This is a genomic window from Paenibacillus sp. FSL K6-1330, from assembly GCF_037976825.1.
GTDB lineage: Bacteria > Bacillota > Bacilli > Paenibacillales > Paenibacillaceae > Paenibacillus_AQ.
Map to the genome: position 1 here is coordinate 7,370,711 of NZ_CP150269.1, position 56,775 is coordinate 7,427,485.

The window sequence follows — 56,775 nt, forward strand, 5'->3', positions numbered from 1 at the left end:
TATGGCGCAAGAGAGCCTCAGCAAGCGCTAGAACGAGCCTTGTTTCTCGGAATATGGTATTCCTTAAACAGAAAAAACAGCTCCATATCATAGATCCCTATGACGGTGGGGCTGTTTTTGTAATGCCTGTATAATGATAAATAATATATGATGGCTTCGAAAATAAATTTCCTACGGTAAACCTGTCGTTGCCGAAACCTATTCTCCCACCTTATCCCAAGGGGTCGGACGGTCATAATACGTATCGCACAATTTAAACTCGCTATCCTTAAAGAAGCAGCCGCGGTCCTCCATCGTATCGCGTACGGTCATTCTCGCCAGCTCCATCATGTTATGATCGAGACTGAGATGAGCAAGATATGTACGTTTGGTATCTCCCGTCAGCAGCTCGCTTAAGGCATCGCCTGCCGAATTATTCGATAAATGCCCCATGTCGCCGAGAATCCGGCGTTTGGTATTCCACGGATAGCGTCCCATCCGGAGCATCTCAATATCGTGATTGGCTTCCAGGACCAGGACATCCGATCCATCCAGCGCTTTCTTCACCTTATCACTGACATAACCGAGGTCCGTAGCGACGCCCAGCTTCTCCTCGCCGTCATAGAAGCAATAACCGACCGGTGCCGCAGCGTCATGGGATATTTCAAACGGCTCCACCCGAAGCGTGCCAAAATCCTTGACCTCATGACTCTCCAGCACAATCCGGTTCTCTTCCGCAATCTTGCCCAGCGACTTGCTCATCGCTTCCCACGTCTTCTCATTCGCATAGATCGGCAGATTGTATTTGCGTGCCACTGCGCCAAGCCCACGGATATGATCCGAATGCTCATGCGTGACCAGGATCCCGTCGATTTCTTCTCCCATCATTTCGCGTTCCTTCAACAGCTCATCAATGCGCTTTGCACTTAAGCCCGCATCAATCAGCAGTGTCGTATCCTCATTGCGGACAATGGTCGCATTGCCCGTTGAGCCGCTCGACAGCACGGAAAATGAAATCCCCATAGTCTTGTTACTCCTTTGTCGTATCGCTTTTTGGCGTCAGCACGTCCCCGCTGATGCCTTGTACATAGATCATCTCGCCATGATCCAATGTAAACCGCCAGGTTGGTGCTGCTAACTGATCCTCCGTATTAAACAACTGTCCATAATAGCCAAGCTGAATGTCCCTTACCGCCGAATCAGGCGGGATGAAATTACGTTCAATAAGTGTCTCCAATGCCTTCGATGCGGGCAGAACCTTCTGCTCCACCATATCGCTGCTTGGCAGAATCTCAAACACGGGTACGCGAAACGCATGGATCTTCTGGGATTCATGGATGAACTCCAATTCCACATTAAACAGGGGCCATTCCTTCTGCACCAACGGTCGGAATACGAAGACGTTCTCCTTATCCGATGGCTCATCATGGCGATAGTTCCCAAGATCCGCGATCTTGCCTTCCAGCGCATTCCGCAATTCCTTCTCATCGGCATAAATCAGCTTGGTATCCACCGGCTGCTCCAGCCCTACCGGCCCTCCCTGGGCTTCCGCGCTGTAGATATAATTAATCTTGGGCAGCTGCGGCGTTTCTGTTGGAATCGGGCTCAGCAATTGAATCCCATTCTCCTCCATCACCTGTTGGGTACTGTCGGAAAGCGAGGTAAAATCCAGATTGGAGCCTACCTGCTCGCGGTAATCCATCCAGAGCTGATAGCCCAGCACCAGATTCAGCAGCAAAAACGCGTAAATCAATACATTTTTTGCACGGCCCCAATCCATGATTTTCCCTCCTTGTGATTCAATTATATCTAAATCATTTATTCGAGTGTGATAACTGACCCGTTCTGGAGCTCTAAGGCCCATACCGGCTTCAGCAGCAGCCCTTCTCCCGTCAGCACCGGTAAATAAGCAGGATCCAGACCCATAACCATATTTTTCTCCTCGATATAAGGCTTCAGCTTCGCTTCCAAGGCCTCGCCCCCTGTCAGCTTCACCATCTGCTTCTTCAAGGCAGCAGACTCAAGATATAAGAGCGAGCGCTCATACGAGGTGACTGTTCCCTGCTGTAAATCCAATTCCATGACGCCATACTGAAAGCCTGGTGTATTCAGGATCGGGTATCCGCCATAGTACTGCTGGAATTTGACCAGCGTCCGATCCTCGGATTCACCCGCCTTAGCCAGCCTGTACGTGCCATTCCAGCCCCCGTGCTGATTCACGAAATCGATGGCGGACAGCACGTCCTTGCCGGGGCTGCTCTCACCGGATGGCGGCGCAGCCGGATCGGTATAACTGACCCATTTCTGCCCCTGATCTACCTGCAGGCTCCGTTTACTGTCCGTATAAATCTCGGACCCGTCTTTTTCCCGGATGTTGCGGGTGATACTAGGGTCAAAGAACAGACTTCGCTGCATCTGCTCTACCGTATATTCGCCAATCGGCAGTTCAATGCTGACCATATTCAGTTCCTTCTCCGGGGTATAATACCGGCCATTCACCATCTTATACGGTGTCCAGCTCAGCCCGAAGTCCACCAGTTGATCCACGTCCTGGACGGTCAAATCCGCCTGCGCAGCTTCATAAACGACATCGCCCTTCGTACTGAAAAACATCACATGAATCTTCGCTTCGCCTTCCACGCTGTACAGCCATATTTTATTGATGCTCTCCCCTTCAAACAGGGAATCCGGAACGATCTGCATCACTCTCTGGAGCAGGGTAACCGGAATGCCGGAATCAAAGCTCAGCTCAATGCCCCGATTCTCGGAGCGAACCTTGGCCCAATCGATGTTACTGACCATCCGTCGCTGGAAATTATCAAAGGTTCGGCCTTTAAGCCGGTTATATACGAGATTGTAGAACGTATCATTCGGATAGAACACCGTATGTTGGTCTTCGCCCAGATGAATAATCATCTTGTCGGGAAAGAGCAGATTCTCAGCCTTTTCCTCCGGGCCCATTTCCTCGGTTCGGATATAGGCGTTCTTAGATTGCACAACCGAATCACTGCCTGGAAAGCGGAAAATCAAAACGTAACTCTGCAGCAAACTGCCAACGACCAACACAACCAACAGAATGGTCTTTAATCGTTCCTTCACGTTAACGCCCTCCCCTCATAATCCAGGGGCAAGGTGAAGGTCACCGTGGTGCCTTTCTCCAGCTCGGAATGAAGCGTAATAAAACCTCCATGTGCCCTGACAATTTCCCGGGCAATGGATAGACCGAGCCCCGTTCCGCCTAAATTGCGAGTCCGGGCCTTATCTACCCGGTAGAAGCGCTCGAAGATCCGATCAAGATCCTTCTTCGGAATGCCGATCCCGGTATCCTTTACCGATAAGGACAGCATGCCTTCCTCCGTAATGCTTGCATCCATGGTGATTGTGCCTCCGTCTGGCGTATATTTAAGAGCATTAGATATCAGGTTGTCGAGAACCTGATCAATGCCATCCCGGTCCAGCATAGCTGTCGATACGCCCGGTTTCACCTCAATAATGGTACGGATATGCTTTTGCTTCATTTGGAAAGAGAAACGGTCCTCTACGTCCTCCAGCATCTCCACAATGTCCGTTGGCTCCTTATGCAGCGCAGCCTCCTTGTAATCAAGCCGTGACAGATGCAGCAGGTCCGTTACCAGCCGGATCATCCGGCCGGTCTCATTCTGAATGACGCCGACAAATCGCGGCCCCATCTGTTTATCCTCCAGCGCCCCATCCTCGAGCGCCTCGGTATAACTCTTGATGGTTGTCAGCGGCGTGCGCAGCTCATGGGATACATTCGCCACGAACTCCCGCCGGGATGCTTCCAATTTTTCTTGCTCTGTAACGTCTTGCAGCACCGCAATCGTACCGGTGATGCCAATCTCCCGCCGGTGAATCGGAGTAAAGGTCACACGCATCATGAACGGTTCGCTGCCCTCGTGCGGAACAATCTCCAGCAGTTTGGAATCATGACCTTCGCTGAGCGCCAGCGCCTCCGACTCGGACTCCTCAAGACCCAGTAGGGACACGATATCGTGTCCTGCCAGCTCTTCCCCCTCCACGCCCAGCATTTCTCCGGCGCGCCGGTTCATTAGAATGACGCGTCCCGCTTCATCGGTTGCGATAACACCGTCGCTCATATTGGTCAGAATCGAAGCAAGCTTCTCTTTCTCTTCTTCGTTCTGCGAGAGGGCTTCGCGCAGACGGCTGGTCATATAGTTGAACGCCTGGCTGAGCTGGCCGATCTCATCGCTGCCGAACACTGGCGTTTTCTCGGTAAACCGGCCATCCGCGACCGCCCGGGCATGCTTGGTCAGCTCCTTGATCGGATGGGTAATCGTATGTGACAGGATTACGCCAAGCACCGCCGTCAAACCAAGGGCCAAGAGAATGCCCGATATAAAAATATTGTTGATCCGCTGCATCGTGCTGTACAACTCGCTCATGCTGGCTACGATATAAATCGCACCGACGATTTTCTCGTTGTACATGACGGGCTTGGCCACCACTTTTTTGCGGATATTATCATCATCGATGATATACTCTTCATTATCCTGTATTCCCTGCAAGGCCCGGCTGACAACCGTCTGCGTGTTCTTGGTGTTCACATAATCAGCGTGGGAGGGCAGCGAAGTCGTCAGTACCCGCCCGGTGGGATCCAGCACCTGGATCTCGGCTCCGTTCAGATTGAACAAATTGTTCACCATGACACGCAGGCTCTCATACGGGTCCTCCTCCGTATCATTCTCGCCACCAAGAGTTTTGGCTGCCAGAACCGACATCAGCTCTGCGCGCTCCTGCAAATCCTTCGTGAAGTTGCTGGTCAGCGAGTTCTTCATCGCACTAACAAAATACACCCCGATCAGCTGCATCGCGATCAGAATGAGAAGGACATAGATGATAATGACCTTCGCCTGAATGGTGCGGAAGAAGGACAACCACTTCATTACAGGCCTCCGTTTTTAGCGCTGCGCATCAGGTAGCCTAGTCCGCGCCGAGTCAGGATATATTCCGGCTTGCTCGGATTCTCTTCAATCTTCTCGCGAAGTCGGCGAATGGTAACATCCACAGTCCGCACATCGCCAAAGTATTCAAAACCCCATACCGCCTGCAGCAAATGTTCACGAGTCATCACTTTGCCGGCATTACGGGCCAAATAATACACCAATTCATATTCGCGGTGCGTCAGATCAAGCGCATCCCCGCTTTTGTAAACCATGTACATATCGGTATCAATAAACAGCTCAAACAGCCGCAGGCCTTGTCCGCCTACACTTGTGCCGCCTGAGTTATCCGCTGAGTTGTCCGGCTTCTGCTGACGGCGTAGATGCGCCTTCACGCGTGCCAGTATTTCTCTGGTGCTGAACGGCTTCGTCACGTAATCATCCGCGCCAAGCTCAAGTCCAAGCACCTTGTCGATCTCCCCGTCCTTCGCCGTCAGCATGATAATCGGGATCTGCAGGTTCGCGGCACGTACCTCGCGGCACACATCCATTCCGTCTTTTCCGGGCAGCATCAAATCAAGCAGCATTAAATCCGGCCGCTTCGTGAGTGCAATCTCTACCGCGCTAATGCCATCAAAAGCGCAGATGACCTCATAGCCCTCTTTTTCCAAGTTAAACTTTAAAATATCGGCGATGGGTTGTTCGTCATCCACCACCAGAATGGTTCCCTGCATTGTCCTGTTCACCTCATACCTTCACTTAAAGTGGATGTTCAAAAAAGCCCCCTTTGATCACGATGCAGCACCAGTAGCCCACTCGACATCGAATCTTGAATTCAGCCGGGCTTTCCGGTGCTCACGTACCCAAAACGTACGCTCCGCTCCTAATCCCTAGCTTCATCCAACCTTCTCGGTGCTGAAAGTTTGACTTTTTGAACTCACCACTTAAACGGTCTTCCTCCCATTTTACCACACCTGCCGCCGCTACACACCCACAGCTCCTCACAGCTCACCTGATTCAGGGGGCGGCTAATTTAATGATAATCTCGAATGAATAACAGATTAAGAGAGCGGACTCCCTTCGCTTTATGAGTGCGCGGATTAAAATGATGAAGATCGTGCTCTTGTAAAACCGTCTCGATAGTTGAAATTCATAACTTTTCTGGATTATGATGGAATCATGCTTTAAGGGAGTTTCATCCGTTTTATTTAAGTTAAAAATGAGAGCTCAATCTATAAATACAGGGAGGGGTTATTTGGATGGAAAGTACAAATATAGTTACTCATTTTAGACCCATATATATTCTGTTTATCCTCATTCTGATCATCTCATTGTTCATCATGATTTTTCGGAATCGCCATAAAATAATCAATGGCTTTACAATCGCAATAATTACCCTTATTAGTTTGGCAGTATCGGCTCATCTGACCTATCAAATAGGTTACCTTGCAGATGAATTAGGAACCAGCGGCGACGCTGTTTCCTTTATGATGTTTATTGCAGTGGTGATACTATCGTTGGTTAATCTCCTAGTCTACGCCTACAAAAGAGAATAATTCTTATCGAGGGACACCACTTGCGCCCCCACTGCAGACACTTTCCCGTTCTGTCCCCACTCACACCGCCTCCCTACGGCCGCTCGATTTAGGGAGCGGCCACCAGCTTCGCAGCCTGGCGGAATACGGGGATGGATTCGACAGATAAGGGAAAATATCTTGGAAGACGCCTTTGGGAGTCCTTTGTCCCCTCATAAAATTCAATTCAGACAAAGGGCGGACAACAGCGGCCGGAAAGACATTTCCCGTTCTGTCCCACCCACACCGCCTCCCTACGACCGCCCCGATTCAGGGGGCGGCCACCGCTTCGCAGCCTGGCCGAAATACGGGGATGGATTCGACAGATAAGGGAAAATATCTTGGAAGACGCCTTTGGGAGTCCTTTGTCCCCTCATAAAATTCAATTCAGACAAAGGGCGGACAACAGCGGCTGGAAAGATATTTCCCGTTCTACCCCACCCACACCGCCTCCCTACGGCCGCCCCGATTCAGGGAGCGGCCACCAGCTTCGCAGCTTAGCAGGAAGGCACGGGGATGGATTCGACAGATAAGGGAAAATATCTTGGAAGACGCCTTTGGGAGTCCTTTGTCCCCTCATAAAATTCAATTCAGACAAAGGGCGGACAACAGCGGCTGGAAAGATATTTCCCGTTCTACCCCACATCCCCACTCCGACTGGCAAGACGCAAAGATGGCCGCCCCCGTTAAGGAGCGGCCATCTTCACTATTATGATATATGAACCAATAATGGCTTATGTCGCATTGGTTTACCTAGTATAACACAGAACTACAGATAATTCATCGGATTTTGGGCAACTCCATTTTTTTGCACTTCGAAATGGAGATGAGTTCCAGTAGAACGGCCCGTATTGCCCATGACGCCCAGCTTGGTGCCTTGTCCAACGGATTGTCCGCTGCTCACGGAAATCCTGCTCATATGCCCATATAGGGTGCGGTATCCATTGCCATGATCGACAATGACGACATTGCCGTAACCGCTCTGCTGACCAGCGAAGACCACGGTTCCCGAGGCGGCTGCCATAATCGTGCTTCCGCCAACCATATCGACACCCTCATGGCTTCTTCCCCAGCGATGACCGTAGGGGCTCGTAATACGCGCGCTGCTGACCGGCCATGCGAACATGCTGCCGTCGGATTTCTGGGTCACCGTTACTGCTTTTTTCTTAGGCGCCACCTTGGTGCCTTTGTACACAACTTCCGGCAGCGATTCCTGAACCACCTGTTGACCCGTCCATTGCTTGGAGATAACCTTCCCGTTCTCTTTGGTCACGATGTAATCCACGGTTTTGACGCCATCCCGCCCGGGACGGACGACCTTTCGTTTCCCAAGTGGAAGCTCACTGCTCTTGCGGACAATCGTTTCCGGTTTGCTTGGCTGCTTCAACGACACCGTCTCCACCGTTCTTACCGTCAGCGGCGCTTCCGGCTTCGTCACCTGCAGCTCGGCCCCGATCTGAACATATTTCTCCTCCAGTCCGGGATTCAGCGCCATGACGTCCGCAGACTTCATACCGAAATGCTGTGCAATTGAGGAGATCGTATCCCCCTCTTTCACCGTGTACACCACCGGCTTGTCCTTCGTGCCGGTCAGCACCTTGACCGCTTCTTCCACGTCCAGCACCTTGTTCGGATCAGCCTTCGTGTTGGCCAGCGAGATTTTTTCTTTAATGTCAACCGATTGGAGCCCGCTTCCGTCACCACTCTTCTTGCCCGATGCCGATGCGGACGTCTTCGTGAAAGCGACCTTCTGCGTCTTCTCTTTCTGGGCAGCCGCCGGCGCGAACTTCAGCTTGGCTGCTTCGACGGCAGCTTTGGCCGTCTGCTGATCCTTCACGATCGCCACGGTCTTGCCGTTCACCTTCAGCTCCACGCCGCGGGCATATGCCTTCAGGATGTTATCCAGCTTATGGAGTGTCTCCTCGCTGTTCACCTCTGGTTTATAAGAACGGTCGGCTTTGGTTGTAATGCCGTTGGTATTGAGCACCATAAGTACATCTGGGTACTCTTCCTGATATTCCTTCTGCTTCTCTTTAATCAGCTGGTTAAGCTGGGCATCATCTTGAATGGTACCGATTGCTTTTCCATCTACATACACATGATAGAACGGAACCGTATTCGCGTTCACATACGCTTTTCCGCCCGTATATATCGATCCTGCTATGAGCATTGCCCCTGCCGAAATCCAAATCCACCTGCGCGGTGAGGTCCATCCCCGTTTTTGTGGATTTGACGGCTCCGAGGGCTCACGATTCGAGTTGTTGTTGTGGGCAGAATGATCGGCTGCTTGCTTACGCAAGAGGCTGTCTATCCACCGTTTCCCCTTAGAACCTTTCATGTCTCTCTCCTTTAAGCCTTGTTCATATGTAAGAATCCATTCATCTGAACATGCTGACTTAGCATTGAATGTGACACAACCTGTCAAAAGGTATCAAAATTTTAACCTTTTCGATCTTCGTATACTTTAACATAGCCTTTACAATCATTTCAAGTTTACGAAAACAGCGAAAAACCCGCGCCCAGCGCGGGTTTCCTCATTTTTCCTAATATATATCCTTAGCAAGTCAGTGACAAAACAGTGACAGAACAGGCCTGAACGCCGTCATACCGTTATTCTTTGAGCATGGTAATCAGTTTATCGAATTCCTCTGCATTCAAATATTTGGATATGCCCTGTTCGATGTCCGCAAGTTCCGCTGCGGTCAGACCATCCTCCATCGCCTCGGAGATCTTCTGCATTTCCGATTGAGGCAGCTTATTCATCAGCATGGTAAAAATCTCTTCCTTCTCCTCTGTTGGCAGACTGTCCTTCCGATCCACAATTTCCCCCGGTGTCATTACAATCTCCTGATCTTCCAGCGAGGAATCATCAGGCTGCTCTGTCGTGTTCGTGCCCATCACTGGCAAAGAATTATCCGGTGCCTCTTCATCTGCTGGCGGCTCACCCGTCGTCCCCGATGGGTCCGAACTGGTCTCCTCGTCCTCTTTTGCCTCACCTTTCGTCTCTGATCCGGCTCCTGATGCCGGTTCGTTGGACTCGGTACCTTTATCTTCTGCCGATTCGTTATCCTTCACGGCGTTGACGCTGCCAACATCCGACTTTGTGCCGGAGCCCATGCCCAGCATCGACTTCATAATACCTCCAACCCCCATCGACTCTGTCTCCAGCTGAATATTAAAGCTGGATAACACCGATTGAATATAGGCATTGACCACGATGCCTGTTGTCACAATTGTGAGCGTGCTCACCAGGATGGCGGTCAGGCTGACTTTCAGCAGCCATTTCATCCACTTCATCCGTACTCCTCCTTCGCTCATGCATGCTCTGAAATGACATGACAATGATTGCTTTCTTTTTCCAGTATTGACGGCTCGGTATCGCTTCAATCCCATATCATCCATTTTTTCTACTTCCATTTGATATATTTCATGATTCAGGTGATTTTAGGCCACACTACTTCCGTGCTATGAAGGCTGCAATCGACCGCACAGGGGTATTTATGATACATATATAGTCATCGGAACTACACATGAAGGAGGTTCATTCTAGTAATGATTCATATATTAATCGCGGATGACGACGCGCATATTCGGGAACTGCTGCAATATCATCTTCAATCCGAAGGGTACACGGTCTTTACTGCTGCTGATGGGGAGGAAGCTTCTGCTTGCTTAGCGGAGGAACAGGTTCACCTGGCTGTTGTGGATGTCATGATGCCGAACAAGGACGGTTATCAGCTCTGCGAAGAAATTCGGCGTTATTATGATTTTCCCGTTATTCTGCTGACGGCCAAGGATCAGCTCGTGGATAAGGAGAAAGGCTTTGCTGTTGGAACGGATGACTACTTAACCAAACCATTTGAACCAAGGGAGCTGCTGTTTCGAATCAAGGCGCTTTTGCGGCGGTATCAGATGGTCAGCGCGGATAAGATCCATCTGAACGAAACCATCATCGACCGCAAAAGCTATGAAGTCCAGGGGCACGGGAAGGTACTGATGCTGCCGATGAAGGAATTTGAACTTCTCTCCCAGCTTGCGAGCTACCCGGACCGGACGTTCTCGCGCGAGGAATTGATTCAGCTCATCTGGGGAACGGATTTTGACGGAGATGACCGGACCGTTGACGTCCATATCAAACGGCTGCGGGAACGCTTCGCGGACCGAAGCGGAGATTTCCAAATACGGACCATTCGGGGTGTGGGGTATAAATTGGAGGCGATGCCGCAGTGAAAACCCTCTATTCGCGAATCGTCCTCACTACCATCGCCATTATGGTTATCAGCAGCTTGATTGCTTTTGTGCTGTCCAATCTCTACTACCAGTACAATCTCAAGCCATTTAATGATCAGAAGGTCACCACCATGGCCAAGGATATCGGCGATTTCTATGACAGCCACCCGGAGATTGATATTCATGAATATCTCCACCACATCGGACAGCTCGGCTATCAATTCTATCTGGTGAACAATCAAGGCAAAGAGTGGTTCTATGGCGGCTTATTCCGTGAACGCGATCTCTCGACCGAAACGGTGCAGCGGGTACTGAACGGGAAGGTGTACCATGGCATCGGGGAGTTCCCATCTGAACTGTTCATTACCGGTTTTTTCGACAATGTCCTAAGCAATTCTATCGGCATTCCATTACAGGTTGACGGCAGGTCTCACGCGCTCTTCATCAGGCCCGATATTACCGTTCAATTCGGGGAAATGCGGATCTTCTTCTCGATCATTATGGCCATCGCCATCCTGCTGAGCATTCTGCTTGTAGGCATCATTACGCGATATATCGTGAAACCGATTGTGAAGTTAACTGAGGCTACCCAGAGCGTGGCGCAGGGCCAATATAACATTGAGCTGAATGTCACCCGGCGGGATGAGCTGGGACAGCTCGCAAATCATTTTTCCCAGATGGCCAAAGGTTTGGCGCAGCTGGAGCAGATGCGTCAGGAGTTTGTATCCAATGTATCGCATGAAATCCAGTCACCGCTTGCCTCCATTCAGGGCTTTTCGCAGACGCTGCAAACCAAGCGTTTGTCCGAAGAACAGCGGCAGCGTTACTTGTCGATCATTGAAGCGGAGAGCCGCCGAATATCCCAACTTAGCAAACAGCTGCTTATGCTGGCTTCCTTGGATAAGGAAGAGAACATTCTGGAGAAATCCACCTTCGACGTTGCCGAGCAAATCAGGCAGGTATTGTTTCACACCGAATGGAGCTGGCGCAGCAAGGACTTGACCATCGATATGTCGCTGCCTTCAACCTATATCTATGGTGATCAACACCTGCTGCATCAAGTATGGACCAACCTCATCACCAACAGCATTAAATTTACGGCTCCAGAGGGCGTCATCTCGCTGCGTGTCACCGAACAAAACAACAAACAATGCAGCATCGAGATCTCGGATACGGGCATTGGCATTCCGCAAGAGCATCTCCCCCACATCTTTAACAGGTTCTACCGTGTGGATGAGGCTCGGGATCGTTCCGAGGGCAGCAGCGGATTGGGCTTATCCATTACTCAGAAGATTGTTGAGCTCCATGGCGGGCGTATTGAAGTAACGAGTGAGCCTGGAAAAGGAACCACCTTCACCGTCATTCTCTCCATCGTGTAATGCAGCCTTATCGTGAGTTCATGCTCCGTTCATATTCCATTCCTATACTTGAGGCATATCCCTCAGAGATCGATAAAAAGGGATGATGCGCTACTCAATTACAGGAATGGAGATGAGAAACATGTTTCTTGCACTGCGCGAACTTCGACATGCGAAGCTGCGCTATCTGCTGATTGGCTTCATTATGGTGCTGATTGCCTGGCTCGTCCTGTTCGTGACCGGATTGGCCCAGGGACTCTCCTCTGATAACGCCTCTTCCATACAAAATATGAAAGCCGACTATCTGGTCCTTCAGGAAGAGTCCGATCATCGGATCAATCGCTCCATCCTTACCGAGGAGCTCTGGACCGAAGTACGGAGCCACCCAGGTGGAAACAAGGCCACCCCGCTGGGGGTACACATGAATACGCTGACTAAGGAAGGCTCTACAGCTAAATTCGATGCAGCTTTTTTTGCCATCGACGTGGAGAGCATGTTAGCTCCCAAGGTTGTTGAAGGTACCATGATTAACAATACGGATGCGGACCATGTCATGGCTGACCGCTCCTTGAAAGATGACGGATACCAGTTAGGTGACCGGATCGTTGATCAGGCTACAGGCGCCACATATACCATTGCGGCGTTTACTGAAGGACAGTCCTACAGCCATGCTCCGGTTATTCATATGAATTTTGAAGGGTGGAAGGCTCTTCAGCCAAGGAGTGCGAAGCAAGAACCCATCTATAGTGCAATTGTTTTGAATGGCAGTCCGGAACAAAAGGAAACCCTAGCGCGGGACATATCCGGCATTGAGATCATGACGAAAGACGAAGCGCTGCAGGGCATCCCCGGATTTAAGGAGGAGCAAGGCTCTCTTATCATGATGATTGTATTCTTGTTTGTGATCGCGGCTTTTGTCCTGGCTGTGTTCTTTTACGTCATCACGATTCAGAAAATGAATCAGTTCGGCGTCCTGAAGGCCATTGGAGCTGGAACCGGCTATCTGGTGAGGAATCTCATTTTTCAAGTCCTGACCCTTACCATCGTCAGTCTTGCGATCAGCATTGGCCTGACTTATGGAGTATCGCTCCTACTGTCCGGCATCGTACCGTTTTCATTACCCCCTTCGGTCGTCCTGCTCTGTTCGTTGCTATTCCTCGCGGTATCCCTGATGGGATCGCTATTGTCGCTGTATCGCGTCATCAAGATCGATGCCATCGAAGCTATCGGGAGGGCTGCATAATGAAATCATCCAAACTGTTATTGGATCAGGTGAGCAAACAATTCGGCGATGGGGATACCACAGTTAACGTACTTAACAACATATCACTGGACATCAAAAGCGGGGAATTTGTCGCGGTTGTTGGGCCTTCCGGCTCCGGCAAAAGTACCTTTCTCTCCATTGCAGGGGCACTGCTGTCCCCTACCCGGGGACGAATATGGATGGGCGATCAGGAGGTTACAAGGCTATCTGCAAAAAAAATGAATCAGCTGCGGCTGAACCATATCGGATTTGTCTTTCAATCCTCCAATCTGATTCCTTATCTAACTGTTCGCGATCAGCTCCTCCTGATTGCCAAGCTGGCAGGTCAGCACGGCCAGGAGCCGCAGCAGCGGGCGGATGAGCTGCTTCATCGGCTGGGTTTATCGCACCGTAAGTTTCATTACCCTGAGAGCTTATCCGGCGGCGAACGGCAGCGCGTTGCCATTGCCCGGGCATGGATGAACAATCCGGAGCTCATTCTTGCAGACGAGCCGACTGCAAGCCTGGATTCGGAGCGCGGTCGAACCGTTGTTCAGATGCTCGCCGATGAGGTCAAGTTGCGCCAGAAAGCCGCCGTCATGGTCACGCATGACAAGCGCATGCTCGATCTATGTGACCGAATCGTCTATATCGAGGACGGCAAGTTAACCGAACAGCGACCGCCCACTCTGCTATAGTATGAAAAAACCGGATTCATCCCTAGTAACCTAGTAGATGAATCCGGTTTTTATTATGCTGGATCGTGTACCTTGTCCAGCTCTCAAGAAGGCCATACGCCTCATTGAATTCGTATGGCTTCTGTCCCCCCTACATTGTTCTGACTGCATATACCCGCTGCCTTTAGCCCCAATTCCAAATTATCAGCGTGCTGTCCTCTATGTCTCTCTCCATTATAGGGTGGATGGACAACCGACTAAGGGATAATATTATTCAAATGAAGGGACAAATTCTTCCACATTTTGGGTATCAATGTTATCTCAAAGGTGTTTCTTGATTTCACTTCATTGCCCAAAAGAAAAACCCGCCGACAATATCATCGGCAGGATCATGGACCTATCTTATTGTTGAAGTTGAACTTCTAGTCTCTCTATTCTTGGTCCAACGCTAGATTATTTCTCGTAAATCGGAAGCACTTGATTCGTCTGCTCCCGGTTGCGGCCAACGGAGAAGATAGCAATCGGAATGCCGGTCAGCTCGGATACGCGCTCGACATAGCGACGGGTGTTCTCCGGCAGATCCTCCAGCGTTTTTGCTCCGGTAATGTCTTCGTTCCAGCCTGGCAGCTCTTCATAGATTGCTTCGCATTCAGCAAGCATTTTCAGGCTTGCTGGATAGTGTGTAATTTCTTCACCGCGGAATTTATATGCTGTACAGATCTTAACGGTCTCCAGACCACTCAGCACATCAAGCGAGTTCAGGGACAAGCCGGTAATTCCGCTCACACGGCGGGCATGGCGTACAACTACGCTATCGAACCAGCCTACGCGGCGAGCACGTCCGGTCACCGTGCCGTATTCATGTCCTTTTTCACGAATGTACTCACCGATCTCATTGTCCAGCTCCGTTGGGAAAGGTCCATCCCCTACACGCGTCGTATAGGATTTAGCCACACCGATCACCTGTTGAATCTTCGATGGCCCTACACCGGAGCCGATACATACACCGCCGGCAGAAGGATTCGAAGACGTAACGAACGGGTACGTGCCTTGGTCGATGTCCAGCATAACGCCTTGCGCGCCTTCGAACAATACTTTTTGATTCGCATCGATTGCATCATTCAGGATGACGGAAGTATCACGCACATATTTACGAATGATTTCGGCGTATTCCAGGTATTGCGTCAGAATCTCTTCGACATTGAGTTCTTCCCCGCCATACACCTGGGTAATGACTTGATTCTTCTCCTTCACCAGATGGCGAAGCTTCAGCTCGAACTCTTCCGCATCCATCAAATCTGCGATCCGGATGCCGTTACGTGCCGCTTTATCCATGTAGCAAGGGCCGATTCCCTTGCGGGTCGTACCGATTTTGTTCGGACCTTTTCGGTCCTCTTCCAGAGCATCCAATACCATATGATAAGGCATGATAACATGAGCACGATCACTGATTACCAGATTATCCGTGCTAAACCCGTTATCATGAATATAATTAATCTCTTCAATAAGTGCAGCCGGGTTAACGACCATACCGTTTCCGATCACACAGGTTTTATCTTTATAGAATACTCCGGATGGAATCAAGCTAAGCTTGAATTTTTTACCGTCAATCAGAATGGTGTGGCCGGCATTGTTGCCGCCTTGGTAACGGGCTACCACGTCAGCGCTTTCCGCCAAATAATCCGTGATTTTCCCTTTCCCTTCATCTCCCCATTGTGTTCCCACAACGACTACCGTTGACATATTCATTCCTCCGCCCGGGCTGTTACACCCTTAATATTTCACGTAACACTGAAGAAATAACCTCTACATGATGATTAAAATTCAACCTCACTGCACTAAAGCAGCAATACCAGTGTAACAGTCCCCATTTTTAAAGTCAAATACAAAAACGAACAATCGCACATCAGTGTGTACGATTGTTCGGAATTAGGACGAGATTATACAATGATTGCCGCATTATTCGGGGAACCACCATAAGAAAAACGACTGTCGACGTACTTTCTCTGAAGACAGACCGCGGTTAGAGGAAGTTTTTCTTGCGATATCAGGAAGGCCCAAGCTTCGAAGTTTATACTTGATATCTTAAGAAATGCCCCTAACTTACAGCCAGTGGCAGGTATCTGTCTGGCTAGACTAAGGTTGAATACCGCCGTTATCCGGCGGCGAAGGCATCGGCATGGGTTCGCTCGTAATTGACGAATTTATTAAAGTTCTTCAGGAAGACCAGTTCCACCGTGCCTACAGGACCATTACGCTGTTTGGCAATGATGATCTCGATGATGTTCTTCTTCTCCGTCTCCTGATTGTAATAATCATCCCGGTACAAGAACGCAACGATATCGGCATCCTGCTCAATCGAACCGGATTCCCGAAGGTCACTCATCATCGGACGCTTATCCTGACGCTGCTCCACTCCCCGGCTGAGCTGTGACAGAGCAATAACCGGCACTTCGAGCTCACGGGCGATTTGTTTAAGCGTACGCGAGATCTCGGATACCTCCTGCTGCCGGTTCTCCCCGGCCTTGCCGCGTCCATGAATGAGTTGGAGGTAATCGATCAGGATCATGCCGAGCCCCTTCTCCTTCTTCAGACGGCGGCACTTCGCACGTATATCGGCAACCGTAACGCCCGGTGTATCATCAATGTAGATCTCGGCTTCCGACAGAGCTGCAATGCCCATCGTGAGTTTGGACCAATCCTCATCACCCTTGAAATCACCGTTACGCATGACCCCGGCGTCCAGGTTAGCCTCCGCACAGATCATACGCTGTACGAGCTGCGGCGCTGACATCTCCAGACTGAAGATCGCTACGGTTTCCTTGGCACGAATCGCCACATTCTGGGCGATATTCAAGGCAAATGCGGTTTTACCTACGGAAGGACGGGCAGCTACGATGATCAAGTCGTTGCGCTGGAATCCGCTTGTCATTTTGTCCAAGTCCACGAAGCCGGATGGAATTCCCGTTGTATTTCCCCGGTTCTGATGGAGAACCTCCACCTTCTCGAATACTTCCATCAGCACATCGCGGATCGCAATAAACCCGCTGCCTGTGCGTCGATTGGAGATCTCGAGAATGCGACGCTCCGCCTCGCTGAGCATACCGGATACATCTTCTCCTCCGGTATATCCTTCACTGACAATCTGTGTTGCGGTTCGAATCAACCGCCGCAGCATCGATTTCTCTTCGATGATCTGGGCGTAATAATCCACGTTTGCAGCCGTCGGAACCGCATGTGCCAGCTTGGCTAAATAGCTGACGCCTCCGACCTCTTCCAGCTGCCCTTTATCTTGCAGGAGAGATGTAAGGGTCACCAGATCGATCGGTTGATTGCCTTCCCCGAGCTGCACCATAACTTCATAGATCATCTGATGCGTTTTGTCGTAGAAGTCCTCGGCCTGCACCCGCTCCATCGCTGTAATCAGCGCTTCACTTTGCAGCAGAATGGCACCCAGCACCGCCTGCTCTGCCTCAAGGTTCTGCGGGGGGACCCGATCGAAATAGAGTTCTCCTCCCATATTACTCCTCCGTAATTTGAACCTTGAGCGTCGCCTTGACGTCAGGGTGCAGCTTCACCGGAATCTGGGTAACACCCAGACTGCGGATCGGATCGCTAAGTTCAATTTTGCGTTTGTCGATTTTGATCTTCTGTCCTGCCAGAGCTTCAGCAATTTGTTTGCTGGTAATGGCACCGAACAAACGGCCGCCCTCTCCAGCTTTAGCTTTCAGGATAACCGTCATCTCTTCCAGCTTCTTGCCGAGCGCCTGCGCCTCTTCCTTCTCCTGGGCTTTGCGCTTCTCCTCGGAAGCCTGCTGCTGCTCCAGCGTCTTCATGTTGCCGTCGGTTGCCGGACGAGCGACTCCCCGCGGAATCAGGAAGTTTGTTGCGTACCCTTCCGAAACTTCCTTCACTTCACCTTTCTTGCCTTGACCCTTCATATCTTTTATGAAAATGACTTTCATTCAAATAACCCCTCTTTCGCTTCGATGTCCTTCAGTACCTCCATCAACTTCTCCTCGGCTTTCTCAGGCGTCGTATCCAGTTGTACTGCGGCGTTCGTTAAATGTCCGCCTCCCCCGAGACGTTCCATAATCATCTGAACATTCATCTTGCCCATGGAGCGGGCGCTAATGCCAATCTTGCCGTCTGTGCGTTCGCTAATGACAAACGATGCCTGCACATCCGTCATATTCAGCAGCATATCCGCTACTTGAGCGATCAGCAGCTGCGGCATAGGCTCCCCGCTCGTCGATACCGCAATGGCGATATGGTCATATACCATTTTAGCATGTTTCACGATTTCTGCCTTCGCTATAAATTCTGTCAGATCTTCCTTGAGCACCCGCTGAATCATCATCGTATCAGCTCCGTGACGCCGTAGGAAACCGGCAGCCTCGAACGTTCTCGATCCCGTGTGGAGGGCAAAATGCTTGGTATCTACCGTGATCCCCGCCAATAGGGCCGTCGCCTCAACCGGAGTAAGGGATACCCGCTCGTGAATATATTGCAGTACCTCGGTAACCAGCTCACAGGTCGAGGAGGCATACGGTTCAAGATAGATCAGCACTGCATCATTAATAAACTCTTCTCCGCGCCGGTGATGATCCATCACCACAACCCGGCTTGCGCGATGAACCAGCCGCGGCTCCATCGTCATTGAGGCTTTATGCGTATCAACCACAACGAGCAATGTATGCTCTGTCATCATCTGCATCGCTTGTTCGGTGGAGACGAAGCGGTTCATCAAGGCCTCGTCCTTGCGGACCTCTTCCATAAGCCTCGAAATCGACGGATTCATTCCCTCCATCACGATATAAGCCTCCACTTTATACATCTGGGCTGCTTTCAGTATGCCGATTGCAGCGCCGACCACGTCCATATCCGGCAGCTTATGGCCCATGATGATCACTTTGTCGCTCTCCTGCATCAAATCACGCAGCGCATGCGAGATGACACGTGCCCTTACGCGCGTCCGTTTCTCCACTGCATTGGATTTACCGCCATAGAAGGAAAGCCTTTGACCCGCTTTGACGGCAGCTTGATCTCCGCCGCGGCCCAGCGCCATATCCAAACTGGATTGTGCCAGCTGCCCTAGCTCCGTAATGTCCTCTGAACCGAAGGCAAGGCCAACGCTTAGCGTCAGCGGTACCTTCAGATCGGCGGTCATCTCCCGGACTTCATCCAAGATGAGAAAACGGCTGTTCTCCAGCGCATCCAGCGACCGGTGGTTGAGCATCATCAAATAGCGGTCCGAGGAAAGTCTCCGCAAATAGACGTTAAATTCACGCGCCCAATCGGTGATCTCACTGGTTACCTTCGCAATCAATGCCGTACGCTGTTGATCATCCATCCCCTGCGAGGCCTCATCGATGTTATCCATCATGATAATGCCCAAAGCCAATCGCTCATCCTCATACCGCTGCCTTAGCACGGCCAGCTCGGTAATCTCATCCAGATAAATGAGTCGCTCATCCGGAATGACGGTTGCTCCATAGAACTTATCCTCGTGGGAGATCTCCAGACGAATTTCTTTCGGCAGCTTCTCCTTGTTATCCTTCTTCTCTTGGGCTTCCTTCATCGCGTTAACCAGCTGAGGAAACAACTCCTGCAAGGATACCCCGACCAACGATTGATGCGGAAACATATTGACTACGAATTGGTTATGCCACTCCACTGTCTTGTCTTCGCTGTACAGCACAATGCCAAATGGCAGTACGCTTACCGCTTCGCCCTCGACCCGCTGAATCCGAAATGACAGATCCCCAATATAATCCACCAGCTCGCGGCGGAATCGCATCTCCGTCTTCAGCATCGCATAGCCGCCTACCACCGCAAGCAGCAATCCGACCAGCCCCAGAATGGTATTGTAGAACGACAGAAAAATAACAAGCAGAAGCACCAGCGCAAACGCCCAGACGGTATGATAGCCGTGCCAGCGCTTCTGCAGAAATTTAGGCATGACTCATCACCCTATCTTTTGGTTTTACTAAACGCCTGACGAAGTGGGAACGCCAAGTCCAGGATTCCGATAATCATAGCCGGCGGGAACAGCACAATCGGTAAAGCCGTCAAAAGCGGCACAATCGGATGCCACTTCCGTTCGTGAGCGAGATAGTAGAAGAACCCCAGCGCTTGGATCATGAAGCAGATCTGCAGCAAAGGTGTAGCGTTAGCCACAATCATCTTCATGAAGGTATTGTCCGAATCGACGGTTGCTATGTTGATGAAGAAAATGAGCAAGTAGTACCAGATCAGGGAACGCGGCAGCATCCATTCTCTAGCCGGCTTCAGCCGCGGCACGGACAAGCCCATGCTGCCCAGTGTAGGACGAGCCAAAGCATGGGTTACCACCGTCATGAGGAACGAGCTGATAATCATCGCAAATGGAACCAAGCGCATCGTTTGATCTTTAATGAACTGTGTATCGAGTTCTGTGCCAAGGAACTGTCCGCCTAGGCCGCCTTCTACACCCATCTCAGTGAGCGGAGCGGTCGTCATCTTCACAATCTCATCCACGTACTCCGACAGATTTAATTGGAAGAAGGCCGTGCTGATCATGAGCAGAACGAGCATTTCCACCAGCATGACAGCCATGCCATACTTCAATACCTGCATGGCAGCCTTCCGCTTCCGGTACAAATACCCCATGACGATCCCCGGAATGGCAAAATAGATCGCGAATAACACATATATGGGATGAATCAGAAGCGCGATCAGCCACACGGGCACCACATGCATGATAAATGATTTTGTATTCAAAGCCGTAAACAGAACCGCAACCGGCAGAACTAACAAGAAAGCCGTTACGATCGAAAAGGGTGTGAGTAGTGATAGCAGCAGAAGCAAATAAATAACGCTCCATACCGCCGTAGTCCAGCGCAGTTTCAATATGTTCACCTCTTACGTAAATGTTCTTCGAGCGCGGAAATATCCTGGTACCAATCTTCCAGTTGATGTCCTTCCTGCTTATGCTTTTTCAATTTCTCTAACAAGAGATCGTCCAAATCCCGATAGGTCAAGCCGAGCCTTCGGCCCAGTATGTATGAGCTCATCATCAGGCTTGCCAAACTGTCTCCAACCTTTGTAGTGCTGCCTTCCCATAGAGCTTTGAATAACCGGGATACATTGTCAATTACTTCGGTTTTGAGCCATTCAATCACTTTGGCGCGTTTAGCTACATCCAAGTCCTTCGGCATATTTGGCATATCCATCTCTCCCTGAAAACAGCTTTATTCTCCATTATAGCATAAAAAAAAGCCGCCCACACAAAGGCCCATGCACCCTGTCCATCCTTAGAACCAGCGGATAGAGATAAGCTACCTTCTCTTTGTACTCCAATCGGGCCCCGGTTATTCCTCCCCGCTCTTTCACTGCTGCCTCGCTTCTATAAAAATAGGACGTGTTACCCACATTGTCATCGTGGTCCCACGCCCTTGTTTATTCACAAATCTACTTGATTATGATGCCCCGTGAGACTCCATCGTCTCCTTGGAGACAAACCGTTCACAATACTCAATGATAAGGCTTCTGCGTACAATGCCGATAAAGCGGTTCATATCGTCCACCACAGGCACAAAGTTCTGCACCTTGGCCAGATTAATCAGATCCTCCATCCGGGCGTCAATCGACACCGGTTTAATATCCATACGAAAAGGAACATCCTTCAATAAAAATTTCGAAGCATTCTCAAAGGTGATTTTGCCATCCGAATTTTTCATATGCCACAACAGATCACCTTCCGTTACAGTCCCTGCGTACTGTCCGTTCTTATCCAGTACGGGCACAGCCGTGTATCGGTGAAACTCCATCCGTTCCAGCGTCTGCCTGAGCGTAGAATCCAGTGTTAAACAGATCACTTCCTGCTTCGGTAATAGAAAAAAAGCGATATTCATAATGCATTATCCTCCTTATGACTCCAACTTCTGAAGTCATGTTAAGTAACCTTCCTGATTTAAAGCCTAGGTATGCAGGTTACTCCTTCCCCTATCCATACTCATACATACGTTAACTTCGTCGTTCTGATTCCTTGTATAGGGCACAAAATCAGCAGCCATCCGACTGCTGATTGAGATGAAGCAACGTACTATGACATTCATCCGGGTATACCGGTGTATATTTATTTCAACTTTTGCTTCTCTGCATCTTTGGGCTGCAGCAGCTGGTCAGCCGGTGTATCCGGATTCATCCAGTTGTCAATTAAATCCCGAGCTTCCTGCACATCATCCATGTCGGGCTCGTTGTAATAGACGCCGCCAATTTTCATGCCTTCCCCCATGATTGTAAAGCTGGTCATATCCACTTTACCCCCGGTCAGCATCTGCTTCGCCAGGTCAATAATGAATTTAGGCTGCATATCGGTCTGGAAATTATCTCCCATGATCTCGATAAGTTCAGGCACCTTGCCGATCTGATCAAGCTTCATCACCCGCTTGGCCGCTACGTCCAAAAACACTTGTTGTCTCTTCGCACGATTAAAGTCGCTATCTTCCCGATATCGGACATAATTCAAAGCTTCCTCGCCGTTATAAATCGGTTTGTTGGCTTCAATCGTGAATTTCTCATGGTCTCTGCCTTTATTGACGATATCCTTGCCGATCGGCAGCTCCACGCCCCCGATGGCATCAACAACATTCTTCAAGCCCTTAAAATTAATGGAAGCATAATAATTAAGTTCTTCCTCGAAAAATGCCTCCATTGTATCTTTGGCCATTTGATGTCCGCCAAATGCAAACGCGTGGTTAATCTTGTCTTTCTTGTCCTTACCGATAATATCGACATACGTGTCCCTTGGAACCGATATTAAGAGCACTTTGGACTCCATGGGACGCACAACCGCATAGATCAACGTATCCGAACGCGCAGGTTCATCCTCCCGCTGGTCACTCCCAAGCAGCATAACGGAGAACGGTTCGCTCTGGAGTACTACAGGTTCAGGGGTCTTGTCGCTCTGGAGCGGTTTATACGATTTCTGCAATGATTCCTCTACATCTTTTGCCATAAACAGATCAAATGCTACAACCGCAAGCTGCGTTCTGAACAGAAACGCGGTGGAGCCCAGCAGTATGACCAAAGCGAGAGTAATATATATTGATTTCCTCTTCATGAGTTCGATTCCTTCTTTATTATAAAATAATTTAATGGATAAGTCAGATCGTTAAAGGTCCTTGCTTGCACCCCAAGCTACTTGGCTCACCCTCCTCTCCTTATTAAACGGGAACTCTTCCCGTTGACTCACTTCATATCAGTAGGTCAGTTCCAACACATCATCTATTGTAAACCAGATTATTGTCAAATGTGAACCCTTCACGGGCAGTTCTATAAATCTACCAACTCTTCAACGATCCGCTAAACGGGTCTCTTATCATACGTAAGAGCGGCTGTGACTCCTGAATATTGAAACCAGTCATCCAGTCGCTCTCTCCATGTTAACGTTTTAGCAAATCCGTAGTCAAACAGCTTGCGTGTCTCTTCGAATCTTGCTTCTTTAGACTCGGTACCCATGACAACGGCAACAAGCCGACTGCCTTGTTTCTCCGCGGTGCCCGTGAAGCAGTATCCTGCATTGACCGTGTACCCTGTTTTTAAGCCGTCCGTGCCTTCATAGGAATAAGGGCCTCCTACCGATGGCAGCATCCAATTGGTGTTGCTTAAATATAAATTGCGTCCACTGATCTTGGTTTGGGTCTTGCTGGAGGTGCTAAGAATATCCGGGTGGCTGCGAATCAAATGCGCTGCCAGTTTGGCCGTATCCTCTGCGGTCATCACTGTTTCTCCATTCAATGGCCAGGCTTGATCGCTGGCTGTGTCTCGCTCGACTCCTGACGCGTTCACGAATCGTGTCGCGCTGGATAAACCAATCTCTTTTGCTTTGGCATTCATTTTTCGGACAAACGCTTCCTCAGAACCCGCAAAATGCTCGGCAAGTGCTACGGCGGCATCATTCGCCGAATAAACCGTTATGCTCTGGAACAATTCGCGCACCGTCAGAATTTCACCCGATTTCAGGGCAATCTTAACTCCTCTGACGTCCGTTGCGAGATCGCTTATTTTGACTTCATCGTCCCAGGATCTGTTCCCGGTTTTGATATCATCAAGAATAACCAACTCGGTCATCAACTTGGACATGCTTGCAGGCGGTAAAGGTACATCGCCATTTTTGCTGAGCAAAATACGCCCGGTGTTTAAATCCATCAAGACAACCGCTCGCGCGTCCACCTTCGGTTTAAACCCCGCTCGTTCTATATTTCCTATGACAACCGCCCCAATCGGGACGATAATTAACAACATCATGACGAACCAAAGCCACCGTTTTCTCATAGAATTAGCCCTCCATAGTTATAGACGGTTGAAAGGCTCTTTTGGTCTGCTTTTTTCCAGAAATTTTATTTAGAAATTTTTGTAAATGCAGTCGATTAGTCACTCGAAAATAAAAGAGAGACCCCCTTCCGTCCGCAGACGGAGGAAGTCTCCCTATGAATCTATTTATTTTCTAATACATGTTCTAATTGCTGTCAGAAAACTTAGATATGAAGAGTCATATTAAGCGTAGTGACAAGCAACGAAGTGGTTATTACCCATATCACGATACTCTGGAATCTCCTGCTTGCATAGTTCTGAAGCCAGTGGACAGCGAGTATGGAACTTGCAGCCTGATGGCGGATTGGCCGGGCTCGGAATGTCGCCTTGCAGTACAATCCGCTCGCGCTTCAGCGTTGGATCCGGTACCGGAACTGCCGACAACAATGCCTTCGTATAAGGGTGCAGAGGATTGCGGAACAGTTCTTCCTTGCTAGCCATTTCTACCATCGATCCCAGATACATTACCCCAATTCGGTTGCACAGATGCTCTACAACACTGAGATCATGAGAAATGAACAAGTAGGTCAACTGTTTCTCGCGCTGCAAGTCACTAAGCAAGTTGATGATTTGCGCTTGAATCGATACGTCCAGTGCAGATACCGGCTCATCCGCTACGATAAAGTCTGGATTCAGAATCAACGCGCGGGCAATCCCGATCCGTTGACGCTGTCCACCGGAGAATTCATGCGGATAACGATCATAATGATAGGCAGCAAGGCCGCAAATCTCAAGTGTTTCAATCACGCGATCTTTAAGGTCCCTACGGTTAACTAAACCATGGTCAATGAGTGCTTCGCCGATCGCTTCGCCAACCTTGATTCTTGGGTTCAGGGAACTGAATGGATCCTGGAACACGATCTGCATTTTCGGACGGAGTGCACGCATCTTCTCTTTGGACAATGTATGGATATCTTGACCATTAAAGATAACTTTACCTTCCGTTTTCTCCAACAAACGGAGAATGGTTCGGCCAATGGTGCTTTTGCCGCAGCCGGATTCACCTACAAGCCCAAAGGATTCCCCTTTGTTGATGGTGAAGCTGACTCCGTCAACTGCTCTTACATTACCCACCGTCCGCTGCAGTATGCCGCCGGTGATGGGAAAGTATTTCTTCAAACCATCAATTTCGATCAATGCTTGACTCATTACGCTTTCCCCTCCTCTTCATACAACCAGCAAGCGACCTTATGGCCGTTAGGATCCGTACCGAGCGGAGGTGTCTTCTCTCTACAAATCTGCATGCATGATTCACAGCGATCATGGAAATGACAGTTATCTCCAAGATCTACCGGATTGGGTACCTGTCCCGGAATCGAATACAGACGTTCTTGGGTCTGGTTAATGATGGGCTTAGCTTTCAAAAGCCCTTTGGTATATGGATGCTTCGGCTGCTTGAAGAGCTCGATTACCGGAGCTTCTTCAATGACTTTTCCTGCATACATAACAACAACGTAATCAGCCATTTCGGCTACGACACCCAGGTCATGCGTAATCAGCATAATGGATGTATTCATTTTCCCTTTGATGTCGCGCATCAGATCCAAAATCTGGGCCTGGATCGTAACGTCCAGCGCAGTTGTTGGCTCATCTGCAATTAGGAGTTTGGGATTACAGCTAAGTGCAATCGCGATCATAATCCGCTGGCGCATACCACCGCTGAGCTCATGCGGATAGGAGTCGAAAATCTTCTCCGCACGCGGTATTCCTACCAGATTGATGAGTTCGATGGCACGTTGTTTAGCCTCTTTACGGTTTACGAGCTGGTGTAACACAATTGGCTCTACAATCTGCTCCCCGATCGTTAATACCGGGTTCAGTGAGGTCATTGGCTCCTGGAAGATCATGGCGATATCGTTGCCGCGAATCAAGCTCATCTCGCGCTTGCTCATCTTCAGCAGGTCCTTGCCTTCATACAGAATTTCTCCTCCTACTGGAGGTGTATCGATTAAACGCATAAGAGACATGGCTGTTACGCTTTTACCACAGCCCGACTCGCCCACCACGCACAGTGTTTCACCTTCACGGATTTTGAAGCTGACATCGTCGACGGCTTTTACAGTACCTGCGGAGGTTTGAAAATGCGTTTTTAAATTGCGGAATTCAACTAATTCTTTTGCCATATTCGCATCTCCTACTTCTTCATTTTCGGGTCAAGTGCGTCGCGAAGCCCGTCACCGATCAAGTTAATCGCAACAACGGTCACAAGAATACACATGCCTGGCGGTATCCATAACCATGGTCGCTTGCGGAAGTCGATGAGATTGTTGGCGGCAGAAATCATATTTCCCCAGGATGGTGTTGGCGGAACAACCCCGACTCCTAGGAAACTCAGTGCCGATTCAAACAGGATAGCTCCCGCTACACCAAGCGTTGCAGATACAATTATGATTGGAATCGTATTAGGAAGCAGATGGCGGAAGATTTTTCGGCGATCCTTAAGTCCCAAGGCTTCCGTTGCTTGCATAAATTCCTGTTCACGGAGCCCCAATATTTGACCACGTACGAGACGGGAAATACTGCTCCAACCCAATATACCAATGATAAGCATCAAGAAATAGATGCGTTTGGAAGGATCTACCTTCAAATCAGACAATACCGCACCCAAGATGATGAGGATTGGGAGCGTAGGCAATGCCATAAAGATGTCGGCCATACGCATAATCAGCGTATCTACCCATTTACGGTAAAACCCTGCCAAAGCTCCAAGGGTAGAACCGATAATAATGGAAATACCTGTCGCTACCAGTCCAACTGTGAGGGAAATCCTGCCTGCAAGCATCATGCGCAGGAGAATATCGCGCCCCAGTTTATCGGTTCCTAACCAATACTTTGAGCTTGGAGGCAAATTCTTATCAGCCACACTGTAATCAAATAGGGAATATGGTGAAAATATCGGGCCCATAAAACACAGCAAAAACATAAATACAATTATGAAAAGTCCGATGACAGCAAGACGGTTTCTGGAAAAACGGCGAATGGCCATTCTCCATGGAGAATCCGGCTGCTTCTTCGATACTGGTAGATTCGTTTTTAATGGTGCAGCCTCTGCGGACAAATGAATCTCCTCCTACTTTAAGCGAATTCTTGGGTCAGCGGCGCCATACAGGACATCAGATAACAAGTTACCTAGCAATGTCAATACGGAAATAAATACCGTGAAGCCGAGCATAAACGGGTAGTCCCGCATATTGATCGATTCCAGATATACCTGGCCAACCCCAGGCCAAATGAATATCTTTTCCAAAATGATGGCTCCACCAAATAAGCCTGGCAACTCGAAACCCATCAAAGTGATCGCAGGAAGCATTGCATTACGCAAAGCATGCTTGAAAATAACCGTACGTTCCTTCAATCCTTTTGCACGGGCTGTGCGGATATAATCCTGACGGATAACTTCCAGCATGCTTGTACGGAAATACCGTGTCAAGCTGCCTGTGCTTAGCATTGTAAGTACAGTCACTGGCAAGAACATATGCCATGCGATGTCAATCAGTTGCTGCCATGTGTTTCCATTCAAGCCTGAAGTTTTCATACCACCAACCGGAAACCATCCTAAATCCAAGGCAAAAATCTTGATGAGAAGGAGTCCGATAAAGAAAGAAGGCAGTGACATACACAAAAAGATAAATAAGGTTACGATCTTATCAAACAATGAATACTGAAATTTAGCCGAGAATACCCCTGCAAAGATAGCGATTATCCAGCTAAATATCAACGAAAAAACAGCAATAAAAACAGAGTTCCATACATAGTTACCCATAACGGTGGTAACCGGTTGTTTGTGCTGAAGGGAATCTCCGAGATTGCCCTTTAACATATTGCCAGCCCATGTGAAGTAACGCTCCACCGGCGGCTTATCCAAACCATAAATTTCCCGAAGCTGAGCTGCTTTCTCAGCAGTCATCGTCGGGTTATCCATTGCAGTGATATAATCACCTGGCACCATTGCTGATATTGCAAATATGAGAATCGAGATCCCGATCATTGTCGGGATAATCTGCAGCAGCCTCCGGATAATGTACTGCTTCATAATATTCCTCCCGGCTTATAAGTGGATATGCCCAGCTCTTGCGAGCTGAGCATATGTTTCCTGCTGTTATTGTTCAAGTTCGACTTTGTAAAGATCAAGCACGAAGTTTTTGTATGGAGTGATTTCCATGCCTTTAACTCGGCTGTTGATACCCCACATATCACGTCTTTGGTAAATCGGGAGATCCGGAACGTCTTGATTCAGCACTTGATATGCTTCTGCATATGCTGCTTTACGCTCTTCAAGATCGAAGGCTTTCAGACCTTTATCCATTGCTGCATCATAAGCAGGATTGGAGTATCCGATATCATTTTGCTGTCCATCCGTACGGTATACAGTAGATTCTGGATCTGGAGTCAAGCCCCATGCAGCAAAGAACATTTCGAAATCGCCTTTATCCTTCTTATCCATGATCGCATTGAAGTCTAATGTTTCTGCAATGATCTTAATGCCAAGCTCTTGGTAGTTCTGATTCATTACCGGAATCAAAGCATCTACAACCGGATTATCAGCTGTTGCAGAGAAGTGAAGCTCAAATTTCTTGCCGTCTTTCTCGCGGATGCCGTCAGCACCTGGAACCCAGCCTGCTTCATCAAGAAGCTGCTTCGCTTTCTCGATGTCGAAATCATGTGTGTCGATACCTTCAGTAGTATATGCCCACGATACATTCGATTGTGGAATGTTGATTACGTTAGCATAAGGACCATAGATAATTTCAACGATTTCTGCACGGTTCAAACCGTATAATAATGCTTGACGAACTTTCGGATCTTGGAACTTAGGATTTTTATGGTTCATGGCAACGTAACCATACCCATTGGTTGGGAAGATGTTGATGTCCAAGAAGCCCATGGATTTCAACTCTTCTACGGTATCTTCGTTAACGGTAACCATATCCATATCGATTTCACCGGATTGGAACATGGCCAATTTAGTTTCATCAGTAGTTGTTTTGTAAATTACGTTTTTGATTTTCGGAGCCCCCAGGAAGTAGTTCGGGTTAGCTTCCAATACAACCTCTTGACCAGGAGCGAAGCTCTTCAGTACATACTGACCACTACCGATTGGTTTAGTATGCAGGTTCTTCATGTACTCCAGGTTGCCTTGTTTATAATCTTTACCGTAGTATGCTTCTGGTACGAAAGAAATGTCTCCTAGAGAATCCTTCGTCATAGCGTTTGCTTCAGTTACTTCAATCTCAATGGTGTGGTCATCGATAACTTTAACACCAGAGATGTCCGTTGCTTTACCATCATGATACTCTTGACCACCTTTTACATGTGTCGAGAAGATATCAGATTGACCGTCATAGCTAGCATCATGAAGAACTTTCATCGCAAATGCATAATCTTTTACTGTTACAGGTGTGCCATCTGAATAAGTTACACCCTGTTTCAATTTAAACGTATATTTTAATTTATCCTCGGAAACTTCAACGCTTTCTGCCAAACGGTTCGAATACGTTCCATCACCGTTCAACGTGAAGAAAGAATCGAAAATTGCTTCTACAACATATTTATCATATGCTGTTTGCCAGAAGAACGGGTTGAAAACACCTTTTGGTGAAGTCATACCAACGATCAGTGTATCTTTACGATTTTTAGCAGCTGTTGGATTCTTAGATGGATCAGTTGCTTCGAAATAACCTTGGCTTTCGTCTCCAGTTTCAGCAGGCGGTTCTGTAGTATCTTTGTCGCCTTCAGCTGGTGGTGTTTGCTCCGTTTGCTCCCCTTGACTTGGCTGTTCTGCTGTTCCTCCGCCTCCACATGCTGCCAATACCGTCATGGCCAAAAGCATGATTGCAAGCAGGAGTGACATTCTTTTCTTCATGCGAATCCTCCTCTTAAAAAATGTTGTTGCAATATAAATTATCAGGACGAATATTGAAATCATCCTTAAATAATTTCGGTATTGAAGTTCTCTAGGATGTCATTGCATAATGTGAAATAAATTGAAAGTTTTACAGAAAATATACCATTGGTCAATTAGTGCCAAAGTCTCTAGCAAAATCTTCTTGCCTATAAAATTAATGTTATGATACGTGTAAATTTAGGTAACGTCAATTACTTTTTTTCATTTTTCTCAAAAATCATGTTTTTAACGTCATTTTCGAGGTTAATAATTAAGTTTATCTCCGTTGGATATCCTTAGTTTACTGAAAATGTATGTAATATCAAGATTTATTTACAATTTATAACTATATTCGTTCATGGTTTTGCAGTGTTCATGTAATATTAAATTACATATATTTCGGAATTAAAATCTATTTATTAATTTTTCGGTCTATTAGGTAATGTGTATGTTATTTAATTTAACATAACTTGAGTTGGTCTTCCCTGAATACAACTAGGAACCATTTTTATGTAATATATTATCCTTACGATATGCTTCAATTCGTTATTAGATGACGCAGATTTATGGTTCTACTTTTTCATAGTTTAGGCTCCTACTGCGTTAAAGCTTAAAAAAGCAATCCGGGACTGTGATCCGGATTGCTTTCACGTTGAATTTCATGTCAGATAAATCAACCTTGCTCTTTCATACTTGTGAACTACAGATTCTTTACCCAAGCGAGTTTTAAATCCATCTCTTCAATGCACTGCTGGTGATCATGTGTATCATCAGCCACTAACGGCGTGACCGGATACATTCGCATCTGTCCGCGGTACGTATGAAGCAGCGGATGAACCGCATGTCTTCCTTGGATTTCCGGATCCAGCCACTTTGCCATATTTTCCTCAGACAAAATCGCCGGCATTCGGGTTTCGAACTCTCGAATCGCTTCATTGGCCTCTGTCATTAGAACCGTACATGTTCTCATTTCATTTCCTCTTGCATCTCGCCATGTCTCGTATAGACCGGCCATACCAAATATTTCATGATCTCCGATAACGGTCCGTACCGCATAACTCCGTTTGCCAACCGTTCTCCAGTAATATAAACCGTTACAAGGGATCACACAGCGTCTTGTATCAATCGCTCTACGGTAAGTGGGATTTTGATCAACCGTTGTAATATCCGCATTGACCGCATCTTTACCCCAATAGGGCACTAGCCCCCACCGATACTCGTCGAGCACTCGCTCTCCCTGTTCCTGTACAATGACCGGCATGGTTTGAGTAGGGCTAATGTTGTATCGGCTTTTGTAGTAATACATTACCCGATTGATGCCAAAGCGTTGATTCACTTCATCGATCCCTGCGGACAGCGAGAATCGTCTGCACATACAACTACCTCCTTTTTCCTTTATCGTTTGGATAATAGAGGCGGAATATGCATAATAAGACTAACAACATGGAGCTTCCACTACTTGTACGCTTGTATCCCTGGAGTGGACATTATATAATTGAAAGGTTTCTGCAAGTTTTATGTAATCACATTATTAAATTTTCTTTAGCGCTCTGTCGTACCAATGTTCTGATATCATGTTTGTATACGATAGACATCATCTTCGATCAGGTAAGCTTGGGATCTACCTATAATCCTCTCTTTGGTGAGGCACCGTTTTGATGGTACTTTATTTTCAATTTTGTGATCTTCCCAGCTCTCATTTGATGAGCCGATACATACCTATATATAATAGAAGGAATTTTTTCAGATTTCTTTTTTTCGCCTTCATAATCGTATTTTTAATTCTTACAAGAGTACTCCAGTTATCTTATAAAATGTATTGCTTACAATAGACACTGTCCATTTAAAGCAGACATGGTTTCAGGGCTTTAAAACTGGAAAGCTTTACACTAGGCTTGTGTTTCTCGGTAGCTGCTTTTCCTTCTTAGTGTACACTCTGGGGAGACACGGTTCTTCTGTGGAGACATTATACACCCCAACATTTGGATAACCCTGATTCATCCCAAAATCAATAATTTCCGCATCACGTGCTGAGCTTTCACACCTGTGAGGTAAGCTTGGATTGTAACTTGTAAGACTCTCGTCTTTAACAACTCTCATCACATCCCTCCTCGAAACCAGCCTGTACTCTTCCATAATAAAAAGCGGCCCAGCCTATAAGTTAGGCTGGACCGCTCTGACACAAATGATTACTCAGTTGTGTATGGAAGCAATGCGATTTGACGGGAGCGTTTGATCGCAATCGTCAGGGCACGCTGATATTTAGCGCTAGTACCTGTTACACGACGAGGCAAGATTTTTCCGCGCTCGCTGATGAATTTCTTGAGCAGGTCTGTATCTTTATAGTCAATGTGAGTAATTTTGTTCACAGTGAAGAAACATACTTTACGACGCTTGTTGCGGCCGCCACGGCGTGCCGGTCTTTTGTCGTTGTCTCCGCCTTCTCTTTGTTTAAAAGCCATGTGTTGTCAGTCCTTTCCGTATTAAAATGGCAAATCATCATCCGAAATATCGATCGGTTTTCCTTCATCGGAAAAAGGATCCTGATTGTTGTTTCGTGAGTTGTTATTGTTCCCACGGTTTCCGCCACTGCTATTGCTGTTGCTTCCTCCGCTAAACGATGATTCCTCACGATTTCCTCCGCCACCGCTTGTTTCACGGTTTGACTCCAAGAAGCGAACATTATCGGCAATGACTTCGGTGACGTATACACGCTTACCTTCGTTATTCTCGTAATTCCGCACTTGAATGCGCCCTTCTACAGCCGTCAGACGGCCTTTACGCAGATAGTTTGCACAAGTCTCCGCAAGCTGTCTCCAGGTCACGACCGGAATGAAATCCGCTTCGCGCTCCCCGCCTTGTCCAGTAAACGGACGATCAACAGCAAGTGTAAATTGCGTTACAGCAACACCTGAAGGAGTATATCGCAGCTCGGGATCCTTAGTCAGTCGGCCAATCAAAATGACACGGTTCAACAATCCAATCCCCTCCTTAGAACGAAATCAATTACAAAGTTTTTTTACGTATTAAGCAACGTCGTTCGTGATGAGATAACGAATAACTTCGTCAGAAATCTTCATGAGACGCTCAAGTTCAGCTACAACTTCAGGTGTTGCATTGAAGTTTACCAGAACGAATACGCCATCACGGAATTTCTTGATCTCATACGCAAGACGGCGTTTACCCATTACGTCATGCTTTGTAATTTCTCCGCCGTTGGAGATGATGCCTTGGAATTTATCGACTGCAGCTTGAACAGCTTCTTGTTCAATGTCAGGACGAATAATGTACATCACTTCATATTTGCGCATATGTTTCACCTCCTTATGGACTTCGGCCCTCAATCTCTGTTGAGAGCAAGGAGCGAGTCTAACTCGCACCATAATACTATATCAGAACGGGTGATCGGATGCAAGTTTCTTTTCAATGCTGAATATGCTCTCTTCCCTTTATTACCGCGCTTTTCTCACTTTCCCTGCGATGATTTAGAATCCAATGGCGCATGATAATACATGCAGTCCATCCATCATAATGAGGAGGAATTCCACAATGGGAGAACAGTCCGAATTTCGTGCAGGTGACAAAGCCCCAAACAACGGCATTTATATGGAAGTGGGCGTCAGAGACCATATCATGGGGATCGAAAATCCTCGTCAAATCCAAATGAACAAAGGTGATACGTTTCCTGAAACCCAAAATGACGATCGTGTATGGTTAAACAAGCGCAGAGTGCAGCCTAAGTAACCACCTGAAGACATCAGCCTGGAGTTTTTACATTATGCTTACCTCGTCCTTTACGCACGGTACGAAGTCAGGTCATGGCTTAAATCACTGTTGACCAAGCCATGCAATCTAAACATTTGATATTGGAATTTTTATCCGGTGAATTTTGTGTGTATACAAAGACACCTTTATGCGCACATTATAATCAGGCGGTGCATGAGAGAGGTGTGGTTCCGTTGAACGTTGCAGCAGAACGACGCATGAGGTTTCTGATCGTCACACGGATTGCAAGCTGAGGAAATGAGCCGAATGCTTGACCTCTTGGACAAGTGAAGCTATTGACAAGGTTCGCAGAAGTGCTGATAAAATGATTCCAATTCACAAGCACCGCCTACCCAGAAGGAAGGGCCCAATCGGGCCCTTCTTTTTTGTGCAAAAATACTCGGGACCAAAAACTCAAGTTTGTTCCAACGAAAAACACCCTCTGCAGGTCGTCTGCATGAGGGTATTTTATTCAAAGGCGCTTTACAGCTTAACGCCTAACTTATGTATCAACATCGTTTATAACCATAACAGCGGAACTTTAAACGATTGGTGGCGGAAAGGGTGGGATTCGAACCCACGCACGCCTTGCGACGCCTAGCTGATTTCGAGTCAGCCCCCTTGGGCCTCTTGGGTACCTTTCCACAGCAAGATTGATTATATCATGGAAACATTATATGGTCAATAGCTTGTCTTAACGCTTCGGGGAGGAGATATTACGGTGTATCCCCTGCCCCTTCCGTCTCTTGAGCCGAACGCAAAACCTTCTTCATATTCTTCTCAAACTTTAAACGGGGGATCAACACACTATGCTGACATTTTGTACATTTGATCCGAATATCCATCCCCATGCGAATAATCTCCATCTCATTATTCCCACAAGGATGCGGCTTCTTCATCTGAACGATATCCCCTAACTGAAATACCTTGCGCTCCATGGCTACCGCTCCCTTTTACTTCTATCACTTCTTCTATCTATTATATATCATTGGTTAACCGATTAGATCAACCCTGCACGCGTTCTTGTCCCAAATCCCGTGCTTCAATCGCCTGTTTGATATCCGTAAAAATCTGACGCTCCACATCTTCCCTTGCATTCGGATTGCATTCCGCCACAATACGAACAACATATTCGGAAGTATTCAATGACTGGATTCCTAATACATCCGGTATCCGCTGTACCTCTGGGCGACGGTCCATGATTCCCGTAAGGGCCGCTTGAATCAGTGTAATCGTGTCCTTCACCTGCTGGTCGTTCTTTACCGGTAGATCTACAATGGCTAATGAGTTGGAAAGGGAGTAATTCGTGACGCTGGTAATCATCCCATTCGGAATGATATAGGTCTCCCCATTCAATCCCTTTACACGCGAGGTGCGAAGCCCGATCATTTCGACAGTTCCCCGGTACTCACCACTTTTGATTACGTCACCTACCGCAAACTGATCCTCGAATATAATGAAAAATCCAGTAATAACGTCCTTCACTAAACTCTGTGCACCAAAACCTATAGCAAGACCAAGGACTCCGGCACCGGCTAACAGCGGTCCTAACTCGAAGTGGAACTCCGAGAGAATGATCAAAATCATGACAAAGTTGCATACAACGGAGGTTACATTTTTTAACAACTCCCCTACCGTGACAAAACGTCTTGAGTTCACTTGTATTCGACTCTTCTCCTGCCTAAGGAGAAACTGATCAATCATTTTATACACAACCCGTATCACAAGACGCGTCAGAATAAAAATGATGATAACCCGAATGCCGGATGACAGGATATGCATCCACATCTCTTCATTCGTTAACCATCCCCAGACTTTATCTTTCAAGCCCTCAGCCTCCTCAGCTATAGTTTTTAAATCTACACCGTCATCCGTTTCCGCTGATAAGTAACCAAAGCCCCTCATCCTGATGTCCTCCCCTTACTCTTCGATGTTGATATACCTCTTGTTGTTATCCAGCGCAAAGATGCCTCGGATCTCCACATGCTCCTGCTGAATGATCTCTTGAACATCTTTTAACGCATCAGGTGGGAATTGAATCGATAATGCACAGCCTGCTGTAATCTCTTTTGGTGTAGGAAAAAGATCAATTTCGATATCCGCGTACTCCAACAGCATTTCCGCACGCAGTGCCTGCTGGGTGGAATCGAATGCGATCAACATCGCGCCTTCCACTGCCCCGTCCCCCTCCATCATTCCTATCATTTTGTATGTATGTTCTTCTCTTCATCATTTCCAATGATTAAGAGTTTTATATAAACCTTTTCATAGATCAACATATTCATATACCTCATGCAGTCCAGGTCATACCCTCTTTCTAAGAGCATACTTCTGTCTGACATGAATATAAATCACATTTTAAGCGAATCCCAAAGTATAAAAACAGTCTTTCATCCATATACTGATACTACCAAATGCAGACGAAAGGAAGATTCTATGAACCGTCTATCTAAAATCACGTCTCGCCCGGAGGCTTCCAGCTTAAAAATACCACACACGGACCCTAATATCCATTCTGCTATTATACATCGCTTGCTCTTCCATCTCTCTGACGCCCGTATTCAGCATCGTCCGCTTGTCATTGTCTGCATCGGTACCGACCGGTCTACCGGCGACTGCCTGGGGCCGCTTGTCGGCACCTCACTTGCACGCTACAACAGTTCCATGTTTCATCTCTACGGTACGCTGGACGAGCCTGTCCACGCCATGAATCTGAAGGATACGCTAACGGCCATATACGAAAAATTCGACAACCCTTTTGTAATCGGAATTGATGCTTGTTTAGGGCAATCATCAAGTGTAGGCTCTATTCAGATATCCGATGGTCCTCTAAAGCCTGGAGCCGGCGTACATAAAGAATTACCGCCGGTCGGCGATATCCATGTAACGGGTATCGTCAATGTCGGCGGCTTTATGGAATACTTCGTATTGCAGAACACTCGCTTAAGCTTGGTCATGCGGTTGTCTGATATTATTGCAACCTGCCTATTTGCAGGCATCAAAGAGTGGAACCGTTCTACCCTTCTTGCAGCGCAAGAGTGACGGCCTCTTTTTCTTCCGGAGACAATGGATATTTGGACTGCCCATCCTTCAGTGGTTTAGCATACACAAAAGAGCTCTCCCGGTTATGCAGACCGGTCAGCACGATCCCTTCCTCTTGTTCGCTGAGAATAGCCAGGGAGAAGCTCATTTCGTTTCCCCGCTCGCCAAACGCATTGTATCGTACGATACCAACCTTGGACTTCATCCCTTTCAAACTGCCGCTGATCGTATCCAGCATTTTTTGATGATGGGCATGTCCCTCTTCAATCTCATCCATTTGGATTTTCAATTGGACCAACAGCGATTCGATGTCTTCTACCCCACTGCCTTCCATCATCGCATCATAACGTCGCCTCATTTTACGCAGTTTTGTCCCTTGTACAATTAAAGTTACCCATAAGATCAAGATGATCATGACCATTCCGACGACAAACCAATGAAGCTGTTCCATGATCAATTCATTTAATTCAGACATGCTTTCTTCCTTCCTCTTCTCCATCTTGATCTATTCGATTAACTATGAATCTCTGCAATCGCTTTTCGCATGAACTCTACCTCGTCACGGCTAGTAGATATCCCCACGCTTGCTCTGATTGCACCCGTCTGTTCCGTGCCTGATACCATATGGGCAAGCGGTGTACAATGATAACCGGCACGCACAGCAATTCCATATTCCCGGTCCAGTCGGAAAGCCAATTCAGACGCACTGAATCGCTCCGACACAAATGCAACAATACCTGTCCTCGCCTGTCCAAGAGCAGGACCTAGTATTCGAAGGCCTCCTACCTCTTGTAGACCCTCCATCATATATTGCGTTAACTCCCATTCATGCCGGTAAATATGCTGGGGTGTCCATTCAAGCACCTTCTTCACACCCGCTTGCAATCCCGCATATCCAATCGTGTTAGGCGTCCCTGCCTCATATCGATCCGGACGTACCGTTGGCTGTTCAATAGCCTCCGATTGACTCCCTGTGCCTCCGTGCAGTAATGGTTCCAGATCAATATCAGGCGAGATATACAACCCGCCTGTCCCCTGCGGCCCCAGAAGCCCTTTATGCCCCGGAAAAGCCAACATGCCTACATGCATCTCCTCCACGTGAACATCCAGCATACCGGCACTCTGGGCAGCATCTACGAGCAGTACGGCCCCTTTCCTCTTCACCAGTTCTCCTATTTCAACGAGAGGAATAATCGAACCAAGAAGGTTGGAACTGTGACTACATACAACAAGCCTAGTATTAGAACGAAAAGCGCCCTCCATTAGTTGCACATCAAGCTGGCCTTCCTCATCGACAGGAACGTAGTCCACTTGTATCCCTCGGGTGCGTTTCAAAAACTCTAACGGTCTTCGCACTGAGTTATGTTCAATCATAGTGGCAATCACATGGTCGCCTTCACGCAAATAGCCTTTGATTGCTAAATTCAACGCTTCTGTTGTATTCGATGTCAGCGCAATATCATTAGGATTTTTCACCCCAAACAAATCCGCGAGCGTCTTTCGCGTTCCGTAGAGTACACGAGAAGCTTTCACCGCCATCCGGTGACTCCCACGTCCCGGGTTTGCAGCCTCCTCCTCCATCGCCTTTCTCATCGCCTCAAATACTTCAGGAGGCTTTGGCCACGAAGTGGCTGCATGATCCAGATAAACGATCGGGTCCATGATGTTTCCCCTTCATCTTTACCGTATTGGTGTCTCTTAACAGGATATGTCCAAAAACCTCTTTAATCCAGCATCAAGGCTATGGCTTCACGTTTAGTTAAATAAAGACATATCTCATTCCCTTACAGGAACGTCGACATGTCTTTGGTTTTTAATCACACTCATTTGCTGTTCGACCATTTGTTGTTCAACCCGTCACTCACAATAGTATCTTCTTCAACAAAACTACGACTCTTTATTGAAGAAGTTCCAACAACCGCTCCAGGTCCTGTCTGCTATAGTAATTAAGCTCAATCTTCCCTTTATCCTTATTGTGCTTAATTTTGACAGTTGTTTTAAACCGTTCTCTCAGATCCTCTTCCAAATGATCGATATAAGGATCTCTATTCTTAACCTTAGGCTTCGCTTTATCCGTTGGTTTACGATCCAGATTCTTAACAGCTTCCTCTAGTTCACGAACACTCCACTCTTGCTCAACACACTGTTTTGCCAACTGCTTAACAAGAATTGGATCCTTTATTCCAACGATCGCTCGGGCATGTCCCATGGACAATGTTCCACGTGAAACATTATCCTTCACTTCTTCTGGTAGGGAAAGCAACCGCAAAAAGTTAGCGATGTGAGAACGAGACTTACCTACCTTCAATGAAAGCTCTTCTTGGGTTAAGGAAAATTGTTCCATTAAACCTTGATAAGCTACAGCAATCTCCATGGCGTTCAGGTTCTCGCGCTGAAGGTTCTCAATCAGGGCAATTTCCATAACCTGTTGATCGCTAAAAGATCGAACCACCGCCGGAATCGTAGCTTTTCCGCAATATTGGGATGCCCGGAATCTGCGCTCCCCGGCAATAATCTCATACCCTTTCAGCACACTGCGGACGATAATCGGTTGTATAACTCCATGCTGACGGATCGATTCCGCCAATTCCTGGATTGCCTCATCGTTAAATGTCTTGCGCGGCTGATACGGATTCGCTCGCAATTGACTGAGCGGAATTTCCACTACCTTGTCATCATCATGAATAGACAAAGATGGAATAAGCGCATCCAGCCCTTTTCCCAATCGTTTACTCATACGAGATCACTTCCTTTGCCAGCTCCAAGTATACTTCCGCTCCCTTAGAACGAGGATCATATGTAATGATCGACTGTCCATGAGAAGGTGCCTCACTCAAACGAATGTTTCTAGGAATAATCGTTCTGTACACTTTTTCCTGAAAATACTTTTTCACTTCTTCAATCACTTGAATGCCCAGGTTCGTGCGCGCATCCAGCATCGTCAGCAATACGCCTTCAATCTTGAGAGAGGTATTCAGGTGTTTCTGAACAAGGCGAACCGTATTCAGCAGCTGACTCAGACCCTCCAGTGCGTAATACTCACATTGAATCGGGATAATTACTGAATCGGCCGCGGTCAATGAATTGATCGTTAAAATGCCAAGCGATGGAGGACAATCAATCAAAATATAATCGTACTGAGGCTTGATTAATTGTAGTGATTTCTTCAATCGTACCTCACGAGAAATCGTAGGGACAAGCTCAATCTCAGCACCAGCCAATTGAATGGTTGCCGGAATGATGTCCAATCCTTCTATGTTAGTCCCACAGATGGCGTCCTTCGGGTGTACTTCATTGATGATAATATCATATATGCAATTTGCAACATCGGCTTTATTAATGCCAACCCCACTCGTTGTATTTCCTTGGGGGTCTATATCCACCAAAAGCACCCGTTTGCCTAGCGAAGCCAATCCAGCTCCCAGATTGACGGAAGTCGTCGTTTTGCCGACACCGCCCTTTTGATTTGCTATGGCAATTATCTTTGACACTCATTTCACCTCAATGTAGGAAGACTCTTCTAAGTAGTCGCAATAGATGATATACAGCGATAGGCTGTATATGTGTATTAAGCGAACGTTCCCGGTAACTCCAGGATGCCCAGGATATAGCGGATGAAAATGAGTAATAATAAATTACATGGTTCTCATCTGTAACAACAAACCTAACCCCTTCGTTAATCGATACAGTCTGGTGTAGAGCACTATCTCTTGATCAACAGAAAAAGCGGTACGATGCATACCGCTTCACACCATATCTTAACGTTTAGGTATTTTTATAACGATTTCATAGTGATCTTCATGATCATTCTCTGTTGTTTTAATTGCCATCCCGGAACCGGATACCATATCAATCGATTGACGAATCGTGTTCAAAGCCAGGCGAACATCCTTACTATAAGATATACGCTTAGACTTCTTCATCGTTGTTACTTCTTTATAAAAGGCGATTCGTGCCTCCGTCTGCTTCACATTCAGTTCCTTGGTAATGATCTCGTCCAGCACCTTGAGCTGGGTTTCTTCATTATCTAAAGAAAGCAGCGCACGAGCATGGCGTTCCGTCACTTTACGTTCCATCAAAGCCACTTTGACTGCTTCTGGCAGCTGCAGCAAGCGAATCTTGTTTGCAATCGTAGACTGGCTTTTTCCTAAACGCTGTGCCAAGCTCTCTTGTGTCAGTTGATGAAGATCAATCAGCTTCTGATAAGCAACAGCCTCTTCAATGGACGTCAGTCCTTCACGCTGCAAATTTTCGATTAACGCAATCGATGCCGCCTGTGAATCGTTGAACTCCCGAACAATGGCCGGAATCGTGTCCAGACCCAGCTTCTTAACCGCACGCCAGCGGCGTTCCCCTGCAATGATCTCATACATGCCATTACGGACGCGAACAACGATAGGTTGAATGACTCCATGAGTTTTAATCGTCTGGAGCAGTTCATCAATCTTCTCATCATCAAAAATCGTCCGTGGCTGGTATGGGCTGCTGACAATCTCGTTTACCGGGATTTGTTTCACTTCATCCCCTTGGTTCCGCTCTGCCGCTAAGCCAAACAATCTCGAAAATTGTTCTTTCATTCCGTATATTACCACCTAATTTCATGATAGCACGGATAAGCCTCCGAATATCCCGGAATCGGTTAAACGATTGGACAACCACAATATGGAGCCATACACAGATGATTCCACCATCCATTGGCGCTAGAATCCACTGTGGTGCCAGGCATTTCCCTGCAAAAACAGATTTCATGCTGATCAGAGAAAAGACGCCTGTGGTGATCATAGACGTATTACTCTGATCCAAACCGCTGCATGAAGCGGTTTCTTCTTGAGAGATATAACAGGAGGTTTTATCATGATGCTTACTATCAATCGATATCTCACAAGTGGTATATATGTTTTCTACTTCGCATAAGGCCATGATCCCCTTGGGATCGCACGGCACTTTCCAAAAAACAGCAGCCACAACGATCAAGGTTGTTGACTGCACGAAGCAAGGATGGAAAAGTGACCAAACCAGGATTTATACTCTTTCATCCTATTAAAGAACGGGCAAACCGGCCCTTCTGTCCAAATGGATACTACGATTCTATTCTACCACTTTTTGTCCTATAACTCTATTCTCCAATATCACCTTTTTTCCTTCATTTCTCGCTTGCTTTATACATGATTTGTGCACAGTTCCAAAGTTTTTGCGTCGATATCATGTTAATAGGCCACATTTATCTATCCTGCAGCCTTTCTAACGATCCTAGCATTCAGAATAATTGTGGGATTTGCCAATAGATTAGATCTTTCAAACGACCAATATCATCCAAGTCAAAGACGAGCTGAATCTCAAAAGCTAGTAGATGAATGAATACGAATTATGTAACATCGTGCGTCACTGCTCCCTTTGCGCACTTAGCGTTCTCCGGCGCAGATTATGATACCTTCAAACTTCCTTTCCTTGGGGGGTCTATCCTTCAATATCCAAGTTAGATAACATAGTTGATATCAAAATAATCTGACAAGAAATAACACTTCCAAAGGGATGTCTATTTATATCCGACAACTTACTTCTAATGTTTCACGTGAAACATTGCAAATTTATCAGGTGCATCCACAGTGTTGATTTCATTCTTATCTATAAGCTCAGCTTGAACTTAAAAATCTCCCTTTAGAAGCCAGCCTTGGTTCTGTTTAATAAAATCCACGCAAAGGGTGAACGCGTGATCAAAACCTAAAGATGCTTCATAGACTTCCTCCCACTCGGTGATCCAAGTCGAATTCCTTATGTGATTTCACCCCACGTCCCAATCTATAGAATAGATAAACGTACGGATGGACTTAACCAACGAAATTAAAATAAACAACGGTCTCTATGTATTGCATATGTGAATAGAAAAAGATATTAACGACCGATCTGCCCGCTCAACAAATCTTACACAGCCAATTAAAAAAGAGAAGAACTCCATAGAGTCCTTCTCTTTGATTAGTTTACTTGTCTCCTTGCCAAGCTTGCTTCTGCAAGGGAGTCATTGATAGTGCCTTAGATCGGAGTTGCAAGATACTTACACAATCGGCGTCTTGCTGGCCGTACCCGCCTTGCGGGGGTACTTGGAAGGCGTGGCTCCCTTTTTATCGATTACCACGATATGCCGGCCAGATTCCTCTACGGGTAAGGAGAACGAATGAACCTTGTTCAAAGCCCCTCTCAGCTCCTTCAAGCTGCGAGCCGCCTCCTTCACCTCTTCCGTAGGGTCACTGCCCTTCATAGCGGCGAATCGCCCCCCTACCTTGGTGAAAGGTAGACAGAACTCGTTCAACACAGCCATGCGAGCAACCGCTCTTGCGGTGACCAGGTCGAACCCGTCACGGTACCCCTGCTTACGAGCAACCTCTTCCGCACGCCCGTGAATCAGTTCAACCCCATTCAGGCCAATCGTATCCACAACATGCTTCAGAAAGTTAATTCGTTTGTTAAGCGAATCCACAATCGTCAGTTTCACATGCGGGAAACATATTTTCAGAGGAATACCTGGGAAGCCAGCGCCTGATCCGATATCCGCCAGATTGCCGATTTGAGTCATATCCACGTAAAAGGCGAGTGTAATCGAGTCGTAAAAATGCTTCGTATAAACTTGCTCCCGTTCGGTAATTCCGGTTAAATTCATTTTCTCGTTCCACTCTACCAGTATTTCGTAATACATCTCGAACTGGTGAAGCTGTATCTCATCGATCGTAATCCCGTGCTCACCGAGCCGGTCAACAAAAGCCTTCTGAATGTCGTCCATTCCTTATCCTTTCGCTGCGGTTACCCGGTTATAATGCTCCAGGTAAACGAGAAGTATCGAAATATCCGCTGGCGTTACACCTGCAATGCGTGATGCCTGACCGATGGAGATCGGACGGATCTTGTTCAGCTTCTGCCGAGCTTCCATGGCCAGTCCGTTGATTTCGTCATAAACGATATCTTCGGGAATGCGTTTTTTCTCCATCTTCTGCAGCTTTTCCACATGACCCAGCTGTTTCTCAATATAACCCGCATATTTGATTTGAATTTCGACTTGCTCCTTCATTTCCTCATCCAGTTCGTAAGGAGACGGTGAGAGCGACTCAATCATCGCAAACGTGATTTCCGGACGACGCAGGATCGTCAGCATATTGCTTCCATCCACAATTGGTGCAGAACCGGCCGCTTCCAGCATCGCATTCACTTCAACGGGCTTCACCTTCGTTTGACGAAGACGTTCGATCTCTTGCTCAACCAGTTGCTTCTTCTGAATGAATTTAGCATAACGCTCTTCCGAAATGAGGCCGATTTCGTGACCGATTTCAGTAAGACGCAAATCGGCATTATCATGACGAAGCAGCAAACGATATTCTGCACGGGAGGTGAGCAAACGATAAGGCTCATTTGTCCCTTTAGTCACCAGATCATCGATCAGCACTCCAATATAACCCTGGGAACGATCCAATATCACTGGCTCTTTGCCCTGCACTTTACGTGCTGCATTGATTCCCGCCATAATGCCTTGTCCTGCTGCCTCTTCATAGCCCGAGGTTCCATTGATCTGTCCGGCTGTGAACAGACCCGGCAGTTTTTTCGTTTCCAAAGACGGCCACAGCTGTGTTGGCACCATTGCATCATACTCGATAGCATATCCGTTACGCATCATTTCTACCTTCTCCATTCCGGGGATGGAACGAAGAACCGCAAGCTGAACATCCTCAGGCATGCTGGTGGATAGCCCTTGCACGTAGTATTCTTTCGTATTTTTACCTTCAGGCTCAAGGAAAATTTGATGTTTCGGTTTGTCGGCAAAACGAACGATCTTGTCCTCGATGGATGGGCAATAACGTGGCCCAGTACCTTCAATAACGCCGGAGAACATTGGTGCGCGGTGAAGGTTGTCATTGATGATCTGATGCGTATCCACCGACGTATACGTCAACCAGCAAGGAAGCTGCTCATTGTCGGAGGACTTTGTTTCATAAGAGAAGAACTTAGGCTTCTCATCCCCAGGCTGAATTTCGGTCTTAGAGAAATCAATCGTATCCTTATGCACTCGCGGGGGTGTACCTGTCTTGAAGCGAACAAGGTCAAATCCAAGCTCGCGCAGGTTATGCGCAAGTTTTACCGACGGCTGTTGATTGTTCGGACCGCTCTCATACATCAATTCACCCATAATAACTTTACCGCGCAAATACGTACCGGTTGTCAGCACAACGGCTTTCGCACGATATTCCGTACCCGTCTGCGTTATGATCCCCACGCACACACCATCTTCTACGATGAGCTGATCCACCATACCCTGACGAAGGGTAAGCTTCTCTTCCTTCTCCATCGTCTCTTTCATGGTATGCTGATAAGAAAACTTATCGGCTTGAGCACGCAGCGCATGGACAGCCGGACCTTTACCTGTATTCAACATTCGCATTTGAATGAAGGTTTTATCAATATTGCGTCCCATTTCTCCACCCAGTGCGTCGATTTCGCGCACGACATGGCCTTTGGCAGGCCCTCCAATGGACGGGTTACACGGCATAAAAGCAACCATATCCAAGTTGATGGTAACCATCAACGTTTCAGCACCCATTCGTGCAGATGCAAGTGCAGCCTCGCAGCCGGCATGTCCTGCACCGACTACAATCACGTCATAAGTGCCACCCATATAGCTCATAGCTCACCATCCTGTTCTAATTGTGTTATATACGTAATCAAAGGGCATCCACCTCGGATATCCCTGAAATTGCTGAGCCGTTCCTACTATATATAGTAATCCTTGGGGCTTATTTACCCAAGCAAAACTGTGAAAAAATCTGATCAATGAGCGAATCGCCAACCGCTTCGCCCAATATCTCACTTAACTGCTCCCAAGCCATTCTCACATCGATTTGGATCATATCAATCGGGATGAACTGTTCAGCCGCATCGTAAGCATCCTGCAGCGACTGCTTGGATTTCTTCAGCAAAGCGATATGTCGCACATTGCTTACATACGTCAGATCTCCGCCTTCAATCTGGCCGCTGAAGAACAAGTTGGATATAGCCTCTTCCAACCGGTCAATTCCCTCTTGTGCCTTCATCGACATCGGAACAATCAATTCATCGGGGTAGTACCGATGCAGAATGTCCAGATCGAGATTAGACGGTAAGTCCATTTTATTCATAATGACAATACATTGTCTACCGCGTATTTGTTCCATCAATTCCAATTCGTCCTGATGCAGCGATTCACTGGCATTCAGCACGAGCAGAATGAGATCCGCTTCGTTTACCGCATGCTTGGATCGTTCAACGCCGATCTGCTCGACCACATCCATCGTTTCCCGGATGCCCGCAGTGTCGAGCAGCTTCAACGGAATATTGTTAATAGTCACAAATTCCTCAATCACATCGCGAGTCGTCCCCGGTATATCCGTGACAATCGCCCGATTATCCTGGGCCAGCGTGTTTAGAAGCGAAGATTTGCCCACATTAGGGCGACCGATAATAGCTGTCGTAATCCCTTCACGTAGGATTTTCCCTTCTTGCGCAGTCTTCAGCAGCTTATCAATTTCACCCATGACAAGCTGGCTTTTCTCTTTAATGAATTCTGAAGTAAGCGACTCCACGTCATGCTCAGGATAATCGATATTCACTTCAATATGGGCCAGCGTTTCGACCAAGGTATGACGAAGCTCGTTAATCTTACGGGATAACGTTCCTTCAACCTGCTTGAGGGCAACGGAAAAGGCGCGATCGGATTTCGAACGAATCAGGTCGATAACGGCTTCCGCCTGGGATAGATCGATCCGCCCGTTTAAGAAAGCCCGCTTCGTAAATTCACCCGGTTCCGCCAAACGGATGTTTAATTGAAGCAACAAATCCATCACCCGCTTGACGGAGATGACCCCACCATGGGCACTGATCTCGACGACATCCTCGGTCGTGAACGATCGAGGAGCACGCATCACCGTCACGAGCACCTCTTCGAGGTTTTCTCCCGTTTTCGGATCTACAATATGACCGTAATGAACGGTATGGGAGTCCACTTCCGTTAACTTGTTTTTACTTTTGAATATACGCTCCACTTCCTGAACGGAATCCGGCCCGCTAACGCGAATAATCGCAATGCCGCCTTCACCGACAGCTGTTGAAATAGCTGCAATCGTATCACTAAACATCGTTTCCTTCACCTCTTTCTTTCGTTAAAAACATCAGAATTACAGCCATATCATATATAATCCGGCTGCTACATCTATCAACGTTAAAGAAAACCTCCTGCTGGAGTCTTCCTGTATAGGTCTTTTTAAAAAACAATGACTCCCTCTTGAAGCTTAAGGAGTCATTGTTTATATATACTCTTCAACTCATTTAGGACGACTTGGGTGTAATGACAACCCGCCGGTTCGGCTCTTCGCCCTTGCTGTACGTCTTCACGGCTCCATGCGACTGGAGTTTGGCGTGAATCACTTTCCGCTCAGCAGCAGGCATAGGCTCAAGCACAATCTCTTTACGGGTCTTCAGAACCCGTCCCGCTAACCGATCCGCCAGATCCTCCAGCGTCTTCTTGCGACGGTCACGGAAGTTCTCAGCATCCAGTACGATGCGAAGATAACTGTCGGAGTAACGATTAGCTACGATATTCGCCAGATACTGAAGGGCATCCAGAGTCTGACCTCTGCGCCCGATCATCAGTCCAAGTCCGGCGCCGGAAATTTGAAGCGTGGTAAAGTCTTTCCCCTTCTCGACGTCAACCGAAATATCAAGCCCCATGGCTTGTCCGGTTTCAATCAGAAAGGTGATGGCCTCCTGGTAAGGATCCTTGCCTGCAAGCGAAGCTGTGTCAGGGCTCTCTGTATCCATGCTGACAGCAGGTTCCTGCGTCATTACAGAGGTATTAGAGACCTGAACCACTTTGGCTGGAACAGCTTGCGCGTTCGTAGGTGGTACTTCCTTCACAGATGAATCGCCGCCAGCACCGTCAGGCAGGAGCGTTAGTTCGACTTTCGCTTCCTTGACCCCGAACAGGCCCAGGAATCCTCTTGATGGCTGACTCAATACTTGAACCGATACACGGTCTTGACTTACACCCCATCGGGCCAGCCCTTGTGCGACAGCATCTTCAATGGTTTTTCCTGTTGCGACGATTTTACTCATCTCGACTTCTTGGCTCCCTTCGAACCTTTTTTCCCACCTTTGCTGCCACTCTTTTTCCCGCCCTTGTTACCGCTCTTATTGCTCTTCTGACCGTCGGTTGCGCTGGCAACGCTTGCCACGATAGCAGCCTTGTCATTGTTGCGGTACAAGAAGTAGTTCTGCACGATCGTGTAGAGGTTACTGTAGAACCAGTACAACGGAAGTGCCGAAGGGAACTGGAAGGACATTACAAAGATCAGAATCGGATAAACAAACAGCATGAACTGCATCATTCCCATTTGCTGAGACGGGTTCATCTTCATCATCATTTTCGTTTGGAAAAACGTAGTTACAGCGGCAAGCACCGGCAAAATAAACAGCTTGTCCGGTTGACCTAATTGCAGCCACAGGAATTCGTGATCACGAAGGAGATTGTTATAGTAAATCGAATGATAGAGTGCGATAAATATCGGCATTTGTACGATCAGCGGCAAACATCCCGCCATCGGATTAACCTTATTCTCCTGGAAGAGCTTCATCGTTTCCATTTGAACTTTTTCAGGTTGATCTTTATATTTCTCGCGAATTTTCTGAATTTCAGGCTGAATGGCCTGCATTGCCTTCGAGCTTCTGACCTGTTTCAGAGTCAGCGGTAAAATCAAAGTACGGACGATAAGCACCATCACGAGTACGGACAATCCGTATTCACCGTTAAACCATGTAGCAAACGTATCAAGTGCCCATGTAAAGTAATAAACAACGTTGCTCTGCCAAAAGCCTCCATTTTTCAAATCTTCAATGGTACGCGTTTGGTCAGCTCCACCAGGCGCACAACCTGATATAACGGCCACTGCAAGTATTACAGCGGTGAGGAGGAACCATTTCCCTCGTCTTGTCTTCATGAACGACACTTCAAAACCCCTCTCTTCGCCATTCCATTCCACGGTAAATCATAACATATTTATATGGACAAATAAACACATGGTTCAGCCCCTCTTCGCTTTCAGAAGGGACGATTTCCTCAATACATGAAGCACGCTTTTTTCCAGCTCCTGATATGACTTATCGAGTGCTCCCTTTCGAACGATAAAGATCAGGTCAATATGCTCGATAATCTGATGCTGATGGTGCCTGACAATCTCTTTAACCAGCCGTCTCATCCGGTTGCGGACAACCGCATTGCCGATCTTTTTGCTGCATGAAACGCCAACGCGAAACTGCTCTACCTCTTTTTTGCGTGACCAATATACAACAAATTGATGATTGGCGAAGGACTTTCCGTGTCGATATACCCGGCTGAAATCAGCGCGGTTCCGTAAACGAAGTTTTCTATGCACAAGTTTCTCCCGCCCTGCCGTTAATCAAGTTCAAGAATCAAACGTTTCTTTGGCATCTCTTCTATTATAATAGTATAGTCATGCCAAAACCGCTATAAACACTCACTTGGAATACTTTAAGACAAACTATAGCCTATATCCTGCCGATTTCAAAAGGAAACTCCTCACACTGCAGGAGATATTACGAAAAAAAGACCACCTCGGTGGTCTTCGTGGCACAATATTAAGCGCTCAGTACTTTTCTGCCTTTTTGACGGCGGTTAGCCAATACTTTGCGTCCGTTCTTCGTGCTCATTCTTTTACGGAAGCCGTGTACCTTTTTACGTTTGCTTACATTCGGTTTGAAAGTCGGTCTCATGAATTAATGCACCCCCTTACAGGAATATGTCGTACCCATATTTTAAGATCATAACGTCAATCGACGCACTTTCACGGAAGAATAGACCGCGATTTGTTGAACCGACGTCTATGGACGTATCTCTTGTAAACAGACCGCTAAATGGTAGCGGATAATGTTCTCATCTTCACAGAAAATGCCTTTATACATTTAATCACGTTCAGGCCCAAAAGTCAAACCTTAGTTAACTTCAGCAAGCACTTAAGTTTTCCACAAGTAGTCATTATTGCTAGTTTTGAATTATCCACATGGGGATAACCTATTTAAATAGGTTGTGGATGTCATTTTTCGATCCATATAACGCCTTTCATCCCTAAAATGTCCCTTATTTACACATGCGCTATAAAAGAGTAGTATAAATAATTGAATTTAAGTTGTATACAAGTATACACCGAAGAAGGAGCTGCTTTGTTTTATGAAAATAGGCATGATCGGTCTGGGGAAAATGGGGCTCAATCTGGTTCAGAATCTAATTCATCATCAGCATCAGGTCGTAGCTTACGACTTAAATAAGGAATTGGTCGATCAAGCTGCCCAGTGTGGTGCCGAGGCCGCAGCATCAACTGAATTGCTTGTTGCCAAACTGGATAAACCCCGCATCGTTTGGATGATGGTACCAGCTGGAGATATCGTGGATTCCGTCATCGATTCCCTCACCCCACTCCTCGAGTCCGGTGATATTCTGATTGACGGTGGCAATTCACATTATAAAGATTCCAAAGCCCGTGCAGCGCGGCTGGCGGATCAAGGCATTTATTATTTTGATGCCGGCACTTCCGGCGGTATGGAAGGCGCTCATAACGGTGGCTGCTTTATGATTGGGGGCAACCGCGACGTATTCAACAGCATTGAACCCCTATTTAAGGATATGGCTGTTGAGAACGGTTACTTGTATGCCGGGGAAAGCGGCAGCGGTCATTTTCTGAAAATGGTCCATAACGGAATCGAATACGGCATGATGCAATCCATTGCGGAAGGCTTTGAAGTGTTGGAAAAAAGCGCGTTCGACTTCAACTATGAGGATGTCGCGCGGGTATGGTCCAATGGTTCCGTCATTCGGAGCTGGCTCATGGAGCTGACGCAAAACGCATTTTCCAAGGATCCGAAGCTGGATGGCATCAAAGGCGTCATGAAATCATCCGGTGAAGGAAGATGGACCGTTGAAACGGCACTTGAGGTTCAAGCCAGCGCTCCAGTCATTGCCATGTCGCTGTTCATGCGATATCGCTCCCTTGACCAAGATACGTTCCACGGCAAAGTCGTTGCAGCACTGCGTAATGAATTCGGTGGCCATGCGGTTGAAAAATCGGAATAGCATTAATTCTCTTCTATAACCTGCTGTTTCTTAAGGGCATCATGTCATAGTCTCTTTATGGTCCCTTTTCCTTTCGATGTGGTATCATTACCACTAGAGAAAATTAGAATCAGTACCGGATTGGAGAATTATGCTATGAAATTTCCCTCAACGTGGCTTCAAGGAGCCTCTCTCGGAGAGGCCATCGCCAGTGAACTGAGATTACAGATTATTAGTGGTACCATCAAGCGCGGAGAAATCCTGTCCGAGAACCGGATTGCAGGTGAATTCGGCACCAGCCGATCTCCTGTGCGGGAAGCAATGAAAACGCTGTCCAGCGAAGGATTGATACAATTGGAGCGCATGGGCGCCGTTGTCATGGGCTTATCGCTTAAGGAAGTAGAAGAATTATACGATGTCCGTTTTCTTATTGAGAGCTTTGTTCAAGGCCAAGTGTTTGCGAATCCCCAGCCGAAATTAATCCAACATTTAAAACAAATCGTTGATCGGATGGAGCTTGCAGCGAAACATCAGGACCCGGTTGAATTCTCCTATCAGGATTTGGCTTTTCATGAACGGATCATTACGGAAGCAAACCATAAACGGATTCTTCATCTGTGGAAGAGCATTCGCCCTATCGTGATCACAGTCATGTTAATTACGACCCGTCAGGTGTTCGGTGGCGGAGGCACCAAGATTCGGTATGTCATGGACAAGCATCTTCAGCTTATTGCAGAGATGGAATCCCTGGATCCGGCACGGATCCAAACGGCGGTTCAACATTATTTCGATGATTCCCGTCAAACGCTTCATCTTAGTTTTCCGGAGGGTTAGCTTAATCCTCCCTTCCTCCGTCTTACGAAACACTGCATGCGCTCTAAGTTGTCGACAAGTATACAATAGAATTCAGCTTTGTTTTGGGTATACTACCGCAGAACAGCTCGATATGAACCATTTCCCAATTCAAAATGGGTAATCTATAGGAGGAAGCAAGATATGAACTCACTATTCGGTCTCAGTCATAATGCTACATTAATGATCTGGACGCTGCTGACGATCGTCTTCCTGATCGTGCTGATTTCCAAATATAAATGGAACCCTTTCGTGACCCTACTGATCTCCGCTCTGATCCTTGGTCTATTGACGGGCATGCAGCCTGCGGATGTTATTACTTCGATCACAGGCGGCCTGGGGGGAACGCTTGGAACGATTGCCATCGTTATCGCCCTTGGTACCATGCTCGGAAAAATGATGGCTGAATCCGGAGGCGCCGAGCAAATCGCGACCACCCTCGTTGATCGCTTCGGCGAAAAGCGGGTCCATTGGTCCATGATGATTGTCGGCTTTATCGTCGGTATTCCCGTATTTTTCGAGGTGGGCGTTATCCTGTTGATTCCTATTGTCTTCACGGTTGCACGCAAAACGAAAATGTCTCTGCTGCACATCGGCATTCCGATTCTCGCCGGATTGTCCACCGTTCACGGTTTGGTGCCTCCGCATCCCGCTCCAATGATTGCTATTGAAGCTTATGATGCGAACCTTGGCATGACGATCCTCTACTCGCTCCTGGTCGGGATCCCTGCAGCGATACTGGCCGGTCCGGTGTTCGGCAAATTCATCGGCAAACGGATCCGAACCGAACCACCCGAGGAACTTGCCGAGCAGTTCTCAAGCAAAGCTGAACGCGGATTACCCGGCTTCGGCATCACTTTGTTTACAATCTTGCTGCCGGTCATTCTGATGCTTATCGGTTCCGCAGCCGATATTATCGATCCGGAGTCCACCAGCTTTATAGCCGTGTTCTGCAAATTTATCGGTCATGAAGTCATTGCACTGCTCATCGCTGCAGTCTTCTCCTTCTTCTCGCTGGGATTCGCACGCGGCTTTAATAAACATGATCTGTCCCGCTTCACCAGCGAATGTCTCGCTCCGATCGCTACGATCATTCTGATCATCGGTGCGGGCGGTGCATTCAAGCAGGTTCTGATCAACAGCGGCGTCGGCAATGCCATTGCCGAAATTGCAACCGGTGCAAATATCAATATCATCCTGTTCGCGTGGCTTGTAGCCGCACTCATTCGAGTTGCAACCGGTTCCGCCACTGTAGCCATGACGACTGCCGCTGGGATTGTCGCTCCTGTGCTTGCCATGACGCCTGGGGCTAACGTAGAGCTTGTGGTGCTTGCTACCGGGGCAGGCTCCATCGTACTGTCTCACGTGAACGATGCCGGCTTCTGGATGGTAAAAGAATTCTTTAACATGACGGTAGCCCAGACGCTGAAATCCTGGACCGTGATGGAGACAATTCTGTCCCTGACCGGACTGGTGTTGGCTCTGGTTCTCAATGTAATTGTATAATGAAGCAATAAGTCACATGGGGGCTCCCGGAATGCTGATATTTTGACAGCGAACCGGGTGCCCTTACGTAGAAAGAAGGTATGTCTCTTGAGTACTCAGAACTATATGATCGGTGTCGATATCGGAACAACCAGCACCAAAGCCGTGCTTTTCAAGGAGAATGGTGAGGTTGTAGCCAAAGCCGGCGGCGAATATCCGCTGCTCACCCCTACTCCCTCTACGGCGGAACAAGATCCGGAGCAAATCTTTCAGACCGTCATTTCCTCTGTCCAAGGGGTCATGTCGCAGAGCGGGATTGATCCGGCTCAAGTTCTGTTCGTTTCTTTCAGTGCGGCCATGCACAGCGTCATTGCCGTAGATAGCCAAGGTACCCCTTTGACTCGCTGCATTACTTGGGCCGACAACCGCAGTGCTGCCTGGTCTGCAAAGCTCAAAAAAGAACTCGGCGGCATGGAGCTGTATCTTAGAACCGGAACTCCGATTCATCCGATGTCGCCTGTGACCAAGCTGATGTGGATGCGCCATGAGCTACCTTCCATCTTTCATCAAACAGCCAAATTCATTTCGATTAAAGAATATGTTTATTTCAAACTATTTGGCCAATATATTGTAGACCACTCCATTGCCTCCAGTACCGGAATGATGAACCTTGAGGCACTGGCATGGGACCAGCAGGCGCTCGAGCTCGCTGGCATCACGGAGGACCATTTATCTGCGATAGTACCGACGACACATATTATAGAAGGCCTAAAAAGCGAGTATGCCGCAGCCATGGGGCTCTCCACTTCCACTCCCTTCGTGCTTGGAGCTGCCGACGGCGTGCTGTCGAACCTCGGCGTGAATGCCATCAAGCCGGGAGTCGTTGCCGCTACCATCGGTACGAGCGGTGCCATCCGTACGGTTGTTGACAAGCCGATGACCGATCCGAAGGGACGGATTTTCTGCTACGCATTAACGGAGAAGCACTGGGTCATCGGGGGTGCGGTCAACAACGGCGGCATGATTTTCCGCTGGGTTCGCGATGAATTTGCCGCCTCCGAGGTTGAAACGGCCAAGCGGCTCGGCATTAATTCGTATGATGTACTCACCAAAATCGCGGACCGTATTCCGCCAGGCTCGAACGGCCTGCTATTCCACCCGTACCTGACCGGAGAACGTGCGCCATTATGGGATCCGAATGCCCGTGGGTCGTTCTTTGGTTTAACCCTGAATCATAAAAAAGAGCATATGATCCGCTCCGTGCTGGAGGGCGTGATCTTTAATATGTATACCGTTCTGCTGGCGATGGAGGAACAAATCGGCCGGCCGGCCAAAATCCATGCCACCGGCGGTTTCGCCCGTTCACCGATCTGGCGGCAGATGATGGCGGATATTTTTGACCAGCAGGTGATCGTGCCGGAGAGCTACGAGAGCTCTTGCCTTGGCGCCGTAGTCCTTGGTCTGTACGCTACAGGAAGAGCCGATTCACTCGACATTGTAGAGACGATGGTTGGCGGCACCCATGAACACCAGCCTGTGAAGGAAAGTTCTGATGTTTATAAGGCTCTGCTGCCAATCTTCATCCGCATTTCGCGGAAACTGGAAGAAGATTATGAAGCCATCAGCCAATTTCAGCGCCGATTCGAGCAATCGTAAGCTTACTATAGTAAGGAAAACGTCTATCTACGTACATTCTAGAGAAAACAGACCGGCGATTAGATGTTGTTTTTCTTGCAATATCAGGTAGGCCAAGTTTCGAAGTTTATACTTTATCTGAAATAAAAGCCCGTTTTCGATGGATCCGATCCATGGCGAAAACGGGCTTTTTTTGTCATAATGCCTGTGTGAAAAATATCCACAGTGAGAATCCCATACCGAAAATTCCCCCTGCCTTACACATAAAGAAGTAAAAATCGCTTGGCTCCGGATTATCAACCATCCAATTCGAGGGCGACATATGAAACATAAAGCGTTGAAAGGCTTCATAACGGAATCCGCACCAGGCATAGATCAGCATCACGAGCGCCAATATGAAGAATCCTACGCTGCCGTTAGGGTCATGAAACTGCTCGTCGGCAGCCTTTGCAAGCTCCGTGGGGAAGTAGCGTGGCTCTTCCGGATCGGAACGGTGAACTTGGCTGCCGACCATGAACCTGATGCCGGGTACCACCATCTCCCCTTCCTCGTTGTAAGCAAGAAAGCTCCGGTCTCCAAAAGGTTTCACGAGGTAGGTCTTACCGTCAGGATAACTCACTTCGTATGATGCAGAATGGCCTGATTCCTTTTCATATGCCCGGATTTCATATACCTCGCCCGCAATCTCAACCCGTTTCTCATCTTCATAAGTATGAACATAAATCGGCTCGCCGCGGCCAAATGATGCCCTATATACGATGCTCCCGCTTCCCAAATCGGCATATTTGGCGTACTTTAGTCCTTCCATATGAAACACTTTCTTCGAATAATAGCCCTGGGCCCACACGGTAATTAGAACCAATGCGGCCGCCAGAGCGAGTAATAACCCTATTCTTCTCCAATTCAAGGCCTTCCCTTCCGTCCGCATCCTTGACTCCCCGTTCCGATTTTTTCTAATCATACGGTCCCTTCACAAAAAAGGTTTCAAAAGCCAAAGGATTGCCTATTGCCAACTTAAGTCCCTAATAAACTGCCGTTATACGATACCCATCGCGATTTAAACCTTAAATAAGGGGCCTTTCAAAGGCTCACGAGTACAGATTAAGCAAGATTTTTCTATAAAAAAAGCCCTCAAATGGAAATCTAGCGATTCCATTTGAAGACTATCCACAGCCATTTTTCACCTTTGGTCGATTGATTGGCTGCTAGAACATTCAACCATAAGTTATGAACAGATGGTGAGAGAAGAAAATTCTGCTTGTGAATCGGACAACCTGTGAATAATTTTTTGCGTTTTGAGGCCAATGATGTCGAAGGCTAAACAAATTATAAACAATATATAGTGGTGTGAATAAAAATTATGCACAACGTATTGAATTTGTGGATAAATTAGCGACATACATTGAAAATAAGGCCTTCTTTTGCTATGATGATATTACTTTTGGTTGTGAATATGTGAATGAAGCTATAATATTATCAACAGGCTGTGGATAAAGTTGTGAACAATTTCAATTTATCCATATTTTTTTGTTTCCACAGGAGTTAGTTCTGGGGATAATTAGACATCATTCATTTTCTTTCGACAATTCCACACATGGCTCTAGCCACATTTGGAAGATTTAAAGGAGTGACAGTT

At 47.5% G+C, this 56,775-nt stretch carries 53 protein-coding genes and 1 tRNA gene (1 of these 54 running past the window's edge); 12 read left to right on the forward strand and 42 right to left on the reverse strand.

Features of this window, described 5'->3' with window-relative positions; translation table 11 throughout:
- Positions 1-31, forward strand: the end of a protein-coding gene (locus NYE54_RS33555; protein WP_256720877.1) for an alpha/beta-type small acid-soluble spore protein. Its footprint begins 233 nt before the window's first position; the window shows 31 of its 264 coding nt (coding positions 234-264); its start codon lies beyond the left edge, outside the window; the stop codon is at positions 29-31.
- Between the two features lie 167 nt (positions 32-198).
- Here the strand turns inward: NYE54_RS33555 and NYE54_RS33560 are convergent, their stop codons facing one another.
- From NYE54_RS33560 to yycF, 5 genes are read right to left on the reverse strand one after another with little or no spacing between them, the layout of a single operon-like run.
- Positions 199-1,002, reverse strand: a complete 804-nt coding sequence (locus tag NYE54_RS33560) for an MBL fold metallo-hydrolase (protein ID WP_339269106.1) — start codon at positions 1,000-1,002, stop codon at positions 199-201.
- A gap of 7 nt (positions 1,003-1,009) precedes the next feature.
- On the reverse strand, positions 1,010-1,759 hold the full coding sequence (yycI, locus tag NYE54_RS33565) for a two-component system regulatory protein YycI (RefSeq protein WP_339269108.1): 750 nt from the start codon (positions 1,757-1,759) through the stop codon (positions 1,010-1,012).
- Positions 1,760-1,797: 38 nt separating this feature from the next.
- On the reverse strand, positions 1,798-3,078 hold the full coding sequence (gene yycH / locus NYE54_RS33570; RefSeq protein WP_339269110.1) for a two-component system activity regulator YycH: 1,281 nt from the start codon (positions 3,076-3,078) through the stop codon (positions 1,798-1,800).
- Positions 3,075-4,904 carry a cell wall metabolism sensor histidine kinase WalK gene (gene walK, locus NYE54_RS33575; protein WP_339269112.1) on the reverse strand — a complete coding sequence of 610 codons (1,830 nt, stop codon included), beginning with the start codon at positions 4,902-4,904 and terminating at the stop codon, positions 3,075-3,077. Before walK ends, yycH begins: the two co-directional genes overlap by 4 nt.
- Positions 4,904-5,635, reverse strand: a complete 732-nt coding sequence (gene yycF / locus NYE54_RS33580) for a response regulator YycF (protein WP_339269114.1) — start codon at positions 5,633-5,635, stop codon at positions 4,904-4,906. Before yycF ends, walK begins: the two co-directional genes overlap by 1 nt.
- Positions 5,636-6,160: 525 nt before the next feature.
- On the opposite strand from yycF, the gene NYE54_RS33585 reads away from it, so the two are divergent.
- Entirely contained in the window at positions 6,161-6,457 is a 297-nt protein-coding gene (locus tag NYE54_RS33585) for a hypothetical protein (protein WP_076326590.1), read from the forward strand.
- A gap of 787 nt (positions 6,458-7,244) precedes the next feature.
- On the opposite strand, the gene NYE54_RS33590 is transcribed toward NYE54_RS33585, so the two are convergent.
- Positions 7,245-8,813, reverse strand: coding sequence for a peptidoglycan DD-metalloendopeptidase family protein (locus NYE54_RS33590; protein WP_339269116.1), 1,569 nt, complete (start codon positions 8,811-8,813; stop codon positions 7,245-7,247).
- Positions 8,814-9,085: 272 nt separating this feature from the next.
- Entirely contained in the window at positions 9,086-9,772 is a 687-nt protein-coding gene (locus NYE54_RS33595) for a hypothetical protein (RefSeq protein ID WP_339269118.1), read from the reverse strand.
- A gap of 255 nt (positions 9,773-10,027) precedes the next feature.
- On the opposite strand from NYE54_RS33595, the gene NYE54_RS33600 reads away from it, so the two are divergent.
- The 4 genes from NYE54_RS33600 to NYE54_RS33615 all read left to right on the forward strand — a co-directional run bounded on the left by NYE54_RS33600 (position 10,028) and on the right by NYE54_RS33615 (position 14,004).
- Positions 10,028-10,705, forward strand: a complete 678-nt coding sequence (locus tag NYE54_RS33600; RefSeq protein WP_339269120.1) for a response regulator transcription factor — start codon at positions 10,028-10,030, stop codon at positions 10,703-10,705.
- On the forward strand, positions 10,702-12,084 hold the full coding sequence (locus NYE54_RS33605) for a HAMP domain-containing sensor histidine kinase (protein ID WP_339269122.1): 1,383 nt from the start codon (positions 10,702-10,704) through the stop codon (positions 12,082-12,084). The genes NYE54_RS33600 and NYE54_RS33605 overlap by 4 nt, the downstream gene beginning before the upstream one ends.
- 121 nt (positions 12,085-12,205) lie before the next feature.
- Positions 12,206-13,306: an ABC transporter permease gene (locus NYE54_RS33610; protein ID WP_339269124.1), complete on the forward strand. Its 1,101-nt coding sequence runs from the start codon at positions 12,206-12,208 to the stop codon at positions 13,304-13,306.
- Positions 13,306-14,004, forward strand: coding sequence for an ABC transporter ATP-binding protein (locus NYE54_RS33615; protein ID WP_339269126.1), 699 nt, complete (start codon positions 13,306-13,308; stop codon positions 14,002-14,004). The genes NYE54_RS33610 and NYE54_RS33615 overlap by 1 nt, the downstream gene beginning before the upstream one ends.
- Positions 14,005-14,436: 432 nt before the next feature.
- Here the strand turns inward: NYE54_RS33615 and NYE54_RS33620 are convergent, their stop codons facing one another.
- The 18 genes from NYE54_RS33620 to rpsF form a co-directional block, all read right to left on the reverse strand.
- On the reverse strand, positions 14,437-15,726 hold the full coding sequence (locus NYE54_RS33620; RefSeq protein ID WP_098749584.1) for an adenylosuccinate synthase: 1,290 nt from the start codon (positions 15,724-15,726) through the stop codon (positions 14,437-14,439).
- 412 nt (positions 15,727-16,138) lie between these two features.
- Positions 16,139-17,503 (reverse strand): replicative DNA helicase, encoded by a 1,365-nt coding sequence (dnaB, locus tag NYE54_RS33625; protein ID WP_071219350.1) that lies wholly within the window; start codon positions 17,501-17,503, stop codon positions 16,139-16,141.
- 1 nt (position 17,504) lies between these two features.
- Positions 17,505-17,948 (reverse strand): 50S ribosomal protein L9, encoded by a 444-nt coding sequence (gene rplI, locus NYE54_RS33630; protein ID WP_339269128.1) that lies wholly within the window; start codon positions 17,946-17,948, stop codon positions 17,505-17,507.
- A complete protein-coding gene (locus NYE54_RS33635; protein ID WP_339269130.1) occupies positions 17,945-19,945 on the reverse strand; it encodes a DHH family phosphoesterase in 2,001 nt (666 codons plus the stop codon). Before NYE54_RS33635 ends, rplI begins: the two co-directional genes overlap by 4 nt.
- Positions 19,946-19,956: 11 nt before the next feature.
- On the reverse strand, positions 19,957-20,874 hold the full coding sequence (locus tag NYE54_RS33640) for a DUF2232 domain-containing protein (protein ID WP_339269132.1): 918 nt from the start codon (positions 20,872-20,874) through the stop codon (positions 19,957-19,959).
- A gap of 5 nt (positions 20,875-20,879) precedes the next feature.
- Entirely contained in the window at positions 20,880-21,182 is a 303-nt protein-coding gene (locus NYE54_RS33645; protein WP_179090743.1) for a MazG-like family protein, read from the reverse strand.
- A gap of 261 nt (positions 21,183-21,443) precedes the next feature.
- Positions 21,444-21,878, reverse strand: coding sequence for a CBS domain-containing protein (locus NYE54_RS33650; RefSeq protein WP_076326274.1), 435 nt, complete (start codon positions 21,876-21,878; stop codon positions 21,444-21,446).
- Positions 21,879-22,102: 224 nt separating this feature from the next.
- On the reverse strand, positions 22,103-23,089 hold the full coding sequence (locus NYE54_RS33655; protein ID WP_076326275.1) for an LCP family protein: 987 nt from the start codon (positions 23,087-23,089) through the stop codon (positions 22,103-22,105).
- A 242-nt stretch (positions 23,090-23,331) separates the two neighbouring features.
- Positions 23,332-24,303 (reverse strand): D-alanyl-D-alanine carboxypeptidase family protein, encoded by a 972-nt coding sequence (locus tag NYE54_RS33660; protein ID WP_339269135.1) that lies wholly within the window; start codon positions 24,301-24,303, stop codon positions 23,332-23,334.
- A 222-nt stretch (positions 24,304-24,525) separates the two neighbouring features.
- The gene (locus tag NYE54_RS33665; RefSeq protein ID WP_076326277.1) at positions 24,526-25,491 is read right to left on the reverse strand and encodes a dipeptide ABC transporter ATP-binding protein; all 966 of its coding nucleotides are present in this window, start codon (positions 25,489-25,491) and stop codon (positions 24,526-24,528) included.
- Positions 25,491-26,465: an ABC transporter ATP-binding protein gene (locus tag NYE54_RS33670; RefSeq protein WP_098749590.1), complete on the reverse strand. Its 975-nt coding sequence runs from the start codon at positions 26,463-26,465 to the stop codon at positions 25,491-25,493. The genes NYE54_RS33665 and NYE54_RS33670 overlap by 1 nt, the downstream gene beginning before the upstream one ends.
- A gap of 11 nt (positions 26,466-26,476) precedes the next feature.
- Complete coding sequence (opp4C, locus tag NYE54_RS33675; RefSeq protein ID WP_339269137.1) at positions 26,477-27,400, reverse strand: oligopeptide ABC transporter permease; 924 nt, start codon at positions 27,398-27,400, stop codon at positions 26,477-26,479.
- A gap of 12 nt (positions 27,401-27,412) precedes the next feature.
- The gene (locus NYE54_RS33680; RefSeq protein ID WP_339269139.1) at positions 27,413-28,375 is read right to left on the reverse strand and encodes an ABC transporter permease; all 963 of its coding nucleotides are present in this window, start codon (positions 28,373-28,375) and stop codon (positions 27,413-27,415) included.
- A 66-nt stretch (positions 28,376-28,441) separates the two neighbouring features.
- Positions 28,442-30,205: an ABC transporter substrate-binding protein gene (locus tag NYE54_RS33685; protein ID WP_339269141.1), complete on the reverse strand. Its 1,764-nt coding sequence runs from the start codon at positions 30,203-30,205 to the stop codon at positions 28,442-28,444.
- 721 nt (positions 30,206-30,926) lie between these two features.
- Positions 30,927-31,601: an SOS response-associated peptidase gene (locus NYE54_RS33690; protein ID WP_339269142.1), complete on the reverse strand. Its 675-nt coding sequence runs from the start codon at positions 31,599-31,601 to the stop codon at positions 30,927-30,929.
- Between the two features lie 814 nt (positions 31,602-32,415).
- Positions 32,416-32,688, reverse strand: coding sequence for a 30S ribosomal protein S18 (gene rpsR / locus NYE54_RS33695; RefSeq protein WP_006207333.1), 273 nt, complete (start codon positions 32,686-32,688; stop codon positions 32,416-32,418).
- A 21-nt stretch (positions 32,689-32,709) separates the two neighbouring features.
- On the reverse strand, positions 32,710-33,204 hold the full coding sequence (gene ssb, locus NYE54_RS33700; protein ID WP_076326285.1) for a single-stranded DNA-binding protein: 495 nt from the start codon (positions 33,202-33,204) through the stop codon (positions 32,710-32,712).
- A gap of 48 nt (positions 33,205-33,252) precedes the next feature.
- Positions 33,253-33,537: a 30S ribosomal protein S6 gene (gene rpsF / locus NYE54_RS33705; protein WP_036640509.1), complete on the reverse strand. Its 285-nt coding sequence runs from the start codon at positions 33,535-33,537 to the stop codon at positions 33,253-33,255.
- A gap of 238 nt (positions 33,538-33,775) precedes the next feature.
- Here rpsF and NYE54_RS33710 point away from each other — a divergent pair, with 238 nt between their 5' ends.
- Positions 33,776-33,970, forward strand: coding sequence for a YjzC family protein (locus NYE54_RS33710; protein ID WP_053490757.1), 195 nt, complete (start codon positions 33,776-33,778; stop codon positions 33,968-33,970).
- A gap of 574 nt (positions 33,971-34,544) precedes the next feature.
- Here NYE54_RS33710 and NYE54_RS33715 read toward each other — a convergent pair.
- The 4 genes from NYE54_RS33715 to NYE54_RS33730 form a co-directional block, all read right to left on the reverse strand.
- Positions 34,545-34,635, reverse strand: a tRNA-Ser gene (locus tag NYE54_RS33715).
- Positions 34,636-34,707: 72 nt separating this feature from the next.
- Complete coding sequence (locus NYE54_RS33720; RefSeq protein ID WP_076326286.1) at positions 34,708-34,929, reverse strand: DUF951 domain-containing protein; 222 nt, start codon at positions 34,927-34,929, stop codon at positions 34,708-34,710.
- A 67-nt stretch (positions 34,930-34,996) separates the two neighbouring features.
- On the reverse strand, positions 34,997-35,896 hold the full coding sequence (locus tag NYE54_RS33725) for a mechanosensitive ion channel family protein (protein ID WP_339269147.1): 900 nt from the start codon (positions 35,894-35,896) through the stop codon (positions 34,997-34,999).
- Between the two features lie 15 nt (positions 35,897-35,911).
- Complete coding sequence (locus tag NYE54_RS33730) at positions 35,912-36,166, reverse strand: DUF3343 domain-containing protein (RefSeq protein ID WP_098749598.1); 255 nt, start codon at positions 36,164-36,166, stop codon at positions 35,912-35,914.
- A gap of 261 nt (positions 36,167-36,427) precedes the next feature.
- Here NYE54_RS33730 and yyaC point away from each other — a divergent pair, with 261 nt between their 5' ends.
- Complete coding sequence (yyaC, locus tag NYE54_RS33735; RefSeq protein ID WP_076326288.1) at positions 36,428-37,033, forward strand: spore protease YyaC; 606 nt, start codon at positions 36,428-36,430, stop codon at positions 37,031-37,033.
- Here yyaC and NYE54_RS33740 read toward each other — a convergent pair.
- The 12 genes from NYE54_RS33740 to rpmH form a co-directional block, all read right to left on the reverse strand.
- Complete coding sequence (locus NYE54_RS33740) at positions 37,008-37,508, reverse strand: DUF4446 family protein (RefSeq protein ID WP_339269150.1); 501 nt, start codon at positions 37,506-37,508, stop codon at positions 37,008-37,010. The two genes, yyaC and NYE54_RS33740, sit on opposite strands and share 26 nt — an antisense overlap.
- Positions 37,509-37,546: 38 nt before the next feature.
- Entirely contained in the window at positions 37,547-38,695 is a 1,149-nt protein-coding gene (locus NYE54_RS33745) for an aminotransferase class V-fold PLP-dependent enzyme (protein WP_339269151.1), read from the reverse strand.
- Positions 38,696-38,930: 235 nt separating this feature from the next.
- Positions 38,931-39,770 carry a ParB/RepB/Spo0J family partition protein gene (locus tag NYE54_RS33750; protein ID WP_076326291.1) on the reverse strand — a complete coding sequence of 280 codons (840 nt, stop codon included), beginning with the start codon at positions 39,768-39,770 and terminating at the stop codon, positions 38,931-38,933.
- Positions 39,763-40,524 carry an AAA family ATPase gene (locus tag NYE54_RS33755; protein ID WP_076326292.1) on the reverse strand — a complete coding sequence of 254 codons (762 nt, stop codon included), beginning with the start codon at positions 40,522-40,524 and terminating at the stop codon, positions 39,763-39,765. Before NYE54_RS33755 ends, NYE54_RS33750 begins: the two co-directional genes overlap by 8 nt.
- A 267-nt stretch (positions 40,525-40,791) precedes the next feature.
- Complete coding sequence (gene noc / locus NYE54_RS33760) at positions 40,792-41,610, reverse strand: nucleoid occlusion protein (RefSeq protein WP_076326293.1); 819 nt, start codon at positions 41,608-41,610, stop codon at positions 40,792-40,794.
- A gap of 1,475 nt (positions 41,611-43,085) precedes the next feature.
- A complete protein-coding gene (gene rsmG, locus NYE54_RS33765) occupies positions 43,086-43,808 on the reverse strand; it encodes a 16S rRNA (guanine(527)-N(7))-methyltransferase RsmG (RefSeq protein WP_076326294.1) in 723 nt (240 codons plus the stop codon).
- Between the two features lie 3 nt (positions 43,809-43,811).
- A complete protein-coding gene (gene mnmG / locus NYE54_RS33770) occupies positions 43,812-45,698 on the reverse strand; it encodes a tRNA uridine-5-carboxymethylaminomethyl(34) synthesis enzyme MnmG (protein ID WP_339269153.1) in 1,887 nt (628 codons plus the stop codon).
- 109 nt (positions 45,699-45,807) lie between these two features.
- A complete protein-coding gene (gene mnmE, locus NYE54_RS33775) occupies positions 45,808-47,184 on the reverse strand; it encodes a tRNA uridine-5-carboxymethylaminomethyl(34) synthesis GTPase MnmE (RefSeq protein WP_339269155.1) in 1,377 nt (458 codons plus the stop codon).
- Between the two features lie 190 nt (positions 47,185-47,374).
- The gene (jag, locus tag NYE54_RS33780; protein WP_339269157.1) at positions 47,375-48,160 is read right to left on the reverse strand and encodes an RNA-binding cell elongation regulator Jag/EloR; all 786 of its coding nucleotides are present in this window, start codon (positions 48,158-48,160) and stop codon (positions 47,375-47,377) included.
- On the reverse strand, positions 48,157-49,050 hold the full coding sequence (locus NYE54_RS33785; RefSeq protein ID WP_076326298.1) for a YidC/Oxa1 family membrane protein insertase: 894 nt from the start codon (positions 49,048-49,050) through the stop codon (positions 48,157-48,159). The genes jag and NYE54_RS33785 overlap by 4 nt, the downstream gene beginning before the upstream one ends.
- A gap of 75 nt (positions 49,051-49,125) precedes the next feature.
- Entirely contained in the window at positions 49,126-49,476 is a 351-nt protein-coding gene (rnpA, locus tag NYE54_RS33790; protein WP_009591465.1) for a ribonuclease P protein component, read from the reverse strand.
- A 223-nt stretch (positions 49,477-49,699) separates the two neighbouring features.
- Positions 49,700-49,834, reverse strand: coding sequence for a 50S ribosomal protein L34 (gene rpmH / locus NYE54_RS33795; protein ID WP_006207379.1), 135 nt, complete (start codon positions 49,832-49,834; stop codon positions 49,700-49,702).
- Positions 49,835-50,288: 454 nt separating this feature from the next.
- Here rpmH and gnd point away from each other — a divergent pair, with 454 nt between their 5' ends.
- From gnd to gntK, 4 genes are all read left to right on the forward strand, one after another.
- Positions 50,289-51,188 carry a phosphogluconate dehydrogenase (NAD(+)-dependent, decarboxylating) gene (gnd, locus tag NYE54_RS33800; protein ID WP_339269160.1) on the forward strand — a complete coding sequence of 300 codons (900 nt, stop codon included), beginning with the start codon at positions 50,289-50,291 and terminating at the stop codon, positions 51,186-51,188.
- Positions 51,189-51,323: 135 nt separating this feature from the next.
- Positions 51,324-52,001 (forward strand): GntR family transcriptional regulator, encoded by a 678-nt coding sequence (locus tag NYE54_RS33805; RefSeq protein ID WP_339269161.1) that lies wholly within the window; start codon positions 51,324-51,326, stop codon positions 51,999-52,001.
- 162 nt (positions 52,002-52,163) lie between these two features.
- On the forward strand, positions 52,164-53,525 hold the full coding sequence (locus tag NYE54_RS33810) for a GntP family permease (protein WP_076326301.1): 1,362 nt from the start codon (positions 52,164-52,166) through the stop codon (positions 53,523-53,525).
- A gap of 87 nt (positions 53,526-53,612) precedes the next feature.
- Positions 53,613-55,160, forward strand: coding sequence for a gluconokinase (gene gntK / locus NYE54_RS33815; protein WP_339269164.1), 1,548 nt, complete (start codon positions 53,613-53,615; stop codon positions 55,158-55,160).
- 175 nt (positions 55,161-55,335) lie between these two features.
- Here gntK and NYE54_RS33820 read toward each other — a convergent pair whose 3' ends face one another.
- A complete protein-coding gene (locus NYE54_RS33820) occupies positions 55,336-56,100 on the reverse strand; it encodes a hypothetical protein (protein ID WP_339269166.1) in 765 nt (254 codons plus the stop codon).
- Between the last annotated feature and the right edge of the window lie 675 nt (positions 56,101-56,775).

Bases quoted from the DNA above. Each gene is read 5' to 3' on its own strand.
- yyaC (WP_076326288.1), top strand. From the start codon at position 36,428: ATGAACCGTCTATCTAAAATCACGTCTCGCCCGGAGGCTTCCAGCTTA.
- NYE54_RS33820 (WP_339269166.1), bottom strand. From the start codon at position 56,100: ATGATTAGAAAAAATCGGAACGGGGAGTCAAGGATGCGGACGGAAGGG.
- NYE54_RS33650 (WP_076326274.1), bottom strand. From the start codon at position 21,878: ATGAATATCGCTTTTTTTCTATTACCGAAGCAGGAAGTGATCTGTTTA.
- NYE54_RS33805 (WP_339269161.1), top strand. From the start codon at position 51,324: ATGAAATTTCCCTCAACGTGGCTTCAAGGAGCCTCTCTCGGAGAGGCC.
- yycI (WP_339269108.1), bottom strand. From the start codon at position 1,759: ATGGATTGGGGCCGTGCAAAAAATGTATTGATTTACGCGTTTTTGCTG.
- NYE54_RS33560 (WP_339269106.1), bottom strand. From the start codon at position 1,002: ATGGGGATTTCATTTTCCGTGCTGTCGAGCGGCTCAACGGGCAATGCG.
- NYE54_RS33590 (WP_339269116.1), bottom strand. From the start codon at position 8,813: ATGAAAGGTTCTAAGGGGAAACGGTGGATAGACAGCCTCTTGCGTAAG.
- NYE54_RS33690 (WP_339269142.1), bottom strand. From the start codon at position 31,601: ATGTGCAGACGATTCTCGCTGTCCGCAGGGATCGATGAAGTGAATCAA.
- NYE54_RS33725 (WP_339269147.1), bottom strand. From the start codon at position 35,896: ATGAGGGGCTTTGGTTACTTATCAGCGGAAACGGATGACGGTGTAGAT.
- NYE54_RS33685 (WP_339269141.1), bottom strand. From the start codon at position 30,205: ATGAAGAAAAGAATGTCACTCCTGCTTGCAATCATGCTTTTGGCCATG.
- rpsF (WP_036640509.1), bottom strand. From the start codon at position 33,537: ATGCGCAAATATGAAGTGATGTACATTATTCGTCCTGACATTGAACAA.
- NYE54_RS33615 (WP_339269126.1), top strand. From the start codon at position 13,306: ATGAAATCATCCAAACTGTTATTGGATCAGGTGAGCAAACAATTCGGC.
- NYE54_RS33710 (WP_053490757.1), top strand. From the start codon at position 33,776: ATGGGAGAACAGTCCGAATTTCGTGCAGGTGACAAAGCCCCAAACAAC.
- walK (WP_339269112.1), bottom strand. From the start codon at position 4,904: ATGAAGTGGTTGTCCTTCTTCCGCACCATTCAGGCGAAGGTCATTATC.
- NYE54_RS33620 (WP_098749584.1), bottom strand. From the start codon at position 15,726: ATGTCAACGGTAGTCGTTGTGGGAACACAATGGGGAGATGAAGGGAAA.
- NYE54_RS33585 (WP_076326590.1), top strand. From the start codon at position 6,161: ATGGAAAGTACAAATATAGTTACTCATTTTAGACCCATATATATTCTG.
- NYE54_RS33655 (WP_076326275.1), bottom strand. From the start codon at position 23,089: ATGAAGAGGAAATCAATATATATTACTCTCGCTTTGGTCATACTGCTG.
- NYE54_RS33610 (WP_339269124.1), top strand. From the start codon at position 12,206: ATGTTTCTTGCACTGCGCGAACTTCGACATGCGAAGCTGCGCTATCTG.
- NYE54_RS33810 (WP_076326301.1), top strand. From the start codon at position 52,164: ATGAACTCACTATTCGGTCTCAGTCATAATGCTACATTAATGATCTGG.
- yycF (WP_339269114.1), bottom strand. From the start codon at position 5,635: ATGCAGGGAACCATTCTGGTGGTGGATGACGAACAACCCATCGCCGAT.
- gnd (WP_339269160.1), top strand. From the start codon at position 50,289: ATGAAAATAGGCATGATCGGTCTGGGGAAAATGGGGCTCAATCTGGTT.
- dnaB (WP_071219350.1), bottom strand. From the start codon at position 17,503: ATGGGAGGAGAACTCTATTTCGATCGGGTCCCCCCGCAGAACCTTGAG.
- rpsR (WP_006207333.1), bottom strand. From the start codon at position 32,688: ATGGCTTTTAAACAAAGAGAAGGCGGAGACAACGACAAAAGACCGGCA.
- NYE54_RS33595 (WP_339269118.1), bottom strand. From the start codon at position 9,772: ATGAAGTGGATGAAATGGCTGCTGAAAGTCAGCCTGACCGCCATCCTG.
- rsmG (WP_076326294.1), bottom strand. From the start codon at position 43,808: ATGGACGACATTCAGAAGGCTTTTGTTGACCGGCTCGGTGAGCACGGG.
- NYE54_RS33680 (WP_339269139.1), bottom strand. From the start codon at position 28,375: ATGAAGCAGTACATTATCCGGAGGCTGCTGCAGATTATCCCGACAATG.
- noc (WP_076326293.1), bottom strand. From the start codon at position 41,610: ATGAAAGAACAATTTTCGAGATTGTTTGGCTTAGCGGCAGAGCGGAAC.
- rpmH (WP_006207379.1), bottom strand. From the start codon at position 49,834: ATGAGACCGACTTTCAAACCGAATGTAAGCAAACGTAAAAAGGTACAC.
- NYE54_RS33670 (WP_098749590.1), bottom strand. From the start codon at position 26,465: ATGGCAAAAGAATTAGTTGAATTCCGCAATTTAAAAACGCATTTTCAA.
- NYE54_RS33745 (WP_339269151.1), bottom strand. From the start codon at position 38,695: ATGGACCCGATCGTTTATCTGGATCATGCAGCCACTTCGTGGCCAAAG.
- mnmG (WP_339269153.1), bottom strand. From the start codon at position 45,698: ATGAGCTATATGGGTGGCACTTATGACGTGATTGTAGTCGGTGCAGGA.
- mnmE (WP_339269155.1), bottom strand. From the start codon at position 47,184: ATGTTTAGTGATACGATTGCAGCTATTTCAACAGCTGTCGGTGAAGGC.
- rplI (WP_339269128.1), bottom strand. From the start codon at position 17,948: ATGAAAGTCATTTTCATAAAAGATATGAAGGGTCAAGGCAAGAAAGGT.
- NYE54_RS33645 (WP_179090743.1), bottom strand. From the start codon at position 21,182: ATGCCGAAGGACTTGGATGTAGCTAAACGCGCCAAAGTGATTGAATGG.
- NYE54_RS33740 (WP_339269150.1), bottom strand. From the start codon at position 37,508: ATGTCTGAATTAAATGAATTGATCATGGAACAGCTTCATTGGTTTGTC.
- NYE54_RS33750 (WP_076326291.1), bottom strand. From the start codon at position 39,770: ATGAGTAAACGATTGGGAAAAGGGCTGGATGCGCTTATTCCATCTTTG.
- NYE54_RS33600 (WP_339269120.1), top strand. From the start codon at position 10,028: ATGATTCATATATTAATCGCGGATGACGACGCGCATATTCGGGAACTG.
- NYE54_RS33665 (WP_076326277.1), bottom strand. From the start codon at position 25,491: ATGAGTCAAGCATTGATCGAAATTGATGGTTTGAAGAAATACTTTCCC.
- jag (WP_339269157.1), bottom strand. From the start codon at position 48,160: ATGAGTAAAATCGTCGCAACAGGAAAAACCATTGAAGATGCTGTCGCA.
- NYE54_RS33635 (WP_339269130.1), bottom strand. From the start codon at position 19,945: ATGCCTAAATTTCTGCAGAAGCGCTGGCACGGCTATCATACCGTCTGG.
- NYE54_RS33660 (WP_339269135.1), bottom strand. From the start codon at position 24,303: ATGAGAAAACGGTGGCTTTGGTTCGTCATGATGTTGTTAATTATCGTC.
- NYE54_RS33720 (WP_076326286.1), bottom strand. From the start codon at position 34,929: ATGGAGCGCAAGGTATTTCAGTTAGGGGATATCGTTCAGATGAAGAAG.